Source organism: Nostoc sp. (genome assembly GCF_036917535.1).
Lineage (GTDB): Bacteria > Cyanobacteriota > Cyanobacteriia > Cyanobacteriales > Nostocaceae > Nostoc.
This window is the reverse complement of sequence record NZ_JBALDA010000099.1, coordinates 1-57,671: the sequence shown is the minus strand read 5'-3', so window position 1 is coordinate 57,671 and position 57,671 is coordinate 1. Positions and strand designations below refer to the sequence as shown.

Sequence of the window (57,671 nt, the reverse complement as noted above, 5' to 3'; positions counted from 1 at the left end):
AGTGGAACTCCAAAAAATAAATTATCCAATTTCACCGAATTACAACGACTTTTTCTCCCCCCTAATCCTCTGTCCTAAAGGCAATGGGATATTTTTTTAGTTGGAAGTCCCTAGTACCGCAAAGCGGAAGTCAAAAGGAGCCAGTGCGTTGAGCGGGTTCCCCGACTTGAAGCAATTGGCGTTCAAAAGTCAAAAGTCAAAAGAAATACAGCGTAAAGGTTTTGTAAAGCATAAAACTATGAGGCATACTTTCTCTTTTTGGTTGTAGACTGAGTGCTTCTAGACTCTACAGTGAACTCAGGGATTTCCTGGAGTTCAGTTTCACTCAAACTATACTGTTCACAAACTAAACTTAGGCGATTTCCTGGGGTTTTGACAGCATTAACCGAATGGGTTAAATCACCTTGAAAATAGACTAAAGTATTGAATTGGGGCTTAATTTGCCCAAGTTGGCGTTTGTGCGATCGCAATATCAGTTCTCCGCCTTCCATATCTGCTGGTACGCGCACATAGAGAACACTGACAACCGCAGGCGGTTCAATGGTTTTGGAGTAGGAACGTAAAGAGCGATCAATATGCGGATCGACGCGGGAGCCTTCTTTGAGTTGTAAAGGATTAAGGTAAAAAGCATTACAATTCGGCTGGAGAGCTAAATCTAGGTAAGGCTTGAAGTAGGGAAACTGCTGTTCTACTTTTGGTAATCCAGAACGCTGAAATACTACAGAAAATCCTTTAGTGGCGACAAAATCGCGGTTGAGGTTGTTGATTGCAAAGTAAGGACAAGCTTGGATTTCTCCCCACAAGTTGTTTAGGTAATCGCTGGGGAAGGCGTTGGATTGTTGTTGATAGTATTTCACAATGGATGTAAGAGAAATCTACTTATAAAAAACTTCATCACCTTGTGGGTGGAGTTTTTGGGCATGGGGAATGGGGCATGGGGCATGGGGAATGGGGCATGGGGCATGGGGAAGAAGTTACCAATGCCCAATGCCCTGTTTGGCCCAAGCGACGGGGCGACTATCCCTCTCGACGCCACTTGCAGGATGGAGTTTCCCGTCGCTTTCTATAAATTGAATTGTCGTACTGTTGAAGCGTTCTTGTAGTAAAAGACGTTCTTCCAGAGTGAGGGAGGTAATGATTTGCAGCAGTGAATCGACCAATCGTGTGTTCATATTGTTTCAGCAATCCTCTACTTAGCGCAAAATCTGGTCAATCATCCGGTTAGCTTGCGAACTATAACCGCCACCAAATAAATTGAAGTGATTCAAAATGTGATACAGATTATAGAGCGTTTTTCTGCGTTCATAGCCTACATCTAACGGAAATACCTCGTTGTAACCCTTATAAAACGCTGCGGGAAAACTACCAAACAATTCTGTCATGGCGATATCAACTTCTCTATCTGCAAAATAAGTTGCTGGATCAAATATCACTGGTTCTCCTGATGCAGTACACCCAGCATTTCCGCCCCATAAATCGCCATGTACTAAAGAAGGTTGCACCTGATGGTCCGCCAATAGTTCAGGGATAGCTGCTAATAACTTATCTTGTTGGGGAAAATTACCTCCTCGTCGCCTTGCTAACTGAAATTGATAACCCAAACGATGTTTAATATAAAATTCTGTCCAGTCTGCTGTCCAAGTATTGATTTGAGGCGTGGAACCAATGGTGTTGTTAATTTTCCAACCAAAACCTTGACTGTTGCTAGCTTTATGCATTGCAGCTAAGTTGCGTCCCATTTCTTGCCATGAATTGCTGCTACCACTACCAATTTCCAACCATTCCAGGACGATGTAGCTAGAATTATCAGCAGTACTCCAGCAAATTGGTTTGGGAACGCGAATACTAGCTGTTGCGATCATTTCTCCTAAACCCAACGCCTCAGCTTCAAACATCGCAACTTGGGATGCTTGGTTTAGCTTGACAAAATAGGTAATCTCACCATTAGAGACAGCATAACCTTGGTTGATGCACCCGCCACCAACCGATCGCCGTTGCTGACTTTGAAATTTTTCGCCAGTTACCTGGCTAATATGGGTGTCGATTTGAGTCCACATCATGCAATTTTGGATTTGAGATTTTGGATTATTAACTGGGCATTAAGTACTGGTTATTAATTATTTTCGTCTTCTCCATGCCCCATGCCCCATGCCCCATGCCCCATTCCTCATACTTAATTTACGGCTTGACGAAAACTACACCATAAGCATTTGGAGATAGATACTCTTTGGCTGCTTGCATCAAGTCTGTTGCATCTTGGCTCTGAATGATTGCTGGGTAATTAAAGGCGGGTTCCAAATCTCCTACCAAAGATTGATAATAACCATACAACCCAGAGCGATCGCTTGGTGTTTCGTTACCAAATATAAATCTGTTAGTGACTCGCCGCTGCACACGAGCTATTTCTGATTCTGTTACCAACTCTGTTTGTATTTTGCCAATGTGTTGAGCGATCGCATCTTCTACAACTGGTAAATTTTCCACTGCACATTTAGCTGAAATATAAAATACCCCTTGTAGCTCGTTGCTCATGTTGCTCACAGAAATTGAAGAAACTAATCCCCGTTCTTCCCGTAAATCCCTCACCAGTCTTGATGTCCGTCCGTGTCCTAAAATTCCGGCTAAAACATCCAATCCATAAGTGCAATTTAACTGAGTCATTCCTGGAACCCGCCAAACCATCACTAGCCTTGCTTGTTGCAGACTTTCATCGATAAATTCTCGACGGACAATTTCTGTAAATGCTGATTCAGGATTCAGTGAGGAGTGGGCAGAGACGCGATTAATCGCATCTGTACTGGGAAGTGGAGAGCCGGGAATGGCTTTTGTAAATCCTTCTGCAACAGTTGCAATTAATTCTTCCACAGGCAAATTGCCCACAGCCACGGCAGTAATTGACTGGGGTTGATACCAATTAGTATGAAAATCTCGCATCTGCTGGGGTTTAAGTCCGGCAATCACCGATTCTGGCCCCAATACTGCACGGCGATAGGGTAAACGATCAAAGGCTGTCTCCATCGCCCGCCGATATGTACGCCGCTGGGGATTATCTTCTGAACGCCTAATTTCTTCTAAAACTACCAATCGCTCGCGTTCAAAGGCATCATCAGGAATACTCGCATTCGATACTACATCTATTTGTAGTGGCGCAAGCTCGGCAAAATCTTTTGGTGCAGTAGTTATATAGTAATGAGTATAGTCTTGGCTAGTAGCGGCATTAGTGACAGCACCCCGTTCTTCAATTCGACGTTCAAATTCGCCACTAGCCAGTCGTTCTGTTCCTTTAAAAATCATGTGTTCTAAAAAGTGAGCCATGCCGTTAATAGCATCGGATTCTACAGCAGAGCCAACTTTTATCCATAAGTTGAGGTTTACGGCTTCAACTGGCATTTGCTCGGCAATGATTGTTAAACCATTGGGCAACTGGTGCAGCGTCGGAGCATTGAGAAGGGGAAATTTCCGCAGGGTTGAGGTCATTGCTACTTGTGTGTGAGGAGCATGTTACTCTCTTATCTTATCTGCGACTATAAAATAAGCACTGCGATCACTTCCCATGACAATCAATTTCTACATTCAGTTTTCGCCCAATCAATGCAGATACTTGCTCGTGTGACCCAGTTGATTCCATCTCAATATTAATTCACCATTAATTATTTCATAGCGATCGCACTCACCGTAATGGCTAATAAATTCATCAACGGTTAGAACTTTTGGGGCTGATTGAACCATTGTGATTATTCTTCATGATTATACTAATTTCTCGAATTTCTTCATAGCTGTACCGTTCATCAATTGAGGTGAAAACAACACCGTCAACCCCTTCTCTTCGAGACGCTACGCGAATGGGGAATTCAAAATTCAAAATTCAAAATTAATCATCCCCATAAATAAATTTAGGGGCTATAGAGTCAAGTGTAAAAAATTAAGATCAAGGCATGAGGAAAAACTCACGCCTTTTTATTTAAACTTTTTTATCAGCGATTGCTAAGAGTTCTAAAATGGCTCCATTTGTCCAGCCGAAACCAACTTCGTTAGAGCTATACCCAAAGCAGATTTCATCGGAAACGTTGGCAGAACAGCGTTCAACATCATATTTCTCAACTAGGGTATTGTGACGCTCGAATTCTTTAACTACCATAGCGAGAAATTTGTTGGCAATGCGATCGCCTTCTATATGATACCCATAGCGGTGAAGTCCCTGGACGGCAATTAATGTCAATGGTGCCCAGCCAAAGGGAGCATCCCACTGGTTGCCAGTGACACGAGTACTGGTAAAAATTCCACCTGGGGCTTCAAACAAAGAGAGATTTTTGACGACGCGTTTAGCTTGAGTTGGTGAAGCAATTCCCAACCAGAGAGGATAGAACGTGGTAGCAAATTCGTAGCGGCGGCGTTTTCCACTCTGGAAGTGATAGTCGAAATATAATCCTTGTTCTTCATCCCAGAGAAATTGATCGATGCGATCGCGGCGGATATCTGCGCGATTGCTCCATTTTTGTTCCAATTGTTCGTTCCCCAGAATATGCTTAATTTGCGCCATGTCTTGTTCAACCTGATACAGCAAACTGTTGAGGCACACAGGAGCGTAGTGGAGGATATCAGCACTGAAAGGGCCAAATCGGTTGGTGATATCAAAACCAGACTCGCGCATGGTGCGATCGCTTTTGTAAAATAGGTTGGTCAGTTGGTCAGTTGCCTGGTTGTAATAAAGACTAACGTCATAATCCTCAACTTCAAAAGTTTTATAGAACTCCTTGACGCGATCGTAGTGGCTTTTCCCCTGCTCATCCCGCTCGGAGAACACAACTTCTGGCGCGGGTCCTTCCCCAAAGGCATAAAATCTAGATAAGCCGGTTGCAGCATTCAAATGGGGCGGAACTACCCAATAATAGTAAAATTGCTCTAGCAGCGGTACGATTGACTTTAACCACTCTTTATCCTGGGTATGCTCGAATAATGCCAAAACCATCATGCTGAGGACAGGAGGCTGCGATCGCGACAGCATATAAGTCCGGTTGGAATTAAGGATGATGCCGTAATTCTGGATCTGATACAACAGTTGGTCTACTTGGCTTTGCGCTAGTTCTAATTCTCCATCGTGCAAAAGTCCCAGTAATATAAAGTAGCTGTCCCAGCCATACATTTCATTAAAACGACCACCTGGTACGACATAAGGCCCTGGTAGGTACAACAATCCGTGATCTTTAATCGCCTCCACTTCACTTGGCAAAGTGCGAATTTCCAGGCATTCCATATCCTTGGGAGATAGTGATCGCTCCAACACAGCTCGAACTTTGGGAGAATCTTCTATGGGGGAAATGTAGACAATCCAACAAGTATCTTTTTTGTGCTCTAGTTTGGTATCCTTTGCAGATTGTAATAAGTGTTCATGTGATCGCGTTAAGGTTTTCCACGTTTTTTTGATATGCGATCGTACAGCGTCAATCTGCGTAGTGGTAAGTGCTGGTGGAGTGTCCGTGTAAGCTGGAGTAGTCATAATTCATCTCAAAATTCAAAATGGGGCTGGAGAGAGACTAAGGACTACGAGCAGGGAATAGCGCTGTCAAGGTGAGTTTGGATAAGATGAGACTGCAATTTCTATTTCATTACTAACTCAGAACTCGGAACTTCCAGAGCAGAACTCGGAATTTTCAGAATTCTAAAAGGACAAGTGAAGATTTGAGTTAAACAAATATGAAATTCAATCTACATCTCACCTTGACACGGCTAGATTAAGGAGCAAGGCAGAAGAATTTTCCTTTCTGCCTTTTTACTCTGCCCCTCTGTCTCTTTTGCCCCATGCCCGTTAGTCACTGACTAATAGTGCAACTGGAAAATGGGCGAGGGCTGCTGCGATAGATAATGTTTCTGTAGCTTGTAGGGGTTCCTGAGTGAGGACGTTTTTCCAGGTGCGGGAAGTTCCAGGGGGTAATTGCAGATGCGTATCTTGCCAAACTGACTCGCCCAAGGGATTGTCTCCTGGCTGGATGAGGCTGGTTAAAAAGCGTGGCGCGATCGCGATCGCTGTTTGATTTCCCTCCCGCCGCGCAAAGGCGATAATGTGATTGGCATAGGTTCCCTGCGCTTCTAATGGCAAATAGTCGCCATCCTGGAATAATGAGACATAGTTTGTTCTGGCTTGGAGTAATTGAGCCGTTAAAAACAGTTTGATTCTACCGTCTGTTTTGTCGTTTAGTAACTCCTGAATTAGTCCAAGAATGTCTGTTTTTGCCTGTTCGCGGATGGCGCTTAAGTAAGTACGTCGCTGCTCAAAATCAACGGGACGGCGATTGTCTGGATCGACTAAACTCAGTTCCCAAAGTTCCGTTCCCTGGTATAAGTCGGGTACGCCAGGTGCGGTAATCTTCAGTAGAGTTTGGGAAAGAGAATTAAATATTCCATAGTATGCAATTCGCTGTTGAAAAGGACGAAAGGCTTCTAGAAATTCCCCAGATATGGCAGGATCGAGTACTTTCTCAATAAAGGAAGTACAAGCTTGTTCATACTCGCTATCAGGTCGTAGCCAGGCTGTATGCACTTTTGCTTCTCGTATTGCCTTTATTATATATTCCTTCACCCGTTCCACGAAGGATGCATATTCGTGTTCCGCAAAAGGAAACGCTCCTATCAAGGTTTGATAGAGAAAATACTCATCGTTACGATCAGGGATAGCGAAGCCGTGGCGTACACCGAAAATGTTTGCAAAACCGCCATCGCTACGATGTTCTCGATTTATGGCGCTCCAAGTATTTACCTGCTGATCCCACTCATCAGGGATTTCTGAGAGGACATTCAACCTGGCCCGGACATCTTCGCCGCGTTTAGTGTCGTGGGTGGCTGTGGTGTTCATTGTGTGGGGCCAGGTTACTTGGTGCTGTTTGTTAAAGGCATGAAATTTGGTTACTGGAATCCCAAAATGACCAGGATTACCTCCAACTTCATTTAGCGACAGCAACCGATTGTAAACATATAAAGAGGTGTCTTCTACGCCTTTAGCCATTAGCGGCCCGCTGTATTGCTGCATTCGCAAGACAAAATATATCCACTGTTCGCGTTCTGTTTGAGTCAGAGAATTATCAAACTCTAGCAGCATTAACTTTTCAATAAAGGTCAGTTCGTGCTGTAACAGGGGCGTTTGTTCTTTGGCTTGACGAATTACTTCTTCAATGGTAGAGCGATCGCTATCCTCAATTCCATCTGGTGTAATGTAGGTACGGTAAATCGGGAACTGTGTCAAAACTTCGGCGATCGCTCTTTTTAATCCATTCAGGGTAAAATCATTGCCATAGCGATATTTGCTAGAAATATTTTTTAACAAAGAAGCCAGATTGTCAATATCACCTGCTAAATTCTTTTCCAGGATTAGGTGCTTTTTATCCTCTACCACTGAAGCATAATCTACTCGTGAACCAATAAAGTTTTGGTAAATTTTATCGAACTGCGATTCATTTTCTGTTTGACAAAATACGCCATTTACATAGTTCAAAAAGTCATATCCAGATGTACCTTCAATTTCCCAATTTTCCGGCAAATCTTCGGTGAGTTCTAAAATCTTCTCAACCGTAATATAAACATCACCCATTTTTTCCCGTAGCCTTTGGATATACTGGATTGGGTTATAAAGTCCATCAATATGATCAATTCTTAAACCTGTAAATTTGCCTTCCTCAACCAGCTTCTGAATAAAGCTGTGAGTATTATTAAAAACTCGCAGTTCTTCAACTTTAACGGAAATCAATTCATTGACAGTAAAGAAACGGCGGTAGTTCATTTCCTCCGCTCCAACCTTCCAGAAGGCGAGACGAAAAAATTGGTCATTCAGTAAATCATCTAGGAGGTTAAAGCTTTCTGAATTGCCTGGTTCTCCGTTGAAAGTTTGGATGTTTTCGTCAATGAACTCGCGGATAGTATCGTTTGTGGTGTAAAGTTCCCAAATCAATCCTTTAATAAATGCGATTTGGTCTTGTCGCTGTTTTCCCGCAACCTCTGAGGGCACATTTTTGAGAATGTAGAGAATGCCCAATAGCTTAATAAAATCGGGGTGATTACGTCCCAGTGTGCGCGTGAGTCTACCTAAATTCTGAGTGATAACTTTTGTGTAAGACTCTAACCGCAACGGCAGTTTTAAGGCGTAATAGTTTACAGTTAAACCGTTTTGTTCATATTGCAGTTGAATATGTCCGTTTTCCAAGGATACACCGTAGAAATCTCCCAGTAATGGCGCAAGAATTCGCTCTTGGCGATCGCCAAAGGGAGCATTCCAAGAAAGGTCGAAGTAGTCAGTATAGCTGGAATCTGGACCGTATTCCAAGATATCTATTAAATAAGGGTTTTCGCTGGTATAGGCCATGTGGTTTGGCACAATATCTTGTAACCAGCCCATACCAAGGGATTGAATTTCATCAACTAATGCATCAAAGGATTCATTAGTTCCCAGTTCTGGGTTAAGTTGATTGGCATCTACTATATCGTAGCCGTGCGTACTCCCGGAGCGGGCTTTGAAAATGGGGGAGGCATATAAATCAGAAATGCCCAAATCTGCTAGATAAGCTGCGATCGCTTTAGCGTTGTCAAAGCCAAACTGAGGTGTAAACTGAATTCGATAAGTGGCGGTAGGAATTCGCATGAGTTTGTTCTAATGAGAGATGGGGCGATACGGTTCGGTTAACATGTTTGTCTCTCAAAGATCCCCCCAACCCTGCTTAAAAAGCAGGGCTTTTTCCGATCTTTACCCCTTTTTTAAGAGGGTCGCCGCAGGCAAGGGGATCTTACCTAAAATGTTTTGAGAGGTAAGGGAGTTTGAGCCTTTTTGCTCAAAGGTTAAGCCTTTTTGCTCAAAGGTTAAGCCTTTTTACTCGAACGTTGAGGTTATCAGGCTGAAACTTTAAGTTCTAATACCAATTTGAAATAAGAATGCGACAGATATACACTCTCAAACCCTTGTGATATCTAGTTCTCTTCATTTTGAATTTTGAATTTTGAATTTTGAATTGGTATAACTCTTCCCCTCATCCTTTTTCATAGAGTACTAGACTAGTAGGTTGCAATTTCACTTCTTGGCTCACAGACAGATTTTCAGGGGCTTGGGAACCATGCCCAGACCATGAGGTATCAGCTGAGTCTAACAACTTATTAGCATTTTGCTCAAACGGCAAAGTCACTGTCACCGCCGACGAATTGAAATTCATCACAAATATTATTTCACTCGATTCGCACCAACGCCGTACAATGACCAACTCCTTTTCTTCATCGCTAGTCGCTTCGATGAAATTGCGGTCTTGGTTGAGAAGGGCTGGATGTGTCTTCCGTAAATTAATTAATTGGCGATACCAATCCCAGAGAACTTTGTGCTTACCATCATTGCGTAATTCCCAATTAAGTTTAGACTTTAGAAAAGTTTCAGCCGATTCTGGATCTGGGGGATCGTCTGCAAAGTGAAATGCTTCAAATTCTTGTTTTCGTCCGGCTCGAACTGCTTGAATCAAATCGGGATCGGAGTGACTGACAAAGTAAATAAAGGGTGCTGTTTCGCCGTATTCTTCTCCCATATATAACAGGGGTAAGTTGGGTGAAAGCAGCACAGCACCAGCAGCTAACTTTAATCCTTCAAAAGAGATCTTTTGACTGAGGCGTTCTCCTTTCATTTGATTGCCGATTTGATCGTGATTCTGAATGCACACTGTAAATTGTGACAAAGGGCGATCGCGACAAGATACGCCATGAAATCGCTTGCGGTGTGGTGCGTACTTCCAATCGTAGACAAAAGTATCGCTATAAGCTTTTGCTAAATCAGCACATTTCCCAAAATCTTGATAATATCCTTGGCGATCGCCTGTCAACAGAGCATACAATGCGTGGTGAAAATCATCACTCCACTGAGCATCAAGTCCATATCCACCCAATTCTACCGGACGAATGATTTGCGGATTATTCAAGTCACTTTCGGCAATCAAATGTCGTTTCCATCTTTGCCCTTGTTGTGAGAAGTGATGAACTGCTTCCGCCAATTCCCATAAAAAATGTTTAGCACCCAAATCGTAAATTGCTTGAATGGCATCCAGCCGCAATGCATCAATGTGGAATTCGCCCAACCAGTACAGCGCATTTTCGATAAAATAATTTCGCACACCCTGACTATGGGCATCATCGAAATTCAGCGCTTCGCCCCATGGCGTTTTATAGGTTTTAGTAAAGTAGGGCGCAAACTGACTCATATAGTTGCCTTCCGGCCCAAAATGGTTATATACCACATCCAGCACAACAGCGATATTGTGTTGGTGGCAAGCATTTACCAGTTGCTTGAGTTCATCTGGACTACCATAGGAATTTTGCACAGCATAAGGATAAACGCCATCATAGCCCCAGTTGCGATATGCAAGACTTGCCTCAATATGAGTGTCTCCCGGAACCTGGGAAATGGGCATGATTTCAATGGCGTTAATTCCCAGTTCCCTCAGTTCCGGTAAACGGGGAATGATTGCGGTGAAACTTCCTTCCGGCGTGAATGTCCCAACGTGAACTTCATAGAAAATCATCGACTCTACAGGAATACCCGTCCAGCCTTCATCAGTCCACTCAAAATGATGATCGATAATTTGCGACGGCCCATGCACCCCTTCTGGTTGATACTGCGACGCCGGATCGGAAAAAATGTCTTGGCCATTCAAGACATACTGATAAAGCGTACCTGGATATAAATCGCTGACTTTCTTGTGCCAGTATCCCTCAGACTGAGGCTTGAGGGGAATTAACTGCTGTTCTGGCGTCAAAATTTTTACCGTAACGCTATCTAATAGCGGAGACCAGACTGTGAATTCACACTCTCCGTTACCCAAGTAGTTAGCACCAATTTTCACGCAGTATCCTCCCGTCAGATTCTTTGTTGTGCCGAATTATGCCGCGATGGCGTACCCGCCCGTCGTAGGCGATCGCAAATGTCATTGATTGCACAATGTTTATAAACACGCCAGATAGCATAATCGTTAGTCTACCAGACTTGTTGCTAGCATCTGGAGGCGGATTTTTTAGCAGAATAAATTCTGTCTAATGACAAATAAGGAGGCAGTCCCCATGAACTTCGTACATCACCAAGCATGAAAATAGGCAGGGAGTAGGGAGCAGGGAGCAGGGGGCTAGGAACTAGTATTTTTACTCAGCACTCAGCACTTTCAAGTTAAAGGGCAGGAGGCAGGAGGGAATTTTGAAACTTATACCAATTTGAAAAAAGAATGCGACATATACATACGGACATACCTTTGTTCTGTCTAGCTTTCTTAATTTTGAATTTTGAATTTTGAATTTTGAATTGGTATTACGGAGTTGGGTAAAGCTTGGTGTAGCTGCGGTTGATAACGGACTATTTAACTTAAGTTGATTTGCAGCTACCATCTACACAGTATGCCGACTCATACGTATGAGAACGCTTACCAAAGATTGCGTAGCGGTTATCGCGGATTTGTTCGTAAAAGCGATCGCCTGCCCATTTTATCCCCGGTAATGCTCGATAAGCGTCTACAAATATACTTCCTACTGGCAACAACCGCCCAATTTCTTCTACTGCATTACTGCCTTGCCAACGTCTTTGAGGTTCATTGCCATCAATTAAAATCATTCCCTGTTCGCAATCTTGGGCTGAAATTCCCCACTGTAAAAGTGTCTGCTCATCTTGCATGGGACTGTAGCGAAACAGCTTTCCCTTGTCTAAGGTTTCTAGCAATTGCACTAGGGAAACGCAAAGATTACAATTTCCGTCGTAGATTACGTAGTAATTCATAAAAATAATCGCTTTTTGGCAATTGAATTGTCGGATGTGTCTAAAACACAACTTTGGTATTCTAGCTTAGAAAATTTGTGTAGTAGTGTCTTACCTAAAACAGTTGACAAAGTATATTAAATATTGGAGGGGGCTACTAATCAAAGTCTGTCGGTAAATCTGGTTGGCGATAATGTTGAAAAAGTCGATTTATTTGTGCTGGTGTCACACGTCCGAGAGAAAGTTCTGGTAAGGCACCTTCAGGGAAAAAACCTACTTCTTCAGTTTCAATACTTGATGATGGAGAACCACCAATAAGTTCACAGTGAAAAAACAGCTTGTAGATATAAAACGGTAATGGTGGATGTCCCTGTTTGTTTCTGTCATAAACTGCTAAGAGTTTGATAGCGCGTGCTTGGTATCCAGATTCTTCATATACTTCTTTCACAACTGCCTCACTGGGTGACTCGCCAACATCAGCCCATCCACCAGGTAAAGTCCAGAAGCCGTCTACTCGTTCCTTAACTAACAATATAGTATCATCACGAAAAATTGCTCCTCGCACATCAACTTTGGGAGTTGCATATCCTAATTCACGGCTAAATAAATCGAGGACATAGCTGTGTTCTACATTTGAGTAACTCGCCAAGATTTCTGTGGCGATTGCTCGTAATTGTTTGTAACGTTCGATATCAAAAGGGTTTTCAGAATAGGTTAGACCATTTTGAGCGATCGCTTGTAACTTCTGTGCCCATTCCAGCCATTTAATTTCCACAGTTTTTACCAAATTTATGTAAGTTAGTGCAAGCAAGTACCTGATTAATAAATTTTATTTGACAATGCTTCTTAGTCCATCTCGAAAAATCTAAAAACTTTTAGAGAGATTGTTTTATACATCCATGTGTGGAGAAACTTTTTCAGCAAAGTCGATTTTTTGTAAGCCTGTCTCATAGCCATATTTTTTTAGGATCTTATCTAGCTGCTCCCATGTACCACCTTTGATATTATCTGGATTCCGAAATTTAGCTTGCTGGGATAAAGAAACAGGAATCTTTTCATATTCAGCCCTAATTGCTGTAACATCACCTATAAACCATGACTCTAGTTCTTCTACAGCGATTCTATGGAGAACAATATTTCCTTTGTGTTTAGTCACAACACTGCTAGCATCACAAAGTTTCCTTTTTAATTCTTGGCAATCACATCTATCTTCATCTACTAGAATCACAATTCGCAAGTCATCAGGCACAAAGTTAGCATAAGATTTCATCCGCTCTGGCAGTCTTTTTAAAAGTCTATCTTTATTTTGAAAGTTATGAATTTTCAGCGTATGAGTATCACCTATAATTTTAGGTACAATAAAATTTAAAGCAACTTCAGCTGAAGGTTCTTCTACTAAAAACTCTATATGCATAATTGCTACTACTAGTAAGGTAATCCTCTAAGATATCCCTCAGACCAGAGATCACCTAAGCCTGCTTGAGATTCTATAAAATGTTTAGCATCATGGATTTGGTCAGCCCTTGTAACAGTTGCATAACCCTTCTCATCACGTTGGAAAATCCAGCGTTGTCTAGCATCTTTTATTGTGTTAACAAAAAATGGCGAATGGGTAGAAACAAATACTTGTGCACGTTGCGAGTAAGCCTGGGCTTCCTCACTCAAAGAATCAAGCAGTCGATGGTGCAGTCCATTTTCAGGCTCCTCAATGCAAAGTAACTGAGGAGGATTAGGGTCATTTAATAATATCAAATACGCTAGTAATTTTAGTGTTCCGTCTGAGGAAAACCTTGCTAGGAACGGTTTATTAAAAGGTGCATCTTTAAATAAAAGAGCTAATCTGCCATCAATCGTTGGCTCCGATTCCACATTTTCTAACTGGGGAACACGGCTAGCCAGTAACTTCAAAATTTTGGATAAAGTTTCTTGATGTTCATCAGCAAGGTATTGAACTACATTGGCAATATTGTCTCCTTCACGAGAAAGATTTTCCATTGCACCAGCAGTCGCTAGTTGACGAGCTTGATCTGGTATGAAATAAGAGAGAAACCATTCCTCAATAAAACGGCGCAAACTAGCAATGCGTGGGTTATCTGATAATTGACCTATAGTTTTAATAGCCAGGGAACTGGGGTCATCCATTTGATAATGAATCCTTTTGTCATTAATTTCGGGATCTTCACCACTAATTACTTCACCTCCACCATTTTCAAACTTAAGAAAATCAAATGGTTTTCCATGAGAACCGCGCTTCCATTTAAGAGTTTCTCTTGAAACAATTGGCGCTCCATTTTCTAAAGCAATAGCAACTGTATAGGTGATTTTAGGAGATTTATTATCTTCCCGATACTTAATTACAATTTCAATTTCTTGACCTTGACAATCACGGGAGATAACTTCTTGAAATCTTCCTCGCTTTTCTAAGGCTTTGCGAACATTAGTAGTAAGGCAATCTGAAAGAAAACCTATCACATCAAAAAAAGTAGTCTTGCCACTACCATTAGGCCCAAGGAAAACAGAAAAAGGTTTGATATCTTTTAGGGTAATATTTTGCATAACCTTATAGTTTTTGACAGAAATTTCTTCAATTCTTGCCATTACGCTTTCACCTCCACAACTTTGGTAGTATGGTTGCCAAAAATGCTAATAAATACAGTAAGGGTACGGTATACCGCACCCTTACTACAATTGTCAAAAACTACCAGATTTTTTCAGTAACTTAAGAGCTAATTTTGTTAAGCATCATCTAAAGCTGTAATTCCAGGTAATTCCTTGCCTTCAAGTAACTCCAAGCTAGCGCCGCCGCCAGTGGAGATATGGCTCATTTGATCGGCTAAACCAACCTTTTCCACAGCTGCTACTGAGTCGCCACCGCCAATGATGGTAGTTGTGCCAGTTTTACCGATATCAGCAAGGGTATGAGCTATCGCTTCTGTACCTGCGGCAAACTTATCAAATTCAAACACACCCATCGGCCCGTTCCAAATTACTGTTTTGGTATCTGCAAGGGCTTCTTGGAAAACTTTTACTGAGTCTGGGCCAATATCCAAACCCATACCATCATCGGGGATGTTCTCAATGCTGACGGTTGTCGCATTAGCATCAGGAGCAAACTTATCTGCTGATACAATATCCGTGGGTAACAAGAAGGTAACGCCCTGTTCCTTAGCTTTAGCTTCCAAAGATTTCGCTAGTTCTAGCTTGTCTTCTTCCACCAAAGACTTACCAACATTCAAACCACGGGCTTTGTAGAAGGTGAAAATCATCCCACCGCCGATGATCAGCTTGTCGCACTTCTCCAGCAACGTTTCTATTACGCCAATTTTACTGGAAACTTTGGAACCACCAATAATTGCTGCCAAAGGACGTTGGGGATTTTCAATGGCGTTTTGGAGATATTCTAATTCCTTCTCAACCAAATATCCAGCTACAGAAGGACTGAGGAATTTGGTAACGCCTTCAGTAGAAGCATGAGCGCGGTGTGCAGTACCAAAAGCATCATTTACATAAAAATCAGCATTAGCTGCCAATTTTTTCGCAAATTCTGGATCGTTTTTCTCTTCTTCTGGGTAAAAACGGACATTTTCCAGTAATAGCACTTGGCCATTTTGCAACGCGCCAACTTTAGCTGCAACTTCATCACCAATGGAATCATCAGTTTTAATGACTTCTTGCCCCAGTAACTCAGACAGACGCTTGGCAACGGGAGTTAGGCGTAATTTGTCATCCACACCCTTGGGACGGCCAAAATGGCTGGTGAGAATGACCTTAGCTCCCTTCTGCGTCAAATCTTGGATGGTTGGTAGAGCAGCGCGAATGCGAGTATCGTCAGTAATGTTGCCTTGATCGTCCACAGGCACATTGAAATCAACCCGCACTAAGGCACGTTTCCCAGAGATATCAGCCGAAGATAAACTTGCTAAACTTTTTTTGGACACACCAATCTCTCCTGATTGCCTTTTTGTTATTGTTTTGAAAGTAGAACCATCAAGATTTTACCGGAGTCAGGGGTACCCAAGTGACAGATATATTTAAGACGGTATTATTTCCTATCGATCAAAGCCGGGAAACGCGGGAAGCTGCTGATGTTGTCACCAACGTAGTCAAAAAGTACAGCAGTCGCTTGGTGCTGCTGTCTGTGGTAGAAGAACCGCTTCCAGATGCGCCTAGTGCTGATGATCCGATGGTGTCGCCAGAGGTAGTTGCGAAACTGCTGGAAAATGCCCAATCTTTATTTTCTGGGCAAGGAATTCAATCTGAAATTCTGGAAAGGCGAGGCAAACCAGCTTTTACGATCTGCGATGTTGCCGATGAAATCGGGGCAGATTTAATTATTATGGGCTGTCGAGGGCTAGGCTTGACTGAAGAAGGAGCTGATGATAGCGTTACTACTCGCGTGATTAACCTTTCCCCTTGCCCAGTGCTGATTGTGCCTTAGCAGTGTGTTGCTCAATACTAGTAAATTTAAGTAAAAAGTAAAAAGTAAAAAGATAATACCCATAATTAAAATTAGGGGATTTTGTTGCCGACGCTTTTTTCTCGACGGCAGTTCGTTCAAGTCGGGAAACCCGCCCACACGGCTGCCTTTGCTGTGCGTCTCGAAAAAACTCTTGACTTTTTTTCATTAATAAATTATTGGGCTTGTGACCCTATAAATATTACTTCTTTACTTTTGCCTTTTAACTTTTTACTTTTGCCTTGGTTGGTCAAGTTTAGCCAGTATTCTTGAGCTTTGTTCTAGGTTGCCAGTTGCGACCATTGCTTTAAATCTGGTATATTTTCAGTCAAAAAACTCAAAAGTGATCGCTCACAGATAAATATCTGCAATATCCAGCTAAAGAACCCAGGATAATGAATCATAATTAATCTCTATAGCTTTGAGTTATCAGCCATCAGTTACCAGCCGGAAGCTGAGATGCAGAATACTCTAGGCTTTTAATTCAACTTAACGAATTAACTATGAATTCTGAACAAATCAAAAATCCTCTAAATATTTCGCCAGCGATACGTGTGGGAGTACTGGGTTTCGGCGGACTTGGACAAGCAGCCGCTAAGGTAGTTGCTGGTAAACAAGAAATAATTTTAGTTGCAGCAGCAGATCATAAAGGCTACGCTTATGCTGCTGACGGTTTAAATACTGAAGAATCCATTGCAATCTATCAGTCCCGAGGTTCAGTGGGTTATTTAGAGCCAATTGGTACATTAACAAATCAAAGTATTCAGGATTTAATTGAAATAGCTGAAGTAGATGGGTATTTTTTGGCTTTACCCAACCTACCCAATGACTTTATTCCCACTGTCGCCAAGGAATTTATCAAATCTGGTTGGCGTGGGGTACTAGTAGATGCGATTAAACGCACCACTGCTGTAGAACAACTCTTAGCGATGAAAGAGGAACTACAAGCCGCCGGGATTACCTATATGACAGGATGTGGTGCTACCCCTGGACTATTAACAGCAGCAGCAGCTTTAGCCGCTCAAAGTTACGCCGAAATTCATCAAGTTGAAATTACCTTTGGGGTGGGAATTGCTAATTGGGAAGCTTACCGCGCCACTGTTCGGGAAGATATCGGCCACATGCCTGGTTATACAGTAGAAACTGCCAGGGCGATGACTGACGCCCAAGTAGAAGCACTACTAGATAAAACTAATGGCGTGCTGACCTTGACAAATATGGAACACGCTGATGATGTGATGTTAGAAGTTGCAGGGATAGTAGGGCGCGATCGCGTTACAGTTGGTGGTGTAGTTGATACCCGCAATCCCAAAAAGCCCCTCAGTACCAATGTGAAGGTAACAGGACGTACCTTTGAAGGGAAGATTTCCACCCATACCTTTACTCTCGGAGATGAAACCAGCATGGCAGCTAATGTCTGTGGCCCTGCTTTTGGTTATCTTAAAGCTGGCAGACAATTGCACCAACGCGGCATCTATGGAATATTCACCGCTGCCGAAATTATGCCCCAATTTGTCAGGTAAATAGGGAATGGGGACTGGGGAGCAGGGGAGACAAGGGGACAAGGGGACAAGGGGACAAGGAGGACAAATCAATTCAAAATTCAAAATTCAAAATTCAAAATTAAAGAACTTCTGCCTCCTGCCTCTTCTTTTTCAATGCCCAATCCCCAATTCCCAATTCTTATAATGGTATTTCAGCGCTGATAAATTGGAGGTAGGTGTGACCACTACGGTACACTGGCAGGAACGGGTTGGTAATCAAAGAGATTGGATTTGGCGTGGCTGGCAAACCCGCTATACTTACATTCGCCCTAGCCAAAGTCACCCCAATACAACACCACTAATTCTGTTACATGGCTTTGGTGCTTCCATTGGTCATTGGCGACATAATTTAGAGGTGTTGGGTGAGCATCACACAGTTTACGCCATAGATATGTTGGGTTTTGGCGCTTCTGAAAAAGCCGCAGCTAATTACAGCATCGAACTCTGGGTTGAGCAGGTTTACGATTTCTGGAAAACATTTATCCGTCAACCAGCGATATTAATAGGCAATTCCAACGGTTCACTGATAGCTATGGCCGCCGCCGCCGCCCACGCGGATATGGTGCTGGGTATGGTAATGATGAGTTTACCAGATCCGTCATTAGAACAAGAAGCAATTCCTCCTGTGCTGCGCCCACTTGTCACAGCAATTAAAAATATTGTCGCTTCACCGTTGATACTTAAACCTGTATTTAACTTCGTACGCCGTCCAGGGGTGCTGCGTCGCTGGGCTAGTCTCGCCTACGCTAACCCAGAAGCGATTACCGATGAACTCATCGAAATTTTAGCAGAGCCTCCCCAAGACCGAGGTTCAGCAAGGGCATTTAGTGCTTTGTTCAAAGCGACGATTGGAATTAATTTCAGTCCCAGTGTCAAGAAAGTATTACCAACCTTAACAATTCCCATGCTTTTAATTTGGGGACAAAAAGATCGGTTTGTGCCGCCAGCCCTGGCTAGCCAATTTGCCCAATATAACCAGAAGTTGGAACTGCTAAATCTGGAAGACGTAGGGCATTGTCCCCATGATGAATCTCCAGAACAAGTTAACCAAGCGATTTTAGATTGGATTGAAAGATGGGTTAGCGTAGGCGAAGCCCGCCGCAGGCATCGCCAACCTTTGGTTATTCCCTAAATGTTATGCTTTGTGTGCGATCGCATCAGCAGTAACTAGCCAATCGTCGCCTGGTTAGTGTCAACATCTGTAGCACCATTTACAGAACGCGCCACAGAAATCATTTTGTTGAGAATTTCTTGACTGGGAACTTTACCTTTCAACACTACAGTGCTACCCGTCTGAGCAACCCAAAGGGTATCAACATCGTCGAGTTGGGGATCTTCATCAAATGCCAACGCTACCCGCTTTGCTAAACCACTTTGGTCATATTCTCCGCTTAATCCTAGACGTTCTGGAGGTATTGATTGCGTAGCACTAGCGACATCACTACTAGGAGCTTGTTGTACAGCCTGTGGAGCCGGATTTACTTCTGCATTTTGAGGTTTTTCCATTCCAAACAATCTTTGTAGCCAACCCATAAAACCTTTTCTCCTATTAGAGGCTTATCAAATCTGAGTATAAAAGGTTTGCCACAAATGCTGCATCTGTCAACAAAAAGATATGCATTCAACGAAATTTTTGCTTGCGATCGGATTTATAAACAATTTATCGATTGAGAATGCAATGAGTGCAGCGCTTAAGTTTACAATAGAAGGTCGCACTGAAAATTTAGTGCGGTAGTAGGTCTAGCGTTGCCCTTTGCTAGTGTCTGCGTTACTCAATTCCTGCTCTAGCCTCTGTTGGCGAAGATGAAACATACCCTTTCAGTTCTTGTAGAAGATGAGGCGGGTGTTCTTTCCCGCATTTCTGGTTTATTTGCGCGTCGCGGCTTTAATATTGAAAGCCTTGCTGTTGGCCCTGCTGAACAAGGAGGAGTCTCCCGAATTACAATGGTTGTCCCTGGTGACGATCGCGTGATCGAGCAACTCACTAAGCAACTGTATAAGTTAGTCAATGTCCTAAAAGTCCAGGATATCACCGAAACTCCTTGTGTAGAGCGGGAATTGATGCTTTTGAAGGTGAATGCTAGTAGCAGCAATCGCTCAGAAGTAATCGAATTGTCTCAAATTTTCCGGGCGCGAGTCGTGGATGTGGCTGAAGATTCTCTCACCTTAGAAGTTGTGGGAGATCCAGGTAAAATGGTAGCGATTGTGCAAGTATTACAAAAATTTGGTTTGAAAGAAATCGCTCGCACTGGCAAAATTGCCCTAACTCGTGAATCAGGCGTGAATACCGAGTTACTCAAATCTTTGGAAGCAAAGGTTTAGTTGGGAATTTAAATCAAGACTTAGAAATACTCAACCGCAGCAGAAGTTATAGTGGCAATTGTTACTATTATCAGGCGATCGCTTTTGGGTAGGGGTCGTTTGGGGCTATGAAGGTTAATATTTTGGAATCTTTTGGATCTTTGCGCCGTCAAGCACCATTATAAGTTGGATTTATGCCAAGCGCGATCGCATCCCGCTACTGATAACAGAGGCGAGTGCACCGCATTAAGCCAAGATAAAATACTTTTCCATGCTAATTTTTCGGTTTCGGTATATTTTAAGGATGATTTTGGATACGCCACCAAATATTTGGAGTTCTACCCCCGCAATACACCTTAATTGATTGGTTTGGTGCGTTGAGCTGTCGCTAACGCAACCAACAAGACAGGCGATCGCACTGCTGATCCCTCGATTTTGGCGATCGCTTCTTCTGGTGAGACATTACCATAAATCACAGACATCATCCCTGGCAGGTATTCATCCATCATCGTGACATTGGCGTAAACCACGCGATGAGTTCGTTGTTTTGTTTGATTAGAGTTAGGGCGATCGCGCGAATGGTTAGGGGTGTTTGGGAGGAGTCGTGTAGGGTTAGTTCAGTGTTAAGTTGATGAGTTTCAGTATGATCTGCCATACAAAGATGTGATTAAAGTTGCAAAATATCTTTATCAAATATCTTTAGGATATGCTGGCAGCGAATTCCAGAGGTAATTCCAGGGATTCTTAAGTTTTTGAGCATTTCCTACAAGCTGCTGTTTTCAAAAAACTGGTTAAAGTTTTTTCGTTTCAATCCCTCTTCGAGTTTTTTATCCCCTGTCTACAATAAGCCCTCGAATTCCAATGTTAGTGCTACGTGGGGAGTATCGCTTTCGTCAATATTTTGACATAAAGCGTAGGCTGTTGCTCGATTTTCCGGGGAAATTAAATCTTCTTTATAAAGAGTAATTCGTTTCAGCAATATTTGGTAAATTCGCACTATTTCATCTTCTAATAGTTGGCTGACTTTAACTAATTTCTCCTTGCGTTTAAATAGTTCAACCACAACTTGCTCGCAGACGAAAAAACGGCAATCTGAGCCTATGAGTATCTCGGTAAAACTAGATTGACTCTTTAGCAACGCTGAAAATAATATATTGGTATCAACAATAATCAGCTGTTGTCTTGACACTACCGACTATCCTACAAATTTATGCTTGATTTTTAACCACACATCGCTGTCTATTTCATCAGCTAAGATGGTGGCTTGCTCTTGAGTTAGATTACTGCGTTTTCTAATTGTCTCTAACTCCAGATATTCTAAAAATTTAGTCAGGCTTTCAAGATCAAGAATATTCTTATTGAATTTGATGATAATGTCTTGGTTGTCAAGTGTAATATTATACGATGATTTTTCCGGCATGATATTCTTCTAGCTAGCGAATGCGCTTTTGAGAGGTACTGGAATTATTATGGCAGACTTAGTTGGTGGGTATTGCTGACCTGAGTTAGTGGAATGTGTTTCGGTAATATAATTGAGTTTCAGGGTGGTTTCGATTGTAATGTCTGGTTCTGAGAGGAATTTGCCAATGGCGTAAAAGATGCTTTTTGAGTTTGGCCACCAAACGGTCTATACGCAAATTGAGAAGTTTGTTCTGATGCTTGGGAATTATAAAAGCTGGATGAGGGACTTTTGAGGGATTTCATCGGTTTTATTGCAACTATTGACAATTCAATTTGTCTAGGTGATTAGTTTTGTTTATCATTTACCTAAAATTGCAATTATCAAGATAATTTTAGAACGCTAATCAATTAGAAACAATTAAGATGTGTTGCTCTTGGAGATAAGTACTAGTTTGTAAATAGTCTCATGTCAAATAAAGGAGAACACGTTGCCGTGTTCCCCTAGTCACGAGGAAAAGTATCCTTGAATCTGCCTTCTGATATTAGTACTTTCTTAAGTTAACAATGTTCTTATGTAATACTGACTCCTAGTGTATAAGAAAAATCAGGATTAGAACTGCTACCAGAGAAAATTCCGCCATCTTCAGGCAAGAAAGCATATTTACTCACTGAAATGTAGTACGTACCTGCACTCAGGGAACTGGTAATTAATGACGAATTGCTACCGCCATTATCGTCGTTCGTTTGCAGTAAATTCTTAATCCCAGTATCGTCAAACAGTCCCAGAACTGTATCTCCTGATGTCACTGTCTTAATAGTGACAGTTCCTGGATTTGCTAAAGAAAATTTAAAAAAGTCGAAATCGGGATCGCCCCCTGGTTGAACTGTGGCAATCTGGGCTGAAAGATTAATGTTTGAGCCTGATGATAAGGAACCTAAACCTTCAGCAGTAGCCAGTGTGTTGTTTGTACCTTCTCCAGGATTTTCCCCCTCAAAGAAAAGGAAGTCATCACTATCAAGTCTGAGATTGTTTTTCCCCAGCACAATACCTATGATCTCATCTGGTTCTGCTCCCGGTTTGTCTGAGAATATTTGTGTATTGCTGCCAACAACTTGCAGGCGATAGTCCTGTAAAGATCCTTTGAGTTCGATTCGATCTAGGCTAGAGTCGAAGTCAGTGATAGTAGCGTAGTCCCCAAAGCCAGAACTTGCGTTGTTGTTATCGTCGTAGAAAATATTTACAGCGTCCCCCAGGATAAATCTATCTGCCCCAGTCCCACCAGTTAAGGTATCAGTTTCTCCTAATCCGGGTGGAAGCGGACTACCAGGAAAAGTACCAATGAGGATGTCGTTTCCAGATCCCCCATTGAGTATTTCATTACCCGGCCCGCCTTGTAGGCTATCATTACCGTCCTCACCATTGAGGATATCATCGCCATTACTACCGTCTAGCGTATCATCACCTGCTCTTCCATTTAGAGTGTTATTAGAAGTATTACCAAAAAGGAAGTTGTTAAGACTGTTACCTGTCCCAGTAATGTTGCCACCTTCTCTTAGCCTCAGGTTCTCCAGATTAGCTCCTAGTGTGTAGCTGACAGAAGACCGGACGGTATCTATGCCTGAATTTTCAGCCTCTGTAATGGTATCAAGAGTCGTGTCAACGAAGTAAGTATCATCACCTGACCCTCCATTCAAAGTGTCAATACCTAAACCGCCATTAAGTGTGTCATCGCCATTATTACCGGATAACTGGTTATTTTGGCTGTCACCAGCAATGCTGTCATTTCCATTTGTGCCGATGACATTATCAAAGTTGACTGCGATAAATGACAATTTACCCAAACCAGGAACATTATTGGCAGCCAAACTTTGGGTTTGCAGGTTAACTGCGATAGATACCCCAGCCACAGATTGGGATGCATCTATAGTGTTATTGGCGACCTTAGCATTAGCAATAACCTTTTCTACTTTAAAGAGTTGGTCTTTCCCCAATCCCCCAGCTTTTTGAATAGTTCCAACACCTGACAAGGTAATGCTTTGACCTAATTGACTGTAATCTGCGGTATCAAAGCCATCTCCGCCATCAATGTTGTTGTTACCCTGACTACCTTTGAAGGTGTCACTGCCTGCATTACCTTTTAAAGTATTGTTTCCTGTGCCCCCATCAAGTGTATCATTGCCATCTCCACCGCTGAGAGTGTCGTTCGCCGTCCCACCTGCAAGGGAATCGTTACCAGCCAAACCATTCAAGATATCGTTACCGGAAGTACTATTGGCATTACCACCACTAGCCCAGCCAACTATGGTATCATTTCCCGAACTCCCATTTATCGTGTCAGGATTTGTAGTACCGAAAGCCATATTATCTCTCCTAAATTTCTCACTAAATATGTAAGTTCAGCATCAATCAAAAAACTGTTTATCAGTTCAATGTAGATTACTTGTCATTTGCGTAATTTCATACTGAAAAAAATTAACTATTTAGTTAGGAACTTCTCAAGAAAAAATCTCCAATTACTTACTGTGGGCTGATCCGAAAAGCCAGCCCTTGGTTGCAAGCGAAACGCCTACTCTAAAAAATCAGATAATTTATTTCCTGATAATCCATTAATTTATTACGCAAATGATTGAGTAATTAGGTCAAATATTTTGGTTTTTTTCCAACTGGTTGAACCCATGCTGTAACTATTTAATTATCATGAAGTACAAGGTTACATGAACTTATTTACTAAATCTTCAAAATACTCAAGAAATCCGATTCATAATATATTGATATAAGACTCCGATTTGATTTATGAAAACATACTGAGACTGAAAAGCCTGTTTTCTTAGGGTTTTATCTAAAATCTTGTTCAAAAATCAGATATGAGTCCTATATATGTTTGTCAACTTCAAATTAAATATTTTTTAAAATCTACTGATTTATTTGGTTAATGTTGGCAGTTTTTTTAGCTGATGAGGTTTGTGATTAAGTGAGGTTTCGAGCTCATTTCTTTTTGTTAAAAAACTATTTACAGCAGTTTTCTTTTACATGAAGTACAAAGTTACGGGTTTTGAGGCAGGAGGTGAGGCAGCCCCCGTCTTGGCGGTTCCCGTCGATGGGGGACTGCCGAACCCGAAGGGCAGGAGGTAAAAACTATTTTTACCTGATGTTAAGTCTTGCATTTTGTACCTTATTTACTTGCAAACTGCTGTATGTATTAAAGAAATATTTTTTAAATAGATAAGTTAAATTTATATATATCCAGAATATTTTTATGTTTAATAACACTTGAGCTTTACATAAATTTTATATACTTTTTTGGAAATTAGCGATCTCTGCGGTTTTTGCTAGTCTACGCATACCCACAAAAACCATCTAAACAAATGTCAATGAAGAAAAGCCGATCTCAAAGACATGTTTCAGATTGTGTACTAATGAAAGTAAAAGAAAAGTAGTAATTTCGGATAAAAACTCATGCACCAAGCTGTGGGGTGATAAATATGAATATTTAGTCATATATTGCTTCCCTGTAGATCAATACATCCTAAATCTGTATTTGGAGCAATAGCCCATGTACAGTAAACCAAAAAGTTTTCTTAAAAGGGCGATCACTACGCACGCCGCAGGTATCAGTCACAAATGACTACAGAAAAGTAAGTATTATAAAATACTCATTACATAAGAAATAATTATAATATTTTGAACCAGTGTAAAATATGAAATGATGAAAATGGTATGTTGTAATATTGGCTCTCTAAAATTGACTCTTTCATCTCATCAAATTACCACAGAAAGTGAGTCTACAAAAGAACTCGCTTTAACCGATTCAGAAACTCTTGATGAAGTTATTAAATGTTTAGTAGAAAATTTTTCAATTGAAACTCAAGGGGTATGTGACCAACAAACTTTATTCGAGATTCTCATAAAGGCAGCCAGCAGTGGAGACAGTATTGAGAATACAGCCAAACTATTAAAGAATGTTCCCACAGCAAATGATATTAGATATCATCTCAATAAAATTAACAATTTTGAGAAATTAGAGACACAAATAAATCAAATATTGAAAAGCCGAATTCCTCTGGGATTAAAAAAAGGATGGTTAAAAATAGCGATTGATTTAAACTTAATTTGCTACTATGGTAAGCCAAAACTAGAGGAATTACCATACATATATCGCAACGAAGCCAAATCTGGTACTAATTTATTTTATGCCTATGCAACTTTATATGTTATTACTAATAACAAGCGTGTAACTCTTGCAATAAAAGGTGTTCGACGATTTGATACCAGTGTCGCAATTATTACTTATTTATTGGCAGAACTTGACTCTCTTAAAATAAATGTAAAAAAGCTTTACCTAGATAGAGGTTTTTTTTATACTCCTGTGATTCGTTGGTTGCAGGCATTAGATATTTCATTTCTCATGCCTGCTATCAAGACGGGGAAACAAGGAGGAATAAAACAATTACTAAAAGGGGAAAAAAGTTATAAAACTACTTATACAATTACCAGAGATAAAGATGATACGGTTACATTTGATTTATGGATTATCTGCAAATATGGAAAGGGTAAACGTAAGAAACATGGAATACAATACTTTGCTTATGTTGCTCACAAGGTCAAAACAAATTTAGATTATATCTATCAAGATTACAGAAAAAGATTTGGTATTGAAACTAGTTATAGACTCAAAAATGTTTGTCGGATTAAAACGAATAATAAAAATCCGGCACTGAGATTACTCTTTGTTGGTATATCCTTTCTTCTAGTTAATATTTGGATTAATCTTCTTTGGCTTAAAATCAGTCATAAGAGGAAAGGGAGTCGATTAATTTATCGTACTCTTTTACACTTAAACAGATGCTAGCCTTTTTATCTCAAGCTATTCAGCGTAAATATCAAGTAGTCAAAGGCATTTATATTCCATCAGGTTAGCGACAAGAAATTATTAATCAGCAAGTTATTAAGTAATCATTATCTATCTTACGTCTGCGGGTTAAAGGATTGGAGATGAAAAAGTACTATAAGCTACAAAATATTTGGAGTTGTTGCTTAAGACAATGCGAACAACACGGTTCGCTTGTCACTAAGAAGTATTTGCGACACAACCAAATGTAGTGCCACCAAAAAACTGAGTTAGTTCTCATGCGTCAGATACGACTGAGCAGCTCTCTTGCGGCACTCGCCACTGCATCAGGGGACTCGATCGGTGAAAGGTGTCCGACACCTGGCAACACCGTAAAGGTGGTCTGCGGCAGCAAGGACGAGAACGCAACCCGAAGAGCAGATTCATGTTCCACTTGGTCACGATCGCCGATCACCACACTGATCGGCACTGTTACTGAGGTCAGACCATCACTGATATCCTCGATCATGCCGCGGTTTGTCCAGGCTTGCTTCGCGCCTGATGTACCGCCAAGCGTGTCCGTGATCACCTGCTGACACAGCGAATTGGAAAGCGGCGTACCAGATAGGATGGGTAGCGCCTGTAGCACACCCTCGTGGGTTTCATAGGATGCTAGCATCGCCGATCTCTGCTCTGCTGGGACTGGCATCGGCGTAGGCGGGGCGGGTGCTACTAACAGGAGACCAGCAAGCCCAGGCGGATGTCGTTTCGCGACAATTTGTGATACCTTACCCCCCATTGAATGACCAACCAGCACATAGCGATCAAGCTTGAGGGTATTGATGACGACCTGCACGTCATCCGCCATCGAATCGAGATCGTAGCGTCCGTTGGTGGCAACAGAGGCTCCCCATCCACGCTGATCGATCGCGATGCAGCGTGATTGGCTGTCTAATTGATCGATCACCTGCTGCCACGAACGGGACGAGCCGCCCCAGTAGTGCAGGAATAGGAGAGAAGGTTCGCCTGAACCAGTGTCCATCACATTTAAAGTTGCGCCGCTTGTTTGAATAGTTCTTTGTGGCATGATTTCTCCTTTTTATAATACTTACTTCTTTATAATACTTACTTCTCTGTAGTCATTTGTGACTGATACCTGCGGCGTGCGAAGCGATCGTCCTTTTAAGAAAACTTTTTGGTTTACTGATGTAGGATTGAAAGGGGACTGAAGCCAAATCAGAGCGCCTAAATTGGGGATTCTTGAAAAGTTGAATGAGGATTCAAACCCTAACCAAATCTTACTTATATTTTTTCCCTAGTATCCAGAAGAGACTTATAGTCATTCCGCTGCTAAAATCTTGCATAGTCTTTAGTTTATAGAAAATGCTTCGATACCGTAACCAAACAATATTTATTATTATTTCTGTGCTCATCGTTGTACCGATAGGATTTTTGTTTAAGTATTATAATGGGCCTGCCCATCATTGGTTTAATGACTACGGAGCAGCTGTATTTTACGAAATATTTTGGTGTTTGTTTGCGTTTTGGTTTTTCAGAAGTCGTGCAGCGGTAATCCAAATTCCTATATGGGTTTTTATCATCACCTGTATACTAGAATTCTTGCAACTTTGGCATCCGCCACTATTAGAGCAAATTCGCGCCACCTTGATAGGTAAATTGTTACTTGGTACGACCTTTGTTTGGTGGGATTTTCCTCATTATGTATTAGGTTCTGTTTTAGGTTGGTTGTGGCTGCGACAATTACACGGAACAGGTTATGCAAAAAAAAGTTAAGGTTAAACCTAATTCAAAACAGCAAAAAATTGAAGAACAACTTGATGGCAGTTTGATTGTTTATTTAAAATCGCTCCCAGTTGATGGTAAAGCTAATGAAGAGTTAATTAAACTACTAGCAAATAAATTTGATGTACCCAAGTCTCATATCAGAATTAAGTCAGGTTTCTCCTCTCGGCAAAAGCTGATGGAAATTGATACAAACATCTAACTGCTGCTTAATAATACCTTTTTTGAAGACTATGCTGCCTTCTAAATGTGAGCTACATTCCACCCAGTACATTTTCTACTATAGATAATAAACGAGAGATAGAAACTTGCAAAATCTAATTTTTATGCCTGGGTAATACTGATATACCTTGGTTGAGTTTTGACTCTTTCTATCCAAGCTTGGATAGCAGGATATTGTGTTAAATCAAACCCACCTTCATTGGCTACATGAGTATAAGCGAACAAGGCAATATCAGCAATCGTATAACGTTCTCCCACAAAAAAATCTTGAGAAGTTAAGTGTTTGTCCATCAAGTTAAGTGCTGCATAGCCTGGTTCGCGTTTTTGTTTAATAGCTTCACTATATTCTTCAGCTTTACCTAGAATAGAAATCAAAAATCTTGATGTAGCAATAAAAGGCTCATGGCTATATTGTTCAAAAAATAACCATTGCAGCACCTGCGCTCGTAAAAAGCGGTCATAAGGTAAAAACTCTGTACCTTCACTGAGATAAACCAATATGGCATTTGATTCTGCCAAATATTTCTTTGGCTCGATTTCCAGAACAGGTATCTTACCGTTGGGATTTTTACTTAAAAATTCTGGTGTTCGACTCTCGCCTTTTAAGAGGTTAATCTCTATCCTCTCAAAAGGCATACCTAGTTGTGTCAATAAAAGACGTATCTTATAACCATTACCAGAAGGTAAAAAATCGTACAAATGCAGTAGTTCCATGTTAAAATACAGTTAGGAATATGTTGATAAGTGAATGTTCAAAATACAATATTTTACCAAAAGATTTTCCCAAAACCGGATATTTTTTTTGTATTTGGTATCTGAACGTGCTACATAAAATTATTTGAGAAAATAAAAAAATATTATTTATTTCTAGATTGAGATGTTTAATTTAGTTAATGGTCGGAAAGAAAACTATGTGTGGAAGATTTACTTTAAACCAGTCAGCAGCAGGATTATCTAAAGTTTTCCATGTCGAGTCAGTTCCCGATTTGGCAGCCGAATATAACATTGCGCCTACGCAAATGGTGGCGACAGTGTTACAAAATCCCGAAAGCGAAAAGCGGGAATTTAAGCAGTTGTATTGGGGATTAATTCCATCATGGGCGAAAGATGCAGGAATAGGGGCAAAGCTGATTAATGCTAGGGCAGAAACTGTTGCTGAAAAACCTGCTTTTCGTTCGGCTTTTAAGCACAGACGCTGTTTAGTGCTAGCTGATGGCTTTTATGAGTGGCAACGCCAACAAGGTAAGAAGCAGCCATTTTATTTTCGTCTTCGAGATGAACAACCCTTCGGTTTTGCAGGTTTGTGGGAGAGATGGCAATCGCCTGCTAACGAAGAAATAATTTCTTGTACAATTTTGACAACGGCAGCTAACGAATTACTCCAACCCATCCACGAGCGGATGCCAGTGATTCTGGAGCCACAAGATTACGATTTATGGCTAGATTCCCAAGTGCAAACGACCCAAACCTTACAGCAGGTATTGCGTCCATATCCAGTGTCAGCAATGATTGCATATCCAGTTAGCACCTTGGTAAATAACTCTCGACATAATAGTTCAGAATGTATCGTACCTCTGAGTGAGAAGAATGCCCCCGTAAATCAGTTAAATTAACTATTAAGTGAACTAGGGGATTGGGGAGATAGAAAGATGAGGGGCAGGGGAATAGAGGGACAAGGGAGCAAGGGGACAAGAAGACAAGGGATAATTATTGAACAAGTCTCTCTTTGAAGTTTTGATGCCTACGGCGGGCTGCGCCAACGCCAAAAGCCGGCGCTTAGACTTCTCTCCTTGTCTCCCCCCTCTTCCTTGTCTACCTTGTCTCTTCTCCATGCCCAATGCCCCATGCCCAATATCCAGAGAGAAATATGCCAAGAACACAAAAAAACGATAATTTTATTGACAAATCCTTTACTGTGATGGCGGATATCATTCTGAAGATCCTGCCAACTAACAAAAAAGCTAAAGAAGCGTTTGTTTATTATCGAGATGGTATGTCGGCCCAAGCGGAAGGGGAATATGCCGAGGCATTGGAATGCTATGAAGAAGCTCTAACACTAGAGGAAGATACCAACGATCGCGGCTATATTCTCTACAATATGGGGCTAATTTATGCCAGCAATGGCGACCACGACAAAGCTTTAGAACTATATCACAAAGCAATTGAGTTAAACCCACGTATGCCCCAAGCCTTGAACAACATTGCTGTGATTTATCACTACCAAGGTGAAAAAGAAAAAGAAGCTGGAGATAGCGAGGCTGGCGAAGCACTTTTTGACCAAGCAGCAGACTATTGGATTCGCGCTATTCGCATGGCCCCCAATAACTACGTCGAAGCCCAAAACTGGCTGAAAATCACCGGGCGATCGCAAATTGACGTATTCTTCTAAAAGTGATGAGTTAGGAATTATTAATCAATCACTCCTAACTCCTATGTAGACGCGATTAATAATTATCGCGTCTCTAACTGCTAACTTTTGTATAGACGCAATTAATCGCGTCTCTATTTGTACAGGCGTGATTAATCGCGTCTCTAACTCCTAACTAAAAAAAGATGATTGACCAAGAACAAGTTCACAAAGTAGCTAATCTTGCTCGTTTAGAATTGACTTCACAAGAAGAGAAACAATTCACTACCCAGTTGGGAAGTATTCTGGACTATATCGAACAATTGAATGAACTTGATGTCAGTAATGTGCTGCCAACAACACGCGCAATTGATGTCAGCAATATCACACGAGAGGATGAATTGCAACCCTATCCTGACCGGGAAAGTATTCTCAACAGTGCACCTGAACAGGAAGGCGAATTTTTCAAAGTACCAAAAATCCTCAATGCTGAATAGTCAAATAATTTGGGATTTTAGATTTACGTTTAATGTGAATTAAGTGTTGAAACCCTTGTAATTGCGTTGATAATTCCAAAATTATGATTTTGGACAATCTCAAAACCTTACGGTACAAGAGGCGTTTTTAATTCACATCAGGCGTGATTTGCAATTTTAGATTGACGCCTCAAGTCGGGAAACCCTTTCGGCAGTTCCTCCTGGGGGGAACCCCCTCTGAGCGACAGCCTCACCACGGCGCTGTCTCGTCTTGGCGGTTCGATAAATTAAGCTTTTTAGCAATTTTTGCGTAAGTCCTATACATTATTGGCAACTATTAAAATACTTGCTCGTACTGCCAAAGTATGTTCTATGTCTAAATCTTTAATCACCGTTACCGTCAAATTGTTCGCTGCTTATCAAGAAGCCTTTAGGGTTTCGGAACTCGTGCTGGAATTCCCTAATAGTATGCCAGTCAAAGCAGTATGCGATCGCCTTATAGCTGAACACCCTGAACTCTCACAATGGCAAGATATAACCCGTTTTGGGATTAATTTGATATTTGTCGAACCAGATACCCTACTACAAGATGGGGATGAGGTTGTATTGATTCCACCAGTTAGCGGTGGCTAGGAAAACAGTTAGGAGTTAGGAGTAATAAATTAAAGATTCAAAACTTCTAACTCATAACTATTCAAAGAGAATTGGTCTTAGCAGTTAGCTTTATTAAGTTATCTAACTCTTGCTGCATCTGACTAACAACTAATTCATAACATTCATTGACATAGTAGCGATCGCTAGCTGCTTGGCGACCGTAGCGTTCAAATACAATTGGTGGACAAACTCGCGTATATATGGGCACTGGCAATGGAATATTCGGCAATGGGCCAATTGCTAATCCCCAAGGCAGTCCGAGATAGATTGGGAAAACTTCTGGATCGATACCTAATAGCCAAGGCATTCCCCACTTGTGGAGTTGCTGCACAACTTTGTAGCAGTCAGCAATTATAATGAGTGTATCGTGAGCGCCCCAGGAAATCACAGGCACAATCGGCACATTTTCCCGTAACGCTAACTTGATAAACCCTTGTCGCCCTGCTAAGTAAATTTTGTTACGTAAATAATTTGGTCGGAAGACATCTTCGGCTCCACCGGGATAAACTAGCAGACTCGCTCCAGAGCGTAAGGCAGTGTAAGCCATTTTTGGATGAGCGATGATTGCTCCAGCCTTGGCGACTAATTGCGCTAGTGGCGTGCTAACTTGCCAAGCCTTGGGATGCATCAAACCATAAACTGGTTTCTCTACACCAAATCGTCGGAACCAGTCGTACATCATCATTGCCATATCAGGGGCTGCGAGTCCACCATTGTGTGAACCAACAAATAGGACTTTTTGTTGCGGTGGAATATTCTCCCAGCCACTAGTTTGAACTCGAAAATAGTAGTGATACAAAAAGTCAAACAGGGGCATTAGAGATTCTATGAACTTTGGATCTCGCTCATCCAAAGACCAACCGGGTTTTTTGTTTAAGAAATGTTGCTTTTTTGACATTGAGACATTTTAATAGGATTGGCAAAGTTCAAACAATCCCTTGTTTAGATATAACTCAACGTGAGTTCGGGTTAATGAGGTTAATTTAACGTTTACTAGCTAAAACAATACAAACACGTTGGCAGATACCAGAATAAATCAACCGTATAATCGAGGGTTTCAGCTTATCCCGAACTCAGGTAAAAATTTATAATTATTTTCTATTGTTTTTTTTCATGATTATCTTAGTTCAAGAGCTTTAATAACAAAGAATTCAGGAGTCAGGAGCCAGAATTAAAAATTGAATTCTGTGTGACTGGTGGATGAATAACTGGGTTTAACTCCCCCACCAAATCTCTGCTGAAAGTGGTCTTCAATCAGTGGCGGGTTTGAATCCCCCACTGATTGATTCTGACTCCTGAATTCTGACTTCTGAATTCTTCTTCAAAGTGTAATTGACATCTACGATTATTGATTCCACTTTTTGGCAAAACATTTGAATAAATAATGAAACAATTACTTTAAATGATATTTTCAGCTGGTTTAATTATTGTGGTTACTATGTATTTAGTGTAAACCTATGCGCGACAGAAATCCTTGGACTATGTGGATAGTGGTTGTAGTGGCTGTTAGTGCAACGGCGATAGGCATTCACAATTTTGAATGGTTCTTAAATGTTACTTGTCTGGTAGATACCATGCCCACTGCTAGTAGACATTGCAAGCATCTGCACTAGCTTTAGTAAGCTCCTTTGCATAACTAGGATTATTTCATGTTTATTTTGATACGACCCGAAGCTGACAATTACCCCGCTAAGTAGTAATGCTATGGGGTTTCTCCTCATGATTTTGGACTTATTTTCAGATACCAATATGTAGGATACTACGTTTTTACACTTAGCAATATTTTTGAATTTTTATGCTGGGTTCCAAGTCCCGTGGAAGCTGTGGGGAATGATGCTAGGTAATCCTAGTTTGCAAACTGGTTCTGCATTCAGGCGATCGCTATCAAATACCCAAACTTCACTACTATGAGAATTACCATCGTATACAACGGTTAGCACCCAACCTTGCTTGGGGTTTTGGGCATCTTGGGCGTAGATGGGTTCTGAAGGATAGCGGTTTTCTCCTAAGTCTGCTTCAGTAAGGGTTTCAGTTTTGTAGTCGAAGCGGGCGATCGCACCAAACCATTCTTTGCCTATATCTCCTCTTTGGGGCATTAATGATATGTAAGTATAGCGCCAAGGTTGCCCAACTTGCAATCGCTGCACTACAGGAAATTCACACTTGCGGTTGACAACTTCCTGTATTGCTGTCACTTTACCAGTTTGAGGATTGAGGCGCACTTGCCACAATGCTCCTTTAGTAACTGTGTGCGTCTCACCAGTTGCGAATTCTCTAAGATATTCATTAGTTTGGTGAAAATCTGCATATCGCACCATGTCTAGAATCACGGAACCGTCTTTATCTTCATAGCCGTTGCCAAAATGCCAATTGAACCAAGGATCGGTTTCACCACGACTCACTAAGGATAAGTTTTCCCGGTCGAAGATTAACACCTGGGTTCCTAATTGAGGTTCCCACAACAGAGATTCACTAAAAGTAGTCAAACCTAGCAAAAGTGACAGCATTTTTAGCCGCATCGGTGGCATGAAAAATACCAGATACCTTTGAGTTAAAACAAAATCATGCATTATCGAGTAGCGATCTAGCTTAAAAGCCGTTTTTTGGATAATTTTGCCCGTGTCATCGCTTTTGTAGAGATTCAGTTGCACAGAACTTCCGATACTGATTCCAAAGTTAAAAATCTCGCCTGTTTGTGGATCACGCTTGTAATGAGCAGAATAAGGTAATCCGTTATTTAAAGCACCTAAATCATCCAATCCCTTCGTTTCTAAAGTTTGCAAATCAAGACTATATGGATTGGTTGCTTCCCATAAAGCCAACAGTTTATCAGGTAAAGCCAAAACTGAAGTGTTCGCTGCATTTTTGATTTGTTGACCCCAGCGCTTCCAGATGGGGCCTGGTGGATGCATATTATAGACACCATAAAGAAACCTATCCGCTTGAGTTTCAGCTAAATATTCTGCTGTTTGCACATAGCGATAGACTCCGGTAGCACCTGCATCTGTAAAATGGACACCGAGAATTGCCCCATCTCCATCAAACCAATGTCCCACGCGTTGGCCACCACGTTCTAGCCGTGCGGGGCCATTGCGGTAAAGTGTGCCACGCAAGCCATCTGGAATTTTGCCAGAAATAATTGACAGTTGAGTAAGGGGAAATTCTTTTGCTGGTTGTGCGATCGCACCAGCCCAGGATTTATTTATTGACTTTTTAGTAATAGTCTGCATACTAAAACTTTTGGAAATATTGATAATGTAGACAATTGCATTCTTACATTGTTGCAATTTTTTAAAGATGTAAAAAATGGAGTGAGCATTGTTAATTTATCAAAAAAGCCTGTTTTCCTCCTGCCCCCTGCCTCTTGCCCCCTGCCCCCTGCCCCCTGCCTCCTTCTCACTACTCTGGTAAAAAATGCTGAAACTATTAAGATTAGAAGCATCTGCCTACTGAATACTTACTAAACTTTCCCACCCATGCCTCTGTCACGCATAGTAACGCTGATTGTCGGTCTAATCGTCATTTTAGGGCTAGTCCTATGGCTAATTGATTCCCTATCACGCCTCTATTGGCAATTGTCCTATTCGCCGTTGCTAGGCAATTTGTTGCTGTTATTGCTGATTGTCCTGATTGGAGGTTTGGTTGCCGCTTTTGTCTATTATGTATTGGTGATTCAGTCAGGGGAAAAGCGATCGCGTCGCAACCCAAAGCGAGTAACTGCGGCGCAAGTTCCGGCTGGTAAATCTGACGCTGCTTCTACAACTCTCCAGGCTGTGCGACAACAAGTAGCGCAAATTCAAGATGAAGTCACACGCCAAGCTCTATTAAGTCGATCGCGAGAAATTGAAGCCAACCTAGCACGCGGTGAAATTCAAGTAGTCGTATTTGGTACCGGAAGTGCTGGCAAAACTTCTTTAGTAAATGCGATTATGGGACGCATGGTCGGTCAAGTGGATGCACCGATGGGTACAACTCAAGTTGGAGAAACTTATTGTTTGCGGTTGAAGGGATTAGAACGCAAGATTTTAATTACGGATACGCCAGGAATTTTAGAAGCAGGGGTGGCGGGAACAGAACGGGAACAAATGGCGCGAGAACTGGCAACAGAAGCAGATTTACTGTTGTTTGTAGTGGATAATGATTTACGCCGCTCAGAATATGAGCCGCTGCGAGGGTTGGCAGAAATTGGCAAGCGATCGCTCCTAGTTCTCAACAAAACTGATTTATATACAGATGAAGATAAAGAATCCATCCTCGCGAGATTACGTCAACGGGTACGAGGATTTATTGCTACTAATGATGTGGTAGCGATCGCAGCTAATCCCCAATCTGCACAACTCGAAACTGGTGAAATCTTCCAACCGGAACCGGATATTGTGCCTTTGTTGCGGCGCACGGCTGCTGTTTTACGCGCTGAAGGTGAAGATTTGGTAGCAGATAACATTCTTTTGCAATCTCTACGATTGGGAGACGAAGCACGAAAACTCATCGATAGCCAGCGTCGCCGTCAAGCTGACAAAATCGTGGAACGATTTCAATGGATTGGTGCTGGTGTGGTATCAGTCACGCCGATACCAGTGGTAGATTTGCTGGCGACAGCTGCTGTTAATGCTCAAATGGTTGTGGAAATTGGCAGAGTCTACGGCTGTGAATTGAATATGGAACGGGGACGAGAATTAGCCCTTTCTTTGGCGAAAACGCTTGCCAGTTTGGGCATTGTCAAGGGAGCAATTCAATTATTATCTACAGCGTTGCAACTTAATGTTGCCACCTTTATTGTTGGTAGGGCGATTCAAGGCGTGACAGCAGCTTATTTAACGCGAATTGCAGGTAAAAGTTTCATTGAATATTTTCGTCATGACCAAGATTGGGGTGATGGTGGAATGACGGAAGTTGTGCAGCGACAGTTTCAGATTAATCGCCGAGACGAATTTATTAAAGCTTTTATTCAAGAAGCGATCGCGCGAGTAGTGAAGCCATTAACAGAAAAATCTGAGGTGGTTGAGGAAGATACGGAAGCTAAGGGTTAAAATATGCGATTGAAGACCGTCCACATCCACCAAAACCCTACAAACTAGATGGTAATCAACAAGAACCTATTTCACTATTATAAAAATCCCTACTTCTTTTCGTAAAATGTGCTTAAAAACCTTGATTTTTCGTTACCTAAAACAGCATTGCGTATAAGAAAGTAGCAATTTATCAAACACAAGTAGGTTAACCTTTTTCAGCTTCTATTTCCAAATTTGTAGCTATCTCGGCTCAACCTCAATATTGAATAAAATTTATAATTACTCACCGGGTTCTCTGCTGACGTGCTGCGTCGTGTTTAATAAGTTTATATACTGATAAACAGGTAGAGCATAATGAAAACTCGTAATGCTTTTGTTCAGTTAACGATTTGTGTACTGTTAGCACTCACAACTACTTTTTTCGTGAATTTGCCTAGAGTCTTAGCTCACCCCACAACGGATTGTCGCCCAATTGTGACAGGCACGTACCTCACGACCACCTCTGGTGACTTCGGTTCGTATCGTAGTCTTGTAACGTTCACCCAAGATGGTAACTTTTTTGCTAGTGCTTCAAACCAAAGTGGTGATTCCTTTGTCAAACCTTATGGTAATTCACAGGGCAGTTGGAAGTGTACCTCTTCCACACAGATTACTGCTACGATACCAAACTTCATTTACCCAACAGCAACGTTAGCAGGTGCAATTGCCAGAGGCGATCTTCGTGCGACATTTGATCCAAGAAATGGGACAGTGCAAGCAACAGCAACACTGAAGGAGTTTGCTCTCAATGCAGATCCACTCAATGATGATGCCTCAATAGTGGGGACGATCGCTTTCACAGGGCAGCGTGTTAAACCCGGACAATAACTAATCATTTGTTGGGAATCAAATGTCGATCATCAGTAAAATTATGTCCATTTTAGCAGGTGTATTTTTGAAGTACTCCTGCTTCAATTTTTTAAGGCCCACTAGTACCGCAAGGCGGAAGTCAAAAGTCAAAAGTATTACGGAATGAGCTTTTTTGGGTTTTTAAATAGTTGTTCTATTTACGCCTTGCGGTACTAGCCTACGGCAACGCAAAGCGTAGCTTACTTCTTTGCAGGAGTACGCATCTATAAAATCGCCCAAAAGCTTACTTTGTAAGCTTTATAACTTTTGATAGATTATTCTATCAATAATTTTGATAGAATAATTTATCAAAACCTATCATTGAGAGGAAAAAGAGTTTATGCCATACAATTTGGAACCTCTGCCATATCCTACAGATGCCTTAGAACCCTACATTGATGCACGAACAATGGAGATTCATCATGATTTTCATCATGGTGGCTATGTTAAGAACCTGAATGCTGCGCTGGAATCGTATCCAGATTTACAAAATAAAAGCATAGAGGAATTGATTCGTGAATTGAACACTTTGCCAGAAGCGGTTCGTAATCCAGTTCGCAATAATGGCGGAGGTCATTTTAATCACTCAGTATTTTGGACTCTGATGGCTCCCAATAGCGGAGGTGAACCCACAGGAGCCATTGCAGAAACCATCAATGAAACTTTCGGTAACTTTGAAAACTTCAAAACCCAGTTTAATGATGCTGGTGCCAAGCAATTTGGCAGTGGTTTTGTCTGGTTGGTTCGGACTGCTGGGGGTAAATTGGAGGTGACGAGTAGACCTAATCAAGATTGTCCTTGGTCTGAAGGTCATTATCCTATTATGTGCAACGATGTTTGGGAACACGCTTATTACCTTACTTATCAAAATCGTCGTCCAGAGTATCTCAAACAGTGGTGGAATACAGTTAACTGGAACGAGGTGAACAACCGTTTAGCCACATCAACTAGTCTCTAATTAATCAAGTAATACCAATTCTCTATAAACGTGGATAAGTAAGTGGGCGTGAATAATTAAAGGATTAGGCGTTGCAGAACAGTGGGATGAATTGGTACAAGCAGGGGAAGCAGGGGAAGCAAGGGGAGAATTTTGGAAGTTACTAAATCATCCCGCAACTATGCAACGCCAAAGGATTATAGTAAGGGCTTTAGCCTTTACTATAATCCAATTAAATTAATTTTACATTGCGTAACATAGTTTAATTTATTCTTGACCACTTACTTAATTTACATCTTTACAGAGAAACAAGATCCCCGACTTCTTTGAGAAGTCGGGGATCTGTAGCTTGAAATTTTCACAAATCAAATATGATCGCTATATGCGTAAATTTCATTACACTTATCAAAATTATCGATTTGCCAAAATTGATAGAGTTATTTCTCTTAGTTGCATCACAGTTTTAATCTATGCAATTGTCGGATTTGCCTTGGGTAACTTGAGAATTAATTTTGGATTATGGGGTTTAGGAATTCTCTTTTACCATTGGCATTTAGCAAATTTTGATAACTCAAACATACACTACACTACAGAAAATTATTTTCAACAAAATCTGCTGATAGGCTTGACTTCAGGGTTGATGAGCAGTGCCATAACTATACTTATCCATGAAGTAAAATCCCACTTGCCAGTTTGCCAACCAATTGCTATTGGGTTAATAACTGCAATCAATTCTACTGTCATGATGGTATTAACAGTGAGAGATTGGGGCAGGTTAAAGTTTATTATTTTCTCAACCGCATTGGCATGGCTGGGTCTTTTGTTGGGGTGGACAGCACAAAATCACTTGCCAAACATTTAAAATTCCTTAAAAATTGCGTTAATCTAGGTAGACAGTCAATAAAGGTCTATCCAGTTAACATGGATGAATCTGCTACAGTTGAGCGGGTAAAAGTCAAAAATCAAATCCTTTATTTACTTAAAATGAAAGGACAACAGTCGGCGGCTGATTTAGCTCAACAGTTGCAAGTATCACCAATGGCAATTCGTCAACATTTACAAACTCTGCAAGATGAGCAATTGGTGACTTATACAGAAGAACGTCAAGCTGTAGGTCGTCCGCTAAAGCTGTGGTATTTGGCAAATAAAGCCATGAATTTTTTCCCTAATCATCACACTGACTTGGTGGTGAATCTAATTGAGGGAGTAACTCAAGTATTTGGGATGGATGGGTTAGAGGCGTTAATTGCACAGCGTACCCAAACTCAAATTCAAAATTATTCAGCCAAAATGTCAGATAGTCTTTTATGGCGGGAACGAGTGGCTGTGCTTGCTTGCTTGCGTACTCAGGAAGGGTATATGGCAGAGGTGATTGAGGAGTCACCGGATGAATTTCTGCTAGTGGAAAATCACTGTTCAATTTGTACTGCTGCCCAAAAGTGTCCTCAATTGTGCAGTTCAGAATTACAAGTCTTCACAAGGTTACTCGGTTCTACAGTTAACATTGAACGAGTTGAACATATTTTAAGTGGCGATCGCCGCTGTGCTTATCGTATTTCTGTCTTTGAGCAAGCTATTGACTCCTAAGAAACACAAGGGTGTGAGGGTGTAGGGATGTAAGGGGATAAAAAAAAAGGTGTTTATTTTATATGTTCTAGGAGCGAAAAACGCGGCTGTGAGAGGCTCTTAAGAGTCCGTAAGGCGGTGTAGTTGTGCATCTTGCAGTTTCAACTTATTGATATTAATTTGCAATTATTTTAAATTGTAAGCATTGATGCCCTTAAAAAAATATTAAGGATCGCGGTTATAGAGAGAATCAAGATTTTTAGGCTTTCCTCTACTCATTCTTATCCTTACTTATCATGTCTAGCACTCCAATAAACCTGAACACAGTCGATCCGGTTTGGAAAAACCACATCCAGGAAGGAAACAGTAAGATGCAAGTGAAGTCATACTACGATGCGATCGCCTGCTATCAAAAAGCATTGACTCTTGCTGAGAAGATATTGCAGAAAGCAACTTCCCACTTAACTAATTCCGAGGCAATTCATATCTATGTGCTTTCATGTCAGAATCTTGCTAATTGTCACTTGGCGGTGGGACAGTTAATTGAAGCGGAAACTTACTTGCTCAAAGCCCAAAGCAGTGCATCAGATATAATGGGGGCTAGTAAGTTACCAATGGAATTTCGGACGCAAGCATATTGTGCCTTCTATGCGACATTTCAAGATTTAGTCAAATTTTATGAAGCTCTTGGTCGGGAAGATGAGGTGTCTGAAATCATCATGCAATCCAAAGAACAAGCACTTAAGTTTCTTGAGCAAGTCGAAGCAACCCTACCAAGCAACTGATTGTGTAAATAAAATAGCGGTACTGGATAGATAAAGACTATTTCCCAAATGCCGCTACAATTCTGTGTTAATGTCGAGGAAAGTCGCTAAAAATTCATGAATTGAATCATCAAACCAAAGTCGGTGCTTTTTCCATCTCTGCATTGTACTGACCCAGGCTGGCTGCTCCGTTTAACTTCGCTCGATGATAAAGTAATTTTTGTGCCTCAGATGTCTTGTCATCATTACCCCGCCAGTATTCTAAAGCTGGTTGTTGAATAGCGCGGGCATAGGAAAAGGTAATAGGCCAAGGACATTGGGAAGCAAATTTAGCATTCATCACATTCAGATGTTCCGTTGAGCGTTCCTTACTCTGTCCACCAGAAAGGAAAGCAATTCCGGCAACAGTAACGGGTACGTTCTTAAGTAAGCATTGAATAGTCATTTCTGCTACCTGCTCTACATTCGCCGGATTGGGACAAGTCAAGCCAGAAATCACCATACTAGGTTTAAGTATCATCTGGTCAAACTCAACTTTATGCAGACGCAGTTGATTAAACACCGCTTCTAAAGTTTCATCTGTTACTTCGTAACAATCTTCTATTGTATGATCGCCATCAATTAATACCTCCGGCTCCACAATTGGTACAAGTCCTCCTTCCTGACACAAAGCAGCATAACGAGCTAGCGCATGAGCATTAGCTTCAATGCAAGTACGGCTGGGAATACCATTACCAATGGTAATCACAGCCCGCCATTTGGCAAAACGTGCGCCCATTTTGTAATATTCAGCAATGCGCTTCCTTAGACCATCTAATCCTTCGGTGACTTTTTCACCTGGACAAGCTGCTAAGTCTTGAGCTCCGGTATCAACTTTGATACCAACGATCAGACCCGCGTCTTGCATCACCTTCGTAAAAGCAACACTAGCCTGAGAAAACTGGCTAATAGTTTCATCATAGAGAATAGCTCCACTGATGTATTCCGATAAACCAGGGGTTGTCAGAATTAACTCCCGATAAGCACGTCGTCGTTCTTCTGTCGTGGGGATACCTAACTTTTCAAATCGCTTGTTGCATGTACCGTTGCTTTCATCCATTGCCAGAATACCTTTACCAGGAGCAACCATTGCCTTGGCGGTGTTTCTCAATTCCTGCGCGTATGTACTCATGTTAATCATCCTTTGGTTAGTTTTGGCGATCGCTATATATCTAAATTATTGCAAAAACTTTGCAATAATTAAAATTATTTGTTAAATTATTTATGTATAGATACTATAACCTCCTATGTCAGCATTGCTTGTGGGAGATTCATTCTCCCACATTTTGTCTGATTATGTCAAAGTCTCGAAAGGCTGAATGGATCGGATAGCTGTTGATTTAGCTGTTAATAATTATTTGATATCTATTTAACCTTATTCATACATATTCTCAATAACTGTCAATACTTTTGTGAACAGTGCATTTAGTCAGTTCAAAAATCAAAGTAGACTGTTATATACATGAATTTATTGTAAATATCAAGGGTATTTAAGAAGCATTACGGCATAGCTTTATACCCGTTTGTGGCTAATTACTTACTTTGATAGACAGCAATCTGCGCTACACCAAGATTGTTATACTGTGTGCATAATCGTTTTAACATGACTAAGCTGGTTCCTCAGTAACGATATATGTTTTGTCTCCTATCGATAGGTTTTCACCATCCTCAATAATAGGTGCCCAAGCAATTTTCATACCTTCTCGCTTAAGTTTTTGAGCAACAAATTCTATATATTCCATATCAGGCTGAACTGATATAAGTTTCAATAGTTCTGTACCTGCTTTTGTTAACACTCCAACTTGATTTACGATTTCAGGCGTATCCTTCTCTCTTTCAAATAAGAGAATTAAAGAGGAGTAAAGTAAACTAGAGGTACTGCCGGAGGTACTAGCTTCAAAGCGAAAACTTATAAAATCACTATCATTTATAAGACCAGCGTCTTTTAACTCAAGAATTTCAGAAAAGCCAATAGTATTATCTTTCTTAAAAATATATTCTTTTGGGTCAAGGTAAAAAGCTATGTTCTTATTACTTAGGACATATTTCCCTAATTCAACAAAGTTTTCTGCTTCTTGTCGTGAAAGATTTTTCAATATCTCAAGAGTACGTAGCGAGAAAGAACCAGGTTTTGTAATCTCCCCAGCCAGGATTTTCCCCCACCAGTATTGGAGATCTTCTGTTGAAATTTTCTCTGCTATATCAAAGAAATGATTAATCCATTCTGGTTCTGGCTTCTGTTCTGGGATCTCACTTTTATTTGCTAGTTCCTCAGCAGCGTTTGCACATACGGATTCTATATTCTGTTGCTTTCGTAACTCCTGGTATTCACTACGGTTTGCCGCACGCTCAGGAAGTGAGAGGATCGGGCTAGGTGTCTCAGAAGATCCCATCATCTTAACTTTACCGTCTTCATAATCTGCACCACCAAGCAACTTACGACTCTCAGCCATAGCTTCGGAAATAACTCGTATTTCGTAAGCTTTAGCTTCAGCATTTTTCTTGATAAGATATGGGCGTGAAACTGCACCAAACCCTTCAGCCATTACTTCAATAAGTCTCTTCAGTGGATCACTAATGCCAGCTAAATCTTTGATTTCCATTTACAGCTACGTATTTTTATTTCCTAAAAATCGGTGTTTACAATGGTATACATGTACTAAAAAGAATTTAACCGTAAAAACACGTAAAATTAATTTTTTTGTGCCGGACTTGGCCAAAAAATTCTGTACTCCTATCAATGCTTTCTTTCCTTAAAGTGCAATCGCCCTTGGTTATGTGGGAAACTAACTCTGGAGCGATCGCCGATAATGTTGCTATAAATTTTATAAATTAGTGTAAAAAATGCTCTTGCAAAAAAGCAAGAGCATTGAAATTTTTCTAGGAAAAATACTTTGTAGGATAGGCAGTAAATTAAATCGCCTATACACTTAGAGACGCTTTTCGTTTACGCTTTAACCACCAGCCTCCAACACCAACAACCATTATCCCATCAAGGTCGCTAGGTTCTGGAACATGGGTTGAATCGGTATTTACCACAAGTTTAGTAAACGCTTGACCATCACTCTCAGAAAAAAGATATTCCTCAAGAAGATCCCCTTGAAGCGCACCTCCAATTGAGAAAAATTTTCCGTTTCTGGCGTTAATATCTGCAATGGCGTTGGAGTTGAGAGCAAAATTCAAGATTTCGTTTGGATCGCCAGAAGTAGTAACGTTAAAATTTCCATAATTTTTACCACTTCCCAAATCATTATAAATAGTATTATTGGGGCTATTCTTTTTCTGACTCAACACATTAGCAGGTGTTGAAACATCAAAAAAACCTAAAGTCTCTGTTGGATTTCCTGAACCCTCAAATCGTTGAATTTGCAAGGTTGCTGAAGTAACTCCTACTAGATTACCAAGATCGAATGTAAAATAATTACGTGAATCTATTCCGCGTATATTTCCAGTTACGTAGTTGAGATTATCGTTAGAATTAGAGCCATTAAGTGAATCTTCAGCAGCCCACCAACCTCGATCTGATGCAGTCTGAGTAAAAGTTGCTGCTTGGGCTGTATTTAGCGTTCCTAATCCGAACCCAACAATAGTAGATGCAATTGCTAATTTATAAAACCTTTTCATTGGATATCTCTTGAAATTAGAACCTGTTTAACTGAAACTCACAAAACTATTCTTGATCAAACAGAATTTAGCTAGTCAGGAGTCAGAATCCATTCTGAATCCTGTACTACTGGCGGATAAATAATTGGCGTTTTTACACCCCCACTAAATTAAAATGTTTTAGCCCTCAAGCGCAAACTAAGAACAACCCATACTCTTAAATTTTTCGTTTACAGACTAGTAATGAAAAATTAATTATTGGGTTAGTATTCTATTGATATTGTTAGTTTTGTATTAGATTTACAAAGTATTTACGCACATATAATATACGTAATATCTAAAAAAGTTGTGAGTCTGCAAGGATGAATACATAAAATTTATGTAAACTTTATATAATCTTTATAAATTAGAACCAGATGAAAAAAGTGGTTTTGGCTATTTTTTGCGTCAATTTTATTCTTAAAGATGTTAGGAATCTTGTTATTCATTCTTTTTAATAGTTAAGTAATAATACTTAAATAAATTCATTTTGGATTTTAGTAACAAAAGTTCAAGATATATATTTTTCAAGCATTCCGGAAATAGGAGGAAATGTCAGAAAAACTAAATAAAAGGACTTACTGAGTAACCAGGTCATGACCCACCACATAATCGGTAAATTACTACAAGGGCGCTACCAAATTGTCCAAAGCCTCGGTGCAGGGGTGTTTGGACAAACATACATTGCTGTAGACGTAGATTATCCAGAGAATCCCAAATGCGTTATTAAGCAGATTAAAGTTAGCAGTTCCGAATCTGGCTACTTGGAGATGCTGAGGTTACTGTTTCTGACTGAAACCCAAACTTTGAAACTTCTGGGAAGTCATGACCAAATTCCTGAATTTATCGCTTGTTTTGAAGAAAACCAGCAATTTTATTTAGTGCAAGAGTGTATTGAAGGACATGCGCTGACTGCGGAATTGCCCATCGATGGACAATGGGGCTGTCTGTGGAGTGAAGGCGAAGTTGTAGAATTCCTGATCGATGTCTTAGGTATTCTAGAATTTGTCCATTCTCAAGGTGTGATCCATTGCGATATCAAACCGGAAAACTTGATTAGACGTACTGTTGATAACAAGTTAGTTATGATTGACTTTGGCTCAATCCAGTCGATCGATTTTGGCATAGGTGCAGAATTGCCCATTTATAGAATTCCCGTCACTTCATTGGGATACATACCGCCAGAACAATTTATTGGTCAAACACAGCCCAACAGTGATATTTATGCTTTGGGTATGATTGCTATCCAGGCTTTAACAGGGCTAGAACCACTACAATTAAAAACCGATCCTTCTAGTAATGAAATTTTTTGGCGTTCTCAAAACACGCCAGTTAACGATTATCTAGCTGCTGTTCTCAGCCAAATGATCCGCTACAATTACCAAGAACGCTTTCAGTCTGCGGGTGAAGTGCTGCGGGTACTCAAACAAATAATCTGGGAACCTCAGCCATCAGAAACATTAGAGGAAGATTCTCAATTTACCTTTGAAGTAGCGAAAAATCATCCTGCGTCTGGAAAATCATCCCCATTATTAACGGGAATGAAAGTAGGATTGGCAGCTAATTCTTTAGTGATGGGATTTGGTGTATATTCTTTAGTTAATACTGCACCTGCATACTCAGAAACAGATACTTTATATAAAGCAACAAAAGAATATCAAGCAGGAGATTTGGAAGAAGCGATCGCACTCGCTAAGTCAATTCCCTCCCACAGCAATGTTTATCCAGAAGCACAGGCTACAATTGAAGAATGGCAAGAGCAATGGCAAGTAGCTGCACAGCAATACGAAATAGCACAAATAGCTTTTAATGAGAGCAGATGGTCAGATGTTCTTCATGCTGCTGCTAAAGTTCCAAAGATTTTCTATTGGCAATCTAAAACAGATAAAATAGTTCAGCAAGCGTCTGTAAACATTGAAATACAGACGCAAGATTTATTAGCCAAAGCTTACGAAAGTGCCGCTGAAAAAGATTTTTCTACCGCATTACAATATCTGCGTGAAATTCCTCAAGAAAGTCATGCAGGTGCTTTAGTTCAAAACAAGTTAGCTGAATACAATCGAAAGCGGCAGATCAGAGCAGCATACTTTTTACAAAAAGCCTATAAACAAGCATCTATTGGTGATTTCGAGCGAGCTGTAAAATTTCTTAGAAATATTCCCCAAGATACTTTAGTTTATGCTCAAGCCCAAGTCAAATTGAATGAGTATACTCAAAAACAGCGCGTATTGACTGATAATCAAAAGATAGCTTCTGCAAAAAAAACAAATTTCTTCCTCCCGAAAAACTCAACTACTAAAGTTGAATATCTTCAAGAAGTAAATTATCTTCAAGAAGTTAATATTCGGTAAATTTAGTAATTCGTAATGACCAGAAAGAAAAAGGTACAAGCCCCGAAATTTATTTATGGGGTTCAAAATGTTTGACTTTTGACTTTTGACTTCCCCGTAGAGGTACGATGGGGGACAAGGGGAATAACCCATGCCCAATGCCCTCTAATTTTTACCAAGGAACCACACCATTTTCATCAAAAAAACCTCCGCTAGAACCATCATCAGGTAGAGTAGCTAGTCTTACTGCTGCGATCGCACCCTGCTCGACAGTGCGATACCCTTGGTATTGATTAATATCAGTTGCTGTAAAACCAGGATCGGCAGCATTGATTTTAATTGGGGTATCTTTAAGTTCGGCAGCCAATAAAACTGTGATTGCATTCACTGCTGTCTTTGATGAGTTATAAGCAAGAAGCTTAAAATCAGCGAATTCATAATTTGGATCGGAGTTCTGAGTCAGAGAACCTAAACTACTTGATAAATTAACTATTCGCCCTGCTTTTGATTTCTTTAACAGTGGTAACAACGCTTTTGTAACTGCAAACACTCCAAATACATTCGTTTCATAAGTATGTCGCAGTGTTTCAATATCAACTTGACTAGGTGGAAGGCGATCGCCATTACTTAGTATTCCAGCATTGTTCACAAGGATATCAAGTTTTCTGAATTCGCTCTCGATTTGTTTAGCCGCAGAGTTGATTGTTTTTTGGTCGCTCACATCAAGTTGAATTGTTTGGGCATCGATCTGGCTGAGACGAAGTTTATTCGCCGCTTCTTCACCACGTTTTATATCTCTTGAACCAACAAGAACAGTAGCACCTCTAGAACCTAATTGGCGGGCAATCTCATACCCAATACCTTTGTTTGCACCTGTAATCAGCGCAACTTTACCTTTTAAATCTTCTGACATATTACTTCTCTATTTTAATTGACACTGACAACTGTTACTATCTTCGAGCAAGTTTAGTGTATGAGCAGTATGTATAACAATGGGGAGGAATGTACTTCATTTACTTGCAAAGTGCTGTATCAACATAACATTTAAGATTTAGTAATCCTACACAAGTAGTGATTGATTGTGATGTTTGCGCTAGTAGTAAGTCATACTTCAGATAGCTGTTGAGAGAATATTTGCAGCTTAAAGTAGCAATTGACTCAAAAATTCTTGCAGAAGGTAAATATGCAAACCAAACAACTTGGTAATTCAGAGCTTAACATTACCCCAATCGGCTTTGGTGCCTGGGCGATTGGTGGAGGTGAGTGGGCTTTTGGCTGGGGAGAGCAGAATGACCAAGAATCGATCGCCGCGATCAATCGCGCTCTTGACCTCGGCGTTAATTGGATTGACACCGCAGCTGTCTATGGTCTGGGGCATTCGGAGGAGGTTGTTGGTAAGGCGCTCAAAGGTCGATCTAATCGCCCCTACATTTTCACGAAATGTTCAATAACCTGGGATGAAAAAGGCGAAACTGGTCACAGCCTGAAGGCGGATTCTCTGCGGGGAGAGGTTGAAGCTAGTCTGCGCCGACTCAACATTGAAACTATCGATCTCTACCAGATCCACTGGCCCAACCCTGACTCAGAAGTTGAAGAAGGCTGGACGACTCTCGCCAAGCTCAAGGATGAGGGTAAGATTCGCAATATCGGGGTTTCAAATTTCAATGTCGAACAGTTGAAACGTATCCAGGAGATTGCACCAGTTACGTCATTGCAACCGCCTTATTCGCTGGTGAAGCCTGATGTCCAAAAGGAGATTCTGCCTTTTTGTCAGGAAAACAACATAGGTGTGATTGTTTATTCACCTATGCAATCTGGTTTGCTTACAGGAAAGATGACACCTGAGCGGGTTGCCAATTTTCCAGATAATGATTGGCGCAAAAACAATAGTGAATTTCAGGAGCCACGTCTATCTCGTAACCTAAAGCTAGTCGAGGTGTTGCAACACATTGGTCAACAACACGATCGCTCACCAGGTGAGGTGGCGATCGCTTGGACTTTAAATAATCCGGTAGTGACTGCGGCGATCGTTGGCGGACGCAATCCCGAGCAAGTAGAAGGAATCATCGGTGCTGGAGAATTTCGCTTTAATCAGCAGGAACTAAACGATATTGACACTTTCCTGTGCGAGAATCCGTAAAATCTCTGATGGAAAATCTCATAAACCCCACGGCTTTCGCCGGAGGCTTATTCATACTTTTATTCAGCAACCGTAAAAAGTTCTTTCACTTTGTCGCTACGCCGATAATATCAGGACTAACAATTGGTAATTTTGCATCAAATCGCTCATAAGTGATGCTATTAAAACCAGCTTTTCCTAATGCTATCCAAATTTCTCTATTTGGATGACAACCATCACCTATCACTTTTGAAATCGGACTAACTATGTTTTGTATTTGTCGCAATAAACTTCCTGGAGGTGCGGCGACATGTTCAATAAATAAGAAGCGTCCACCTGGTTTAAGTACTCTTAAAATTGCCTGTAATGTATAATCTATATTCGGCACTGAGGACAAAACCAATGTACTAACAACAGTATCTATGCTGTTATCTTCGGCATCTAACCATTCAGCATTACCAATGCGGAGGTCGATATTTAAACCCAGTTTTTCTGCTTGTTTTTGGATAGAGGAATGCGTATGTGGGTTTGGCTCGATTCCTATCCAGTGGATGTTTTTAGGATAGTAAGGTAAGTTAGCGCCTATTTCAAGGCCGATTTCTAACACTTCACCTTGGAGATTAGCAAAAAGAGAACGTTTGCGATCGCTAACAATTTCATCGTCTTTGCTGGTACTTGGAGCCATCATCCAAGCAAAGAAACGTTTCCCAAAGTTAGCAAAAATCTGATTTTTTGAATCTCCAATAATTTGGTTTACAATCATTATCTACTTCCTAATTTTTGAGCCGAGAAATTGGGGTGCCAAACAACCATTTCTAGCCTCAAGGTACAATACTTCGTGTTTGTTGTACCTCACCCATTAGACTCACCTGATAGGATGAATTTAATTAACGTATTACGCTTAGCAACTGACCGCAAGATATCACAGAAAGACCAAAAGGTTTGAGGCGTCTATATATAGGGCTATGAGCGATCGCTATGGTTGTACGATTTTGGGTAATCATAGCCAAAGATTTTTGAATAGCCACTCCGGTCTGACGGGGTAACAAAGGGACGCAAGCAAAGCAAATAGAGGAGTGTGACCGTTTTAAGGTAAAAAAGATTAGATATGAATCTAGCCCTAGAGATATTCGCGCACACTTTTTTTGTTGAACAACCTTTCTAGCTAAAAATATAGCATCCATGAATGATGGTATAGGTTAGCAGAGGAAATAGGCAAACAGAATCACATTGGAATATGGGCTAATCCTAATTCAATTCCACCTTTGGAATGGAGAAAGCAACATAGAAGAAATTAACTTCTTTGTCACCCCGTCAGCGCTCCGGTTTCATTATCTACCGCAGAAGTATCCTTATCAAAATCAGAATTGGCGGAGCTTTAACAATAGTATGGGCGATGCCTACGGTAAATGCTCGCCTACGCAGTTCGCTCTGCCTGACCTCCAGAAAATTTCTGATCCAGTTAGCCAATAAGTAAAAAAAATTGCTGTTTCCTATTTTAAGTATGCGTGAGAAAAGCTAGATAACTACGGATGTTATAATCCAAAGTGGGTTTGCAAGACACCGTTTCTTGGACTCCAATCGCTCTAATGAAGTACGAGATACCAAATTTGGCAGCGGTCAGAACTGAAATTGTACAACGAATAGTGACAGAAAAATTAACTGAAAACAATTATTTCACTCAATAAAAACTATGAGCTTTAAACTTCAAGCTTTGCAACTTCCGACTCTCCAGAAAAAATCCGAAGGGCTGATTGTAACTGCTTGGCAGAAATTTCTTTTAGATTATGACTTCCCTATTGCTGCCGTTGATGGAGATTTTGGGAATATTACAGCTCAAGCAACTCGTGATTATCAGACTAGTAATGCTTTAACAGTAACGGGAATTGTCGATACTGCTACTTATAAAAAAGCGATAGAGCAAGGTTTTGCAATTTATTTTGCTATCTATACCGATGCCGGGAATAAATTATTAACCTATCTTAACTTTGGAGAGAATGAGGTCAAGGACTTACAAAAAAGTTTAACAGCGATCGGTCGTTTAAATCCGCCGTTAGTAGCTGATGGGGACTTTGGCCCTAACAGCACAAAAGGACTAGCCGAAACTTATAAAATAAGAGACATTAATTTTCGAGCCGAGTTAGCTCAACAGCTTTCTAATACAACAAAAACTAAGCTTGGCATTGATTTTGAGTTGGCTTTAGACAACATAACTGAATATGCCAAAAGATTAAGACAACGACTGAGTGGAAAAGCCTGGGTTAATTTTTTTCCAGATAGCGACTTAATTGATGATTTAGCTTCTCCCTTCCGTCAAAAAGTACAAGCTTTTGAGCAAGCCTTAAAAAATGCCGGAGCTAATATCGATATCTCTTCAGTATTTCGACCATCAGAAAGAGCTTATTTAATGCACTATGCTTTCCGTATTAGTAATAATGAAATTGCTGCCAAAGATGTTCCACCTATGCCTAATGTAGATATTAATTGGCTACATTATACCAATGCTGGTTCTATCCAAGCTGCTAAAGAAATGGTGTCTGCTTATAATATTGCTTTTCGACCTGTTCTTACTTCTCGTCATACCCAAAGATTAGCAATTGATTGGGAAATTACTTGGTCAGGAACCTTAAATATCAAAAACGCTAGTGGAACTATAGTTAGTATTAATCAGCCACGAACGAGTTATGAAAATTTTACTTTATGGCAAGTTGGTGGTTCTTACGGTGTGATTAAATTATCTAGCGATCGCCCTCACTGGTCTAATGATGGACATTAATGGATAGAGGAACTGCATATATGGAGAATGCAGTTCCAAAATTCAAAGTGAAATTATTGAAGAATAATTCAGGAGTGAGCAAAGAAAGCTCCACCAAGGCTTCAAAATAACTCTTCGTGGGGGATTTCTATTTGCATCTCCCAATCTCTGCATATTCTTTGAGTACGGTAAACCGTATTTGCTCGTTAGTTCCCAAAGATTAATTAAATTGTTAAGTTTAGTTACAGAAATAAACGAACAAATGCTGTAAACATTGCTAAATGGGAGAAATTATGATACTAGCTAGTATCTTTGACGATCAAGACAAGCTGAACAACTTTGTGTCACCCTTAGCAAGTCTTCTCCCAAAGGGAGACGCCAAGGGAGAACAACCATCATGAGCGTCACAGCCCATCGTTGACATTGCTTAGATTGGGCGAATATACCAGCATTTTGACCAGTCTTTAATCAAGTTTCTCAAAGCGTTAAGGAAAATGAGAAACAGGGAGGCTGGGTAAAACCAATGCCCAATGCCCCATACACAATTTTCAAGTTAGTTTTCATTTTAAGGATTGGTAACATCTATGGGAATTAAAGAACAGCCTAAGTCACCTCGGTTTCGGATCGTTGCTAATATATTACTGGCAGTATCAGGACTATTCCTGCTCTTAAATTTATTTTTGCCTGGTTTATTTGCTTCTGGCCCTGCTGGTGTTCCCTATAGCTTATTTATTCATCAAGTACAGGAAGGGGAAGTCGACCGTGTTTCCGTTGGTCAAAACCAGATTCTTTACCAACTAAAAACAGAAAATTCCCAACCTGGCCAGGTGTTTGCAACTACACCAATCTTTGATTTAGAGTTACCCAAACTGCTAGAAGAAAAGGGAGTTGAGTTTGCTGCTACGCCGCCACCCAAAAATACTTGGTTTACAACCCTCTTAAGTTGGGTGATTCCACCACTGATTTTTATTGGTATTTGGCAGTTCTTTGTCGCCCGTGGCGGTGGTGGCCCTCAAGGTGCGCTTTCCATTGGTAAGAGCAAAGCTAAAGTTTACGTTGAAGGCGATTCCGCTAAAATCACTTTTGCAGATGTAGCTGGGGTAGAAGAAGCGAAAACTGAGTTAGTGGAAATTGTAGATTTCCTCAAGACTCCGGCACGGTTTACGCAAATCGGCGCTAGGATTCCCAAAGGTGTGTTGTTGGTTGGGCCTCCAGGTACTGGTAAGACACTTTTAGCAAAAGCCGTAGCAGGAGAAGCAGGAGTTCCATTTTTCAGTATCTCTGGTTCCGAGTTTGTAGAATTGTTTGTCGGTGTGGGTTCTTCTAGAGTGCGAGATTTATTTGAACAGGCGAAAAAACAAGCTCCTTGTATTATATTCATTGATGAATTGGATGCGATCGGTAAGTCTCGTAGTAGTAATGGCTTCTACGGTGGTAACGATGAGCGAGAACAGACCCTCAATCAATTACTAACTGAAATGGATGGGTTTGCAGCTGGGGATACAACGGTAATTGTGTTAGCTGCTACCAACCGCCCCGAAATACTAGATCCTGCATTGCTGCGTCCAGGCCGCTTTGACCGCCAAGTGTTAGTAGACCGTCCCGATTTATCTGATCGCGAGGCAATTCTTAAGATTCACGCTCAAAAGGTAAAATTAGGAGATGATGTAGATTTAAAAGCGATCGCTACTCGTACCCCTGGTTTTGCTGGCGCAGATTTAGCAAACTTGGTAAACGAAGCCGCATTATTAGCAGCGCGCAATCTGCGTGAAAAAGTTGCTCAAGAAGACTTTGCCGAAGCAATTGAGCGGGTAGTTGCCGGTTTAGAGAAGAAGAGTCGCGTGATGAACGACATTGAGAAAAAGATTGTTGCCTACCATGAAGTTGGTCACGCAATGGTGGGGGCGCTGACAACAGGAAACGGTCGTGTAGAAAAGATTTCGATTATTCCTCGTGGGATGGCTGCTTTGGGCTACACTCTGCAATTACCAACTGAAGACCGCTTTTTGATGAATGAAGATGAACTGCGGGGTCAGATTGCAACTTTATTGGGTGGACGTTCCGCCGAAGAGGTTGTATTTAACAGTATTACCACAGGTGCTTCCAACGATTTGCAACGAGCAACTGACTTAGCAGAACGGATGGTAACAACTTATGGTATGAGCAAAGTCTTAGGGCCATTGGCTTATCAACAAGGACAACAAGCAGCATTTTTGGGTAATGGTACTACTAATCCTCGCAGATTGGTAAGCGAAGATACAGCAAAAGCGATTGATATCGAAGTCAAGGAAATCGTGGAAACAGCCCACGAACAAGCCCTAGAGATTCTCAGACAGAATCGAGACTTGCTAGAAGCGATCGCCACTCAACTGTTAAAAACAGAGGTCATTGAAGGCGAGAAACTACACAGTTTGTTGAGTCAAGTGAAACCTGTAACTAATTCGTAATTCGTAATTAAGAAAGTCAGATTTCATCTACAGAGGTACGCAGAGAATAACTTTGCGTACCTACCCTGCAAGAAGGCGAAGCGTTTATGTATTAAACCTCTGCTTTACTCTGCGTTTCATAAATGCTACTCACTGCAATGCAAACACCAGCCAGGAAAAATGCTAATCCACCCCCAACAGCACCAACAAAAGGTGTTATCTGTTGCAGTTGGGGAAATATAACGCCAAACAAACTCATCCCTAAAGCAAACCCACCAAAATACATCCCAACTCCTAATCCCGCCCACCGCTGGGGTACTAATCCCAAAGCAAAAGGAATTGCCCCGTTAACAATTAAACTAAAGCTTGCAACGATTACGACAACGAGCGGAATTTGTGCGCCTAGAGATATCATTATCAATAACGAAGGAATGATTGCACAGATACCACAAAGCATTGCTTGACTATTACCAATTTTGACGGCGAAAATTCCCGCTGGTATGCTGGCAATTGCGATCGCTATTCCAATCCACACCATCAGCACATCAATATTATCAGTATTCAGTTGGGTCTTGAGTACTTTACCCAAGACATCCATGAGAAATCGAATACCCCACGCGACACCGAAACCAGTTCCTAAAATTAAAGCCAATTTCTGTAAGGGCAACTTTACTGTTTCTGCTTGGTGTCTATCCACTGGTGCTTCTGGAGGATTGACTAACCGCAACACAGCCGCCGCCCCCAGCATTACAAAAGAACCGATCGCAAAGGTATAAACTGGGCCTAAGCTGAGAATAAACTTGTAACTTATCGGCCTAAAAGCCCCAATCACACCGCCTGTTAAAGTGACAAAACTTACTGCTAAAGGTAACTGGGCTGGTGTCGAATACATTCCCAATAGGCACATCGCTGGAGAACGAAATATTGTCATTGCCAATGCCCAAGCTACCAATACTATAGGTAAGAGCGATCGCATCATGGTAGTAGGCGGGATCAAACTTACAACGCATGGTATGGCAATAAACAAAGCCGATGCAAGAATCATACCTACTGAGATAAAAGGAAACCGAGTTCCTACCCAGCGTCTAGCTTGGTCTGAAAGTCCACCCATCACTGGTTCCAGCACCGCACTAAAAGCATTTTCGACTAGCACCAAACCAACTGCCAATGAGGCAGGAAAACCAAACTGAGTCAGAAGTTGTGGCAAATAGATATTATAAATTAACCACAAGAGGGTAATTGCTCCCTGCACCGCTGCCAACACCCAAACTTGCACCCATAAAATATTCAGATGAGATTTCAAGGTAGTCATAAGGAGATGGGAAATTGGGGCATTGGGCATTGGGCATTGGGCATTAAAAAGTAAAAAAGCAAAAGATTCTTTTCTTTTGACTTTTGCCTTTTACCTTTTGATTTCCTTGTCCCTCTGCCTCTTATGCCCCTTATCGACTTTTTAAGGAAAGCGGTGCGCTTTTAATACTCTGGAACTGACGGGTCAATTTCTTTACTCCAAGCAGTAATTCCGCCTTTGACATTTGTCCCGACGATTCCGGCTTCCTTGAGAATGGCGAGGGCTTTTGCCGATCGCCCGCCCATTTTACAATGAGCAATTAAACGATGACCGTTTAATATTTCCTTCACCTTAGCAACGCCATTGCCATTTTCAATGTCTGGTAAGGGCACCAACACTGAACCCGGAATCTTGGCAATGTCGTACTCATGGGGGTTGCGGACATCCAGCAGTACAAAATCCTTCGCACCGCTATCTAACAACTCCTTCAAATCCTTAACGGTCATTTCTTGACTTTCCATCTGCTGTTTTGCCTCCTCTGCCTTAGCTTGTGGAATCCCGCAGAATTCTTCGTAGTCTATCAGCTTTTCAATCACTGGGCGAATTGGGTTTGGACGCAGTTTCAACTCCCGAAATTTCATATCCAAGGCGTTGTATAGCAGCAATCGCCCACTGAGAGTGTTGCCTTGTCCCAAAATGATTTTAACAGTTTCAGTTGCCTGGATTAAACCAATAATTCCTGGCAAAATTCCCAATACACCACCTTCTGCACAAGAAGGAACCATTCCTGGTGGTGGTGGTTCTGGAAAAAGGTCACGGTAATTCGGGCCACCTGCGTAATTAAATACAGTAGCTTGTCCTTCAAAGCGTAAAATTGAACCGTAGACGTTGGGCTTATTCAGCAATACGCAGGCATCGTTAACTAAATATCTGGTAGGGAAGTTATCAGTACCATCCACTACGATATCGTAAGGTTGAATAAGTTCCAGGGCATTTTCGGAACTCACACGAGTTTCGTATAAATCAACTTGACAATAGGGGTTAATCTCGTGAATGCGGTTTTTTGCCGATTCAATCTTGGGTTTACCCACCCAAGATGTCCCGTGGATTACTTGGCGTTGCAGATTAGAAGTATCGACAACATCAAAATCGACAATCCCGATGCGTCCAATACCCGCCGCCGCCAAATATAAAAGTAGTGGTGAACCTAATCCACCTGTACCGATACACATTACACTAGCGGCTTTCAGGCGCTTCTGTCCTTCTAGTCCTACTTCCGGTAAAATCAGGTGTCGGGAGTAGCGTTCGTAATCGTCTTTGGTCAACTGGATTTCGTCCAGATTAGGATTGAGCATAGCAGTTATGATGTGGGAAAGCGGAATATTAATCCTATCGAAAAACTGAATCTTATATAGAAATAGGAGTGGGAAAGACGAATTTTCATCTATGATAGCGGCGATAGCGGCGATAGCGGCGAAAACCGCGATGAGTGACTGTCTTTAAACTAAGCCAGTTATTTTATATTTTCAATTTCCTCTGCTTGAAACTGATGAGTATTATCAAGGCTCCAACTTTTGAGTTCTCCAGCTTTGCCGTTTTGGACGGAAACTATTATATACGAGTATCCCTGCCAAGCGTATAGGCGATCGCATTCTGAGGGTATGGCAGGATGATCTGGATGAGAATGAAAAATCCCGATAATGTTCAATGAGCGATCGCGTGCTTCCCTTTGTGTTTTTAACATAATTTCGGGTGCGATCGTATATTGCCGTCTTTTGCTTTCTGTTATGCGTTTCCCTAGAAACTCAGCCGCCGCTTCTGTATTCCAAGCATTTTCTGTTGGCATGACTTCTACCACAGTTTTGCCCTCATTAGCCAGATAGCCTAAAATTATACCACAGCACTCATCTGGGTAAGTGCTTTCGGCATGGGTGCGGATGGTTTGCAAGTGTTCTTGGCTAAGTTGAATCATGTCTGCGTTTGTAATTTTAGCAACTTCTAACAATTCTTGCTTAAATACAATAGACTTGTCGGGAAATAAGAGAGAATAGACAGCAGTGGTAGGGAAGGATGATGCTGAATATTGAAGGTGCGCTGAAGCAAGACCGACTGTTGAG

The 57,671-nt window shown here is 41.1% G+C and carries 51 protein-coding genes and 1 pseudogene; 21 read left to right on the top strand and 31 right to left on the bottom strand.

The features are described from left to right. Positions 1 to 236: 236 nt before the first annotated feature. The 13 genes from V7K56_RS33375 to V7K56_RS33315 form a co-directional block, all read right to left on the bottom strand. On the bottom strand, positions 237 to 857 hold the full coding sequence (locus V7K56_RS33375; RefSeq protein ID WP_334917855.1) for a 2OG-Fe(II) oxygenase: 621 nt from the start codon (positions 855 to 857) through the stop codon (positions 237 to 239). Between the two features lie 117 nt (positions 858 to 974). Further along, complete coding sequence (locus V7K56_RS33370) at positions 975 to 1,172, bottom strand: hypothetical protein (RefSeq protein ID WP_334917853.1); 198 nt, start codon at positions 1,170 to 1,172, stop codon at positions 975 to 977. Positions 1,173 to 1,193: 21 nt separating this feature from the next. Next, a complete protein-coding gene (locus V7K56_RS33365) occupies positions 1,194 to 2,057 on the bottom strand; it encodes a fructosamine kinase family protein (protein WP_334917893.1) in 864 nt (287 codons plus the stop codon). A gap of 121 nt (positions 2,058 to 2,178) precedes the next feature. Next, complete coding sequence (locus V7K56_RS33360; RefSeq protein ID WP_334917851.1) at positions 2,179 to 3,477, bottom strand: M16 family metallopeptidase; 1,299 nt, start codon at positions 3,475 to 3,477, stop codon at positions 2,179 to 2,181. A 111-nt stretch (positions 3,478 to 3,588) separates the two neighbouring features. Beyond that, positions 3,589 to 3,729 carry a hypothetical protein gene (locus V7K56_RS33355; protein WP_442940363.1) on the bottom strand — a complete coding sequence of 47 codons (141 nt, stop codon included), beginning with the start codon at positions 3,727 to 3,729 and terminating at the stop codon, positions 3,589 to 3,591. Positions 3,730 to 3,961: 232 nt separating this feature from the next. Further along, the gene (locus tag V7K56_RS33350) at positions 3,962 to 5,497 is read right to left on the bottom strand and encodes a trehalase family glycosidase (RefSeq protein WP_334917849.1); all 1,536 of its coding nucleotides are present in this window, start codon (positions 5,495 to 5,497) and stop codon (positions 3,962 to 3,964) included. 309 nt (positions 5,498 to 5,806) lie between these two features. Further along, positions 5,807 to 8,626, bottom strand: coding sequence for a malto-oligosyltrehalose synthase (treY, locus tag V7K56_RS33345; RefSeq protein ID WP_334917847.1), 2,820 nt, complete (start codon positions 8,624 to 8,626; stop codon positions 5,807 to 5,809). Between the two features lie 382 nt (positions 8,627 to 9,008). Further along, positions 9,009 to 10,856, bottom strand: coding sequence for a malto-oligosyltrehalose trehalohydrolase (gene treZ / locus V7K56_RS33340; RefSeq protein WP_334917845.1), 1,848 nt, complete (start codon positions 10,854 to 10,856; stop codon positions 9,009 to 9,011). A gap of 509 nt (positions 10,857 to 11,365) precedes the next feature. Continuing rightward, positions 11,366 to 11,773 (bottom strand): thiol-disulfide oxidoreductase DCC family protein, encoded by a 408-nt coding sequence (locus V7K56_RS33335; RefSeq protein ID WP_334917842.1) that lies wholly within the window; start codon positions 11,771 to 11,773, stop codon positions 11,366 to 11,368. Between the two features lie 136 nt (positions 11,774 to 11,909). Next, complete coding sequence (locus V7K56_RS33330; protein ID WP_334917840.1) at positions 11,910 to 12,527, bottom strand: NUDIX hydrolase; 618 nt, start codon at positions 12,525 to 12,527, stop codon at positions 11,910 to 11,912. 114 nt (positions 12,528 to 12,641) lie between these two features. Then, complete coding sequence (locus V7K56_RS33325; RefSeq protein ID WP_334917838.1) at positions 12,642 to 13,166, bottom strand: DUF4276 family protein; 525 nt, start codon at positions 13,164 to 13,166, stop codon at positions 12,642 to 12,644. A gap of 11 nt (positions 13,167 to 13,177) precedes the next feature. Further along, positions 13,178 to 14,350, bottom strand: coding sequence for an AAA family ATPase (locus V7K56_RS33320; RefSeq protein WP_334917836.1), 1,173 nt, complete (start codon positions 14,348 to 14,350; stop codon positions 13,178 to 13,180). A gap of 137 nt (positions 14,351 to 14,487) precedes the next feature. Further along, positions 14,488 to 15,690 (bottom strand): phosphoglycerate kinase, encoded by a 1,203-nt coding sequence (locus tag V7K56_RS33315; protein WP_334917834.1) that lies wholly within the window; start codon positions 15,688 to 15,690, stop codon positions 14,488 to 14,490. A gap of 89 nt (positions 15,691 to 15,779) precedes the next feature. Between V7K56_RS33315 and V7K56_RS33310 the strand changes: the two genes are divergently transcribed. From V7K56_RS33310 to V7K56_RS33300, 3 genes are all read left to right on the top strand, one after another. Continuing rightward, positions 15,780 to 16,190: a universal stress protein gene (locus V7K56_RS33310; protein WP_334917891.1), complete on the top strand. Its 411-nt coding sequence runs from the start codon at positions 15,780 to 15,782 to the stop codon at positions 16,188 to 16,190. Positions 16,191 to 16,711: 521 nt separating this feature from the next. Continuing rightward, the gene (gene bioU, locus V7K56_RS33305; RefSeq protein WP_334917832.1) at positions 16,712 to 17,731 is read left to right on the top strand and encodes a (S)-8-amino-7-oxononanoate synthase BioU; all 1,020 of its coding nucleotides are present in this window, start codon (positions 16,712 to 16,714) and stop codon (positions 17,729 to 17,731) included. Positions 17,732 to 17,930: 199 nt separating this feature from the next. Continuing rightward, a complete protein-coding gene (locus V7K56_RS33300) occupies positions 17,931 to 18,884 on the top strand; it encodes an alpha/beta fold hydrolase (protein WP_334917830.1) in 954 nt (317 codons plus the stop codon). A 35-nt stretch (positions 18,885 to 18,919) separates the two neighbouring features. On the opposite strand, the gene V7K56_RS33295 is transcribed toward V7K56_RS33300, so the two are convergent. Beyond that, positions 18,920 to 19,285 carry a BON domain-containing protein gene (locus V7K56_RS33295; protein WP_334917828.1) on the bottom strand — a complete coding sequence of 122 codons (366 nt, stop codon included), beginning with the start codon at positions 19,283 to 19,285 and terminating at the stop codon, positions 18,920 to 18,922. Between the two features lie 270 nt (positions 19,286 to 19,555). Here V7K56_RS33295 and ilvN point away from each other — a divergent pair, with 270 nt between their 5' ends. Then, positions 19,556 to 20,074, top strand: coding sequence for an acetolactate synthase small subunit (gene ilvN, locus V7K56_RS33290; protein WP_069069184.1), 519 nt, complete (start codon positions 19,556 to 19,558; stop codon positions 20,072 to 20,074). A gap of 335 nt (positions 20,075 to 20,409) precedes the next feature. On the opposite strand, the gene V7K56_RS33285 is transcribed toward ilvN, so the two are convergent. The 5 genes from V7K56_RS33285 to V7K56_RS33265 form a co-directional block, all read right to left on the bottom strand. Beyond that, positions 20,410 to 20,583, bottom strand: coding sequence for a hypothetical protein (locus V7K56_RS33285; protein ID WP_334917825.1), 174 nt, complete (start codon positions 20,581 to 20,583; stop codon positions 20,410 to 20,412). Continuing rightward, positions 20,559 to 20,708, bottom strand: coding sequence for a hypothetical protein (locus tag V7K56_RS33280; protein WP_334917823.1), 150 nt, complete (start codon positions 20,706 to 20,708; stop codon positions 20,559 to 20,561). Before V7K56_RS33280 ends, V7K56_RS33285 begins: the two co-directional genes overlap by 25 nt. A gap of 183 nt (positions 20,709 to 20,891) precedes the next feature. After that, a complete protein-coding gene (locus tag V7K56_RS33275; RefSeq protein ID WP_334917821.1) occupies positions 20,892 to 21,242 on the bottom strand; it encodes a PIN domain-containing protein in 351 nt (116 codons plus the stop codon). A 6-nt stretch (positions 21,243 to 21,248) separates the two neighbouring features. Next, positions 21,249 to 21,473 carry a hypothetical protein gene (locus V7K56_RS33270; RefSeq protein WP_334917819.1) on the bottom strand — a complete coding sequence of 75 codons (225 nt, stop codon included), beginning with the start codon at positions 21,471 to 21,473 and terminating at the stop codon, positions 21,249 to 21,251. 551 nt (positions 21,474 to 22,024) lie between these two features. Next, on the bottom strand, positions 22,025 to 23,815 hold the full coding sequence (locus V7K56_RS33265) for a DVUA0089 family protein (protein ID WP_334917817.1): 1,791 nt from the start codon (positions 23,813 to 23,815) through the stop codon (positions 22,025 to 22,027). 1,382 nt (positions 23,816 to 25,197) lie between these two features. On the opposite strand from V7K56_RS33265, the pseudogene V7K56_RS33260 reads away from it, so the two are divergent. Continuing rightward, a pseudogene (locus tag V7K56_RS33260) lies at positions 25,198 to 26,372 on the top strand (ISH3 family transposase). 215 nt (positions 26,373 to 26,587) lie between these two features. Here the strand turns inward: V7K56_RS33260 and V7K56_RS33255 are convergent. Beyond that, a complete protein-coding gene (locus V7K56_RS33255; RefSeq protein WP_334917813.1) occupies positions 26,588 to 27,370 on the bottom strand; it encodes an alpha/beta fold hydrolase in 783 nt (260 codons plus the stop codon). A gap of 296 nt (positions 27,371 to 27,666) precedes the next feature. Between V7K56_RS33255 and V7K56_RS33250 the strand changes: the two genes are divergently transcribed. After that, positions 27,667 to 28,077 carry a ribosomal maturation YjgA family protein gene (locus V7K56_RS33250; RefSeq protein WP_334917811.1) on the top strand — a complete coding sequence of 137 codons (411 nt, stop codon included), beginning with the start codon at positions 27,667 to 27,669 and terminating at the stop codon, positions 28,075 to 28,077. Next, positions 28,061 to 28,288, top strand: a complete 228-nt coding sequence (locus tag V7K56_RS33245) for a DUF167 domain-containing protein (RefSeq protein ID WP_334917809.1) — start codon at positions 28,061 to 28,063, stop codon at positions 28,286 to 28,288. Before V7K56_RS33250 ends, V7K56_RS33245 begins: the two co-directional genes overlap by 17 nt. A gap of 122 nt (positions 28,289 to 28,410) precedes the next feature. Here V7K56_RS33245 and V7K56_RS33240 read toward each other — a convergent pair whose 3' ends face one another. Next, positions 28,411 to 29,022, bottom strand: a complete 612-nt coding sequence (locus V7K56_RS33240) for a glutathione S-transferase family protein (protein ID WP_334917807.1) — start codon at positions 29,020 to 29,022, stop codon at positions 28,411 to 28,413. 197 nt (positions 29,023 to 29,219) lie between these two features. On the opposite strand from V7K56_RS33240, the gene V7K56_RS33235 reads away from it, so the two are divergent. From V7K56_RS33235 to V7K56_RS33220, 4 genes are all read left to right on the top strand, one after another. After that, positions 29,220 to 29,921 (top strand): SOS response-associated peptidase, encoded by a 702-nt coding sequence (locus V7K56_RS33235; RefSeq protein WP_334917805.1) that lies wholly within the window; start codon positions 29,220 to 29,222, stop codon positions 29,919 to 29,921. A gap of 254 nt (positions 29,922 to 30,175) precedes the next feature. After that, the gene (locus V7K56_RS33230) at positions 30,176 to 30,697 is read left to right on the top strand and encodes a photosystem I assembly protein Ycf3 (protein ID WP_334917803.1); all 522 of its coding nucleotides are present in this window, start codon (positions 30,176 to 30,178) and stop codon (positions 30,695 to 30,697) included. Positions 30,698 to 30,861: 164 nt separating this feature from the next. Then, on the top strand, positions 30,862 to 31,152 hold the full coding sequence (gene gatC / locus V7K56_RS33225) for an Asp-tRNA(Asn)/Glu-tRNA(Gln) amidotransferase subunit GatC (RefSeq protein ID WP_334917802.1): 291 nt from the start codon (positions 30,862 to 30,864) through the stop codon (positions 31,150 to 31,152). 351 nt (positions 31,153 to 31,503) lie between these two features. Then, positions 31,504 to 31,764 (top strand): MoaD/ThiS family protein, encoded by a 261-nt coding sequence (locus V7K56_RS33220; RefSeq protein ID WP_334917800.1) that lies wholly within the window; start codon positions 31,504 to 31,506, stop codon positions 31,762 to 31,764. 61 nt (positions 31,765 to 31,825) lie between these two features. Here the strand turns inward: V7K56_RS33220 and V7K56_RS33215 are convergent, their stop codons facing one another. Both V7K56_RS33215 and V7K56_RS33210 read right to left on the bottom strand, forming a co-directional pair. Continuing rightward, positions 31,826 to 32,683: a lysophospholipid acyltransferase family protein gene (locus V7K56_RS33215; RefSeq protein ID WP_334917798.1), complete on the bottom strand. Its 858-nt coding sequence runs from the start codon at positions 32,681 to 32,683 to the stop codon at positions 31,826 to 31,828. A gap of 895 nt (positions 32,684 to 33,578) precedes the next feature. After that, complete coding sequence (locus V7K56_RS33210) at positions 33,579 to 35,015, bottom strand: carotenoid oxygenase family protein (RefSeq protein WP_334917796.1); 1,437 nt, start codon at positions 35,013 to 35,015, stop codon at positions 33,579 to 33,581. 246 nt (positions 35,016 to 35,261) lie between these two features. On the opposite strand from V7K56_RS33210, the gene V7K56_RS33205 reads away from it, so the two are divergent. The 6 genes from V7K56_RS33205 (at position 35,262) to V7K56_RS33180 (ending at position 40,973) form a co-directional block, all read left to right on the top strand. Then, positions 35,262 to 36,815 carry a YcjF family protein gene (locus V7K56_RS33205; protein ID WP_334917794.1) on the top strand — a complete coding sequence of 518 codons (1,554 nt, stop codon included), beginning with the start codon at positions 35,262 to 35,264 and terminating at the stop codon, positions 36,813 to 36,815. A gap of 336 nt (positions 36,816 to 37,151) precedes the next feature. Next, positions 37,152 to 37,664 carry a hypothetical protein gene (locus V7K56_RS33200; RefSeq protein ID WP_334917792.1) on the top strand — a complete coding sequence of 171 codons (513 nt, stop codon included), beginning with the start codon at positions 37,152 to 37,154 and terminating at the stop codon, positions 37,662 to 37,664. Positions 37,665 to 38,025: 361 nt separating this feature from the next. Continuing rightward, complete coding sequence (locus V7K56_RS33195; RefSeq protein WP_334917790.1) at positions 38,026 to 38,643, top strand: superoxide dismutase; 618 nt, start codon at positions 38,026 to 38,028, stop codon at positions 38,641 to 38,643. A gap of 328 nt (positions 38,644 to 38,971) precedes the next feature. Then, on the top strand, positions 38,972 to 39,484 hold the full coding sequence (locus V7K56_RS33190; protein ID WP_334917788.1) for a hypothetical protein: 513 nt from the start codon (positions 38,972 to 38,974) through the stop codon (positions 39,482 to 39,484). Positions 39,485 to 39,543: 59 nt separating this feature from the next. Next, entirely contained in the window at positions 39,544 to 40,209 is a 666-nt protein-coding gene (locus V7K56_RS33185) for a helix-turn-helix transcriptional regulator (protein ID WP_334917786.1), read from the top strand. A gap of 275 nt (positions 40,210 to 40,484) precedes the next feature. Beyond that, the gene (locus V7K56_RS33180; RefSeq protein ID WP_334917784.1) at positions 40,485 to 40,973 is read left to right on the top strand and encodes a hypothetical protein; all 489 of its coding nucleotides are present in this window, start codon (positions 40,485 to 40,487) and stop codon (positions 40,971 to 40,973) included. 109 nt (positions 40,974 to 41,082) lie between these two features. Here the strand turns inward: V7K56_RS33180 and V7K56_RS33175 are convergent, their stop codons facing one another. The 3 genes from V7K56_RS33175 to V7K56_RS33165 form a co-directional block, all read right to left on the bottom strand. Continuing rightward, entirely contained in the window at positions 41,083 to 42,123 is a 1,041-nt protein-coding gene (locus V7K56_RS33175; protein WP_334917782.1) for a class I fructose-bisphosphate aldolase, read from the bottom strand. A 475-nt stretch (positions 42,124 to 42,598) separates the two neighbouring features. Next, positions 42,599 to 43,594: a DUF2806 domain-containing protein gene (locus tag V7K56_RS33170; RefSeq protein WP_334917780.1), complete on the bottom strand. Its 996-nt coding sequence runs from the start codon at positions 43,592 to 43,594 to the stop codon at positions 42,599 to 42,601. A 319-nt stretch (positions 43,595 to 43,913) separates the two neighbouring features. After that, positions 43,914 to 44,615, bottom strand: coding sequence for a PEP-CTERM sorting domain-containing protein (locus V7K56_RS33165; protein ID WP_334917778.1), 702 nt, complete (start codon positions 44,613 to 44,615; stop codon positions 43,914 to 43,916). Positions 44,616 to 45,229: 614 nt separating this feature from the next. Between V7K56_RS33165 and V7K56_RS33160 the strand changes: the two genes are divergently transcribed. Then, complete coding sequence (locus tag V7K56_RS33160) at positions 45,230 to 46,984, top strand: protein kinase domain-containing protein (RefSeq protein ID WP_334917775.1); 1,755 nt, start codon at positions 45,230 to 45,232, stop codon at positions 46,982 to 46,984. Positions 46,985 to 47,135: 151 nt separating this feature from the next. Here the strand turns inward: V7K56_RS33160 and V7K56_RS33155 are convergent, their stop codons facing one another. After that, the gene (locus tag V7K56_RS33155; RefSeq protein ID WP_334917773.1) at positions 47,136 to 47,876 is read right to left on the bottom strand and encodes an SDR family oxidoreductase; all 741 of its coding nucleotides are present in this window, start codon (positions 47,874 to 47,876) and stop codon (positions 47,136 to 47,138) included. 270 nt (positions 47,877 to 48,146) lie between these two features. On the opposite strand from V7K56_RS33155, the gene V7K56_RS33150 reads away from it, so the two are divergent. After that, on the top strand, positions 48,147 to 49,103 hold the full coding sequence (locus tag V7K56_RS33150) for an aldo/keto reductase (protein ID WP_334917771.1): 957 nt from the start codon (positions 48,147 to 48,149) through the stop codon (positions 49,101 to 49,103). Between the two features lie 85 nt (positions 49,104 to 49,188). Here the strand turns inward: V7K56_RS33150 and V7K56_RS33145 are convergent, their stop codons facing one another. Then, positions 49,189 to 49,845: a methyltransferase domain-containing protein gene (locus V7K56_RS33145; protein ID WP_334917769.1), complete on the bottom strand. Its 657-nt coding sequence runs from the start codon at positions 49,843 to 49,845 to the stop codon at positions 49,189 to 49,191. A 930-nt stretch (positions 49,846 to 50,775) separates the two neighbouring features. Between V7K56_RS33145 and V7K56_RS33140 the strand changes: the two genes are divergently transcribed. After that, positions 50,776 to 51,858, top strand: coding sequence for a peptidoglycan-binding domain-containing protein (locus V7K56_RS33140; protein WP_334917767.1), 1,083 nt, complete (start codon positions 50,776 to 50,778; stop codon positions 51,856 to 51,858). A 563-nt stretch (positions 51,859 to 52,421) separates the two neighbouring features. Beyond that, entirely contained in the window at positions 52,422 to 54,284 is a 1,863-nt protein-coding gene (gene ftsH4, locus V7K56_RS33135) for an ATP-dependent zinc metalloprotease FtsH4 (RefSeq protein ID WP_334917765.1), read from the top strand. 91 nt (positions 54,285 to 54,375) lie between these two features. Here the strand turns inward: ftsH4 and V7K56_RS33130 are convergent, their stop codons facing one another. The 3 genes from V7K56_RS33130 to V7K56_RS33120 form a co-directional block, all read right to left on the bottom strand. Further along, complete coding sequence (locus V7K56_RS33130; protein ID WP_334917763.1) at positions 54,376 to 55,575, bottom strand: MFS transporter; 1,200 nt, start codon at positions 55,573 to 55,575, stop codon at positions 54,376 to 54,378. 161 nt (positions 55,576 to 55,736) lie between these two features. Next, positions 55,737 to 56,909 carry a molybdopterin-synthase adenylyltransferase MoeB gene (gene moeB, locus V7K56_RS33125; RefSeq protein WP_334917761.1) on the bottom strand — a complete coding sequence of 391 codons (1,173 nt, stop codon included), beginning with the start codon at positions 56,907 to 56,909 and terminating at the stop codon, positions 55,737 to 55,739. A 158-nt stretch (positions 56,910 to 57,067) separates the two neighbouring features. Next, positions 57,068 to 57,526 (bottom strand): M67 family metallopeptidase, encoded by a 459-nt coding sequence (locus V7K56_RS33120; protein ID WP_334917889.1) that lies wholly within the window; start codon positions 57,524 to 57,526, stop codon positions 57,068 to 57,070. Positions 57,527 to 57,671: the final 145 nt, after the last annotated feature.

Coding starts and splice junctions, on each gene's coding strand:
- V7K56_RS33370 (WP_334917853.1), bottom strand. CDS start 1,172: ATGAACACACGATTGGTCGATTCACTGCTGCAAATCATTACCTCCCTC.
- V7K56_RS33365 (WP_334917893.1), bottom strand. CDS start 2,057: ATGTGGACTCAAATCGACACCCATATTAGCCAGGTAACTGGCGAAAAA.
- V7K56_RS33360 (WP_334917851.1), bottom strand. CDS start 3,477: ATGACCTCAACCCTGCGGAAATTTCCCCTTCTCAATGCTCCGACGCTG.
- V7K56_RS33355 (WP_442940363.1), bottom strand. CDS start 3,729: ATGGTTCAATCAGCCCCAAAAGTTCTAACCGTTGATGAATTTATTAGC.
- V7K56_RS33350 (WP_334917849.1), bottom strand. CDS start 5,497: ATGACTACTCCAGCTTACACGGACACTCCACCAGCACTTACCACTACG.
- treY (WP_334917847.1), bottom strand. CDS start 8,626: ATGCGAATTCCTACCGCCACTTATCGAATTCAGTTTACACCTCAGTTT.
- V7K56_RS33335 (WP_334917842.1), bottom strand. CDS start 11,773: ATGAATTACTACGTAATCTACGACGGAAATTGTAATCTTTGCGTTTCC.
- V7K56_RS33325 (WP_334917838.1), bottom strand. CDS start 13,166: ATGCATATAGAGTTTTTAGTAGAAGAACCTTCAGCTGAAGTTGCTTTA.
- V7K56_RS33320 (WP_334917836.1), bottom strand. CDS start 14,350: ATGGCAAGAATTGAAGAAATTTCTGTCAAAAACTATAAGGTTATGCAA.
- bioU (WP_334917832.1), top strand. CDS start 16,712: ATGAATTCTGAACAAATCAAAAATCCTCTAAATATTTCGCCAGCGATA.
- V7K56_RS33295 (WP_334917828.1), bottom strand. CDS start 19,285: ATGGGTTGGCTACAAAGATTGTTTGGAATGGAAAAACCTCAAAATGCA.
- ilvN (WP_069069184.1), top strand. CDS start 19,556: ATGAAACATACCCTTTCAGTTCTTGTAGAAGATGAGGCGGGTGTTCTT.
- V7K56_RS33280 (WP_334917823.1), bottom strand. CDS start 20,708: ATGGCAGATCATACTGAAACTCATCAACTTAACACTGAACTAACCCTA.
- V7K56_RS33270 (WP_334917819.1), bottom strand. CDS start 21,473: ATGCCGGAAAAATCATCGTATAATATTACACTTGACAACCAAGACATT.
- V7K56_RS33265 (WP_334917817.1), bottom strand. CDS start 23,815: ATGGCTTTCGGTACTACAAATCCTGACACGATAAATGGGAGTTCGGGA.
- V7K56_RS33255 (WP_334917813.1), bottom strand. CDS start 27,370: ATGCCACAAAGAACTATTCAAACAAGCGGCGCAACTTTAAATGTGATG.
- V7K56_RS33250 (WP_334917811.1), top strand. CDS start 27,667: ATGCTTCGATACCGTAACCAAACAATATTTATTATTATTTCTGTGCTC.
- V7K56_RS33245 (WP_334917809.1), top strand. CDS start 28,061: ATGCAAAAAAAAGTTAAGGTTAAACCTAATTCAAAACAGCAAAAAATT.
- V7K56_RS33240 (WP_334917807.1), bottom strand. CDS start 29,022: ATGGAACTACTGCATTTGTACGATTTTTTACCTTCTGGTAATGGTTAT.
- V7K56_RS33235 (WP_334917805.1), top strand. CDS start 29,220: ATGTGTGGAAGATTTACTTTAAACCAGTCAGCAGCAGGATTATCTAAA.
- V7K56_RS33230 (WP_334917803.1), top strand. CDS start 30,176: ATGCCAAGAACACAAAAAAACGATAATTTTATTGACAAATCCTTTACT.
- gatC (WP_334917802.1), top strand. CDS start 30,862: ATGATTGACCAAGAACAAGTTCACAAAGTAGCTAATCTTGCTCGTTTA.
- V7K56_RS33220 (WP_334917800.1), top strand. CDS start 31,504: ATGTCTAAATCTTTAATCACCGTTACCGTCAAATTGTTCGCTGCTTAT.
- V7K56_RS33215 (WP_334917798.1), bottom strand. CDS start 32,683: ATGTCAAAAAAGCAACATTTCTTAAACAAAAAACCCGGTTGGTCTTTG.
- V7K56_RS33210 (WP_334917796.1), bottom strand. CDS start 35,015: ATGCAGACTATTACTAAAAAGTCAATAAATAAATCCTGGGCTGGTGCG.
- V7K56_RS33205 (WP_334917794.1), top strand. CDS start 35,262: ATGCCTCTGTCACGCATAGTAACGCTGATTGTCGGTCTAATCGTCATT.
- V7K56_RS33200 (WP_334917792.1), top strand. CDS start 37,152: ATGAAAACTCGTAATGCTTTTGTTCAGTTAACGATTTGTGTACTGTTA.
- V7K56_RS33195 (WP_334917790.1), top strand. CDS start 38,026: ATGCCATACAATTTGGAACCTCTGCCATATCCTACAGATGCCTTAGAA.
- V7K56_RS33185 (WP_334917786.1), top strand. CDS start 39,544: ATGGATGAATCTGCTACAGTTGAGCGGGTAAAAGTCAAAAATCAAATC.
- V7K56_RS33180 (WP_334917784.1), top strand. CDS start 40,485: ATGTCTAGCACTCCAATAAACCTGAACACAGTCGATCCGGTTTGGAAA.
- V7K56_RS33175 (WP_334917782.1), bottom strand. CDS start 42,123: ATGAGTACATACGCGCAGGAATTGAGAAACACCGCCAAGGCAATGGTT.
- V7K56_RS33170 (WP_334917780.1), bottom strand. CDS start 43,594: ATGGAAATCAAAGATTTAGCTGGCATTAGTGATCCACTGAAGAGACTT.
- V7K56_RS33165 (WP_334917778.1), bottom strand. CDS start 44,615: ATGAAAAGGTTTTATAAATTAGCAATTGCATCTACTATTGTTGGGTTC.
- V7K56_RS33160 (WP_334917775.1), top strand. CDS start 45,230: ATGACCCACCACATAATCGGTAAATTACTACAAGGGCGCTACCAAATT.
- V7K56_RS33155 (WP_334917773.1), bottom strand. CDS start 47,876: ATGTCAGAAGATTTAAAAGGTAAAGTTGCGCTGATTACAGGTGCAAAC.
- V7K56_RS33150 (WP_334917771.1), top strand. CDS start 48,147: ATGCAAACCAAACAACTTGGTAATTCAGAGCTTAACATTACCCCAATC.
- V7K56_RS33145 (WP_334917769.1), bottom strand. CDS start 49,845: ATGATTGTAAACCAAATTATTGGAGATTCAAAAAATCAGATTTTTGCT.
- V7K56_RS33140 (WP_334917767.1), top strand. CDS start 50,776: ATGAGCTTTAAACTTCAAGCTTTGCAACTTCCGACTCTCCAGAAAAAA.
- ftsH4 (WP_334917765.1), top strand. CDS start 52,422: ATGGGAATTAAAGAACAGCCTAAGTCACCTCGGTTTCGGATCGTTGCT.
- V7K56_RS33130 (WP_334917763.1), bottom strand. CDS start 55,575: ATGACTACCTTGAAATCTCATCTGAATATTTTATGGGTGCAAGTTTGG.
- moeB (WP_334917761.1), bottom strand. CDS start 56,909: ATGCTCAATCCTAATCTGGACGAAATCCAGTTGACCAAAGACGATTAC.
- V7K56_RS33120 (WP_334917889.1), bottom strand. CDS start 57,526: ATGATTCAACTTAGCCAAGAACACTTGCAAACCATCCGCACCCATGCC.